This is a genomic window from Mycobacterium sp. SA01, assembly GCF_041287105.1.
Lineage (GTDB): Bacteria > Actinomycetota > Actinomycetes > Mycobacteriales > Mycobacteriaceae > Mycobacterium.
Genome location: NZ_JBGGNO010000017.1, coordinates 1 through 57,671, shown reverse-complemented (window position 1 = coordinate 57,671; position 57,671 = coordinate 1). Strand labels below are relative to the sequence as shown.

General features: G+C 67.3%; 50 protein-coding genes and 2 pseudogenes (1 of these 52 running past the window's edge). 32 read left to right on the top strand and 20 right to left on the bottom strand.

What is annotated here, in order from left to right; translation table 11 throughout:
* Positions 1–2,194, top strand: partial view of an ATP-dependent DNA ligase gene (locus tag AB4879_RS10320; protein WP_370507522.1) — the 3' portion only. The gene continues 125 nt to the left of window position 1, outside the view; 2,194 of the gene's 2,319 nt are visible here — the last part of the coding sequence; its start codon lies off the left edge, out of view; it ends in the stop codon at positions 2,192–2,194.
* On the opposite strand, the gene AB4879_RS10315 is transcribed toward AB4879_RS10320, so the two are convergent.
* Positions 2,191–3,558 (bottom strand): HNH endonuclease signature motif containing protein, encoded by a 1,368-nt coding sequence (locus AB4879_RS10315; protein ID WP_370507521.1) that lies wholly within the window; start codon positions 3,556–3,558, stop codon positions 2,191–2,193. The genes AB4879_RS10320 and AB4879_RS10315 overlap by 4 nt on opposite strands.
* A 55-nt stretch (positions 3,559–3,613) precedes the next feature.
* On the opposite strand from AB4879_RS10315, the gene AB4879_RS10310 reads away from it, so the two are divergent.
* Entirely contained in the window at positions 3,614–4,240 is a 627-nt protein-coding gene (locus AB4879_RS10310; protein ID WP_370507520.1) for a maleylpyruvate isomerase family mycothiol-dependent enzyme, read from the top strand.
* Here the strand turns inward: AB4879_RS10310 and rnhA are convergent.
* The 4 genes from rnhA to AB4879_RS10290 form a co-directional block, all read right to left on the bottom strand.
* Positions 4,237–4,710, bottom strand: a complete 474-nt coding sequence (rnhA, locus tag AB4879_RS10305; RefSeq protein ID WP_370507519.1) for a ribonuclease HI — start codon at positions 4,708–4,710, stop codon at positions 4,237–4,239. The two genes, AB4879_RS10310 and rnhA, sit on opposite strands and share 4 nt — an antisense overlap.
* On the bottom strand, positions 4,707–5,333 hold the full coding sequence (locus tag AB4879_RS10300) for a VOC family protein (RefSeq protein WP_370507518.1): 627 nt from the start codon (positions 5,331–5,333) through the stop codon (positions 4,707–4,709). The genes rnhA and AB4879_RS10300 overlap by 4 nt, the downstream gene beginning before the upstream one ends.
* Entirely contained in the window at positions 5,330–7,201 is a 1,872-nt protein-coding gene (locus tag AB4879_RS10295) for a propionyl-CoA synthetase (protein WP_370507517.1), read from the bottom strand. The genes AB4879_RS10300 and AB4879_RS10295 overlap by 4 nt, the downstream gene beginning before the upstream one ends.
* Positions 7,202–7,316: 115 nt before the next feature.
* Entirely contained in the window at positions 7,317–7,745 is a 429-nt protein-coding gene (locus AB4879_RS10290) for an SRPBCC family protein (RefSeq protein WP_102809114.1), read from the bottom strand.
* Positions 7,746–7,789: 44 nt separating this feature from the next.
* Between AB4879_RS10290 and AB4879_RS10285 the strand changes: the two genes are divergently transcribed.
* Complete coding sequence (locus tag AB4879_RS10285; protein ID WP_370507516.1) at positions 7,790–8,590, top strand: enoyl-CoA hydratase/isomerase family protein; 801 nt, start codon at positions 7,790–7,792, stop codon at positions 8,588–8,590.
* Here the strand turns inward: AB4879_RS10285 and AB4879_RS10280 are convergent.
* On the bottom strand, positions 8,587–9,459 hold the full coding sequence (locus AB4879_RS10280; RefSeq protein ID WP_370507515.1) for an LLM class flavin-dependent oxidoreductase: 873 nt from the start codon (positions 9,457–9,459) through the stop codon (positions 8,587–8,589). The two genes, AB4879_RS10285 and AB4879_RS10280, sit on opposite strands and share 4 nt — an antisense overlap.
* A gap of 224 nt (positions 9,460–9,683) precedes the next feature.
* On the opposite strand from AB4879_RS10280, the gene AB4879_RS10275 reads away from it, so the two are divergent.
* The gene (locus AB4879_RS10275) at positions 9,684–10,637 is read left to right on the top strand and encodes a helix-turn-helix transcriptional regulator (protein WP_370507514.1); all 954 of its coding nucleotides are present in this window, start codon (positions 9,684–9,686) and stop codon (positions 10,635–10,637) included.
* Positions 10,638–10,669: 32 nt separating this feature from the next.
* On the opposite strand, the gene AB4879_RS10270 is transcribed toward AB4879_RS10275, so the two are convergent.
* Positions 10,670–11,128, bottom strand: a complete 459-nt coding sequence (locus AB4879_RS10270) for a DUF2231 domain-containing protein (RefSeq protein ID WP_370507513.1) — start codon at positions 11,126–11,128, stop codon at positions 10,670–10,672.
* 41 nt (positions 11,129–11,169) lie between these two features.
* Here AB4879_RS10270 and AB4879_RS10265 point away from each other — a divergent pair, with 41 nt between their 5' ends.
* From AB4879_RS10265 to AB4879_RS10240, 6 genes and pseudogenes are all read left to right on the top strand, one after another.
* A complete protein-coding gene (locus AB4879_RS10265) occupies positions 11,170–12,333 on the top strand; it encodes an MFS transporter (RefSeq protein WP_370507512.1) in 1,164 nt (387 codons plus the stop codon).
* 9 nt (positions 12,334–12,342) lie between these two features.
* Positions 12,343–13,077 carry a precorrin-6A synthase (deacetylating) gene (gene cobF / locus AB4879_RS10260; RefSeq protein ID WP_370507511.1) on the top strand — a complete coding sequence of 245 codons (735 nt, stop codon included), beginning with the start codon at positions 12,343–12,345 and terminating at the stop codon, positions 13,075–13,077.
* A gap of 33 nt (positions 13,078–13,110) precedes the next feature.
* Positions 13,111–13,503, top strand: coding sequence for a phage holin family protein (locus AB4879_RS10255; RefSeq protein WP_102809107.1), 393 nt, complete (start codon positions 13,111–13,113; stop codon positions 13,501–13,503).
* Between the two features lie 9 nt (positions 13,504–13,512).
* Positions 13,513–13,755, top strand: a pseudogene (locus AB4879_RS10250) (DNA-formamidopyrimidine glycosylase family protein); the annotation flags it as partial.
* Between the two features lie 153 nt (positions 13,756–13,908).
* Entirely contained in the window at positions 13,909–14,376 is a 468-nt protein-coding gene (locus AB4879_RS10245) for a zinc finger domain-containing protein (protein ID WP_370507874.1), read from the top strand.
* Between the two features lie 13 nt (positions 14,377–14,389).
* Entirely contained in the window at positions 14,390–15,139 is a 750-nt protein-coding gene (locus tag AB4879_RS10240; protein ID WP_370507510.1) for an SDR family oxidoreductase, read from the top strand.
* Positions 15,140–15,149: 10 nt separating this feature from the next.
* Here the strand turns inward: AB4879_RS10240 and pgi are convergent, their stop codons facing one another.
* Positions 15,150–16,799, bottom strand: a complete 1,650-nt coding sequence (gene pgi / locus AB4879_RS10235; protein WP_370507509.1) for a glucose-6-phosphate isomerase — start codon at positions 16,797–16,799, stop codon at positions 15,150–15,152.
* Between the two features lie 51 nt (positions 16,800–16,850).
* Here pgi and AB4879_RS10230 point away from each other — a divergent pair, with 51 nt between their 5' ends.
* The 3 genes from AB4879_RS10230 to AB4879_RS10220 all read left to right on the top strand — a co-directional run bounded on the left by AB4879_RS10230 (position 16,851) and on the right by AB4879_RS10220 (position 20,734).
* Positions 16,851–18,308, top strand: coding sequence for an NAD-dependent succinate-semialdehyde dehydrogenase (locus AB4879_RS10230; RefSeq protein ID WP_370507508.1), 1,458 nt, complete (start codon positions 16,851–16,853; stop codon positions 18,306–18,308).
* 95 nt (positions 18,309–18,403) lie between these two features.
* Complete coding sequence (locus AB4879_RS10225) at positions 18,404–18,529, top strand: hypothetical protein (RefSeq protein WP_370507507.1); 126 nt, start codon at positions 18,404–18,406, stop codon at positions 18,527–18,529.
* A gap of 180 nt (positions 18,530–18,709) precedes the next feature.
* Positions 18,710–20,734: an acyltransferase family protein gene (locus AB4879_RS10220; RefSeq protein WP_370507506.1), complete on the top strand. Its 2,025-nt coding sequence runs from the start codon at positions 18,710–18,712 to the stop codon at positions 20,732–20,734.
* Here the strand turns inward: AB4879_RS10220 and AB4879_RS10215 are convergent.
* A pseudogene (locus AB4879_RS10215) lies at positions 20,731–21,038 on the bottom strand (chorismate mutase). The gene AB4879_RS10220 and the pseudogene AB4879_RS10215 sit on opposite strands and share 4 nt — an antisense overlap.
* 209 nt (positions 21,039–21,247) lie before the next feature.
* On the opposite strand from AB4879_RS10215, the gene pcrA reads away from it, so the two are divergent.
* Entirely contained in the window at positions 21,248–23,602 is a 2,355-nt protein-coding gene (pcrA, locus tag AB4879_RS10210) for a DNA helicase PcrA (protein ID WP_370507505.1), read from the top strand.
* 16 nt (positions 23,603–23,618) lie between these two features.
* Positions 23,619–24,482 (top strand): phosphatase PAP2 family protein, encoded by an 864-nt coding sequence (locus AB4879_RS10205; RefSeq protein WP_370507504.1) that lies wholly within the window; start codon positions 23,619–23,621, stop codon positions 24,480–24,482.
* Here AB4879_RS10205 and AB4879_RS10200 read toward each other — a convergent pair.
* Both AB4879_RS10200 and AB4879_RS10195 read right to left on the bottom strand, forming a co-directional pair.
* Entirely contained in the window at positions 24,453–25,061 is a 609-nt protein-coding gene (locus tag AB4879_RS10200; RefSeq protein WP_370507503.1) for a hypothetical protein, read from the bottom strand. The two genes, AB4879_RS10205 and AB4879_RS10200, sit on opposite strands and share 30 nt — an antisense overlap.
* A 4-nt stretch (positions 25,062–25,065) precedes the next feature.
* Complete coding sequence (locus AB4879_RS10195; protein ID WP_370507502.1) at positions 25,066–26,124, bottom strand: M23 family metallopeptidase; 1,059 nt, start codon at positions 26,122–26,124, stop codon at positions 25,066–25,068.
* Positions 26,125–26,385: 261 nt separating this feature from the next.
* Between AB4879_RS10195 and sucC the strand changes: the two genes are divergently transcribed.
* From sucC to AB4879_RS10180, 3 genes are all read left to right on the top strand, one after another.
* Positions 26,386–27,549 (top strand): ADP-forming succinate--CoA ligase subunit beta, encoded by a 1,164-nt coding sequence (sucC, locus tag AB4879_RS10190; protein ID WP_102809097.1) that lies wholly within the window; start codon positions 26,386–26,388, stop codon positions 27,547–27,549.
* A gap of 17 nt (positions 27,550–27,566) precedes the next feature.
* Positions 27,567–28,469 carry a succinate--CoA ligase subunit alpha gene (sucD, locus tag AB4879_RS10185; protein ID WP_370507501.1) on the top strand — a complete coding sequence of 301 codons (903 nt, stop codon included), beginning with the start codon at positions 27,567–27,569 and terminating at the stop codon, positions 28,467–28,469.
* A gap of 124 nt (positions 28,470–28,593) precedes the next feature.
* The gene (locus tag AB4879_RS10180) at positions 28,594–30,126 is read left to right on the top strand and encodes an acetyl-CoA acetyltransferase (protein WP_370507500.1); all 1,533 of its coding nucleotides are present in this window, start codon (positions 28,594–28,596) and stop codon (positions 30,124–30,126) included.
* On the opposite strand, the gene AB4879_RS10175 is transcribed toward AB4879_RS10180, so the two are convergent.
* The gene (locus tag AB4879_RS10175) at positions 30,123–30,974 is read right to left on the bottom strand and encodes an LLM class F420-dependent oxidoreductase (RefSeq protein ID WP_102809094.1); all 852 of its coding nucleotides are present in this window, start codon (positions 30,972–30,974) and stop codon (positions 30,123–30,125) included. The genes AB4879_RS10180 and AB4879_RS10175 overlap by 4 nt on opposite strands.
* Before the next feature lie 119 nt (positions 30,975–31,093).
* Here AB4879_RS10175 and sfnG point away from each other — a divergent pair, with 119 nt between their 5' ends.
* The 3 genes from sfnG (at position 31,094) to AB4879_RS10160 (ending at position 34,680) form a co-directional block, all read left to right on the top strand.
* Complete coding sequence (gene sfnG / locus AB4879_RS10170; protein WP_370507499.1) at positions 31,094–32,224, top strand: dimethylsulfone monooxygenase SfnG; 1,131 nt, start codon at positions 31,094–31,096, stop codon at positions 32,222–32,224.
* 169 nt (positions 32,225–32,393) lie between these two features.
* Complete coding sequence (locus tag AB4879_RS10165) at positions 32,394–33,203, top strand: DUF5336 domain-containing protein (protein WP_102809148.1); 810 nt, start codon at positions 32,394–32,396, stop codon at positions 33,201–33,203.
* 49 nt (positions 33,204–33,252) lie between these two features.
* Complete coding sequence (locus AB4879_RS10160) at positions 33,253–34,680, top strand: DUF6350 family protein (protein WP_370507498.1); 1,428 nt, start codon at positions 33,253–33,255, stop codon at positions 34,678–34,680.
* 28 nt (positions 34,681–34,708) lie between these two features.
* Here the strand turns inward: AB4879_RS10160 and AB4879_RS10155 are convergent, their stop codons facing one another.
* Positions 34,709–35,257 (bottom strand): hypothetical protein, encoded by a 549-nt coding sequence (locus AB4879_RS10155; RefSeq protein WP_370507497.1) that lies wholly within the window; start codon positions 35,255–35,257, stop codon positions 34,709–34,711.
* A gap of 242 nt (positions 35,258–35,499) precedes the next feature.
* Here AB4879_RS10155 and purN point away from each other — a divergent pair, with 242 nt between their 5' ends.
* The 5 genes from purN to AB4879_RS10130 all read left to right on the top strand — a co-directional run bounded on the left by purN (position 35,500) and on the right by AB4879_RS10130 (position 42,725).
* Complete coding sequence (gene purN / locus AB4879_RS10150; RefSeq protein WP_370507496.1) at positions 35,500–36,129, top strand: phosphoribosylglycinamide formyltransferase; 630 nt, start codon at positions 35,500–35,502, stop codon at positions 36,127–36,129.
* Entirely contained in the window at positions 36,126–37,706 is a 1,581-nt protein-coding gene (gene purH, locus AB4879_RS10145; protein WP_370507495.1) for a bifunctional phosphoribosylaminoimidazolecarboxamide formyltransferase/IMP cyclohydrolase, read from the top strand. Before purN ends, purH begins: the two co-directional genes overlap by 4 nt.
* Positions 37,707–37,789: 83 nt before the next feature.
* Positions 37,790–39,172: a sigma 54-interacting transcriptional regulator gene (locus tag AB4879_RS10140; protein ID WP_102809088.1), complete on the top strand. Its 1,383-nt coding sequence runs from the start codon at positions 37,790–37,792 to the stop codon at positions 39,170–39,172.
* Positions 39,165–41,153, top strand: a complete 1,989-nt coding sequence (locus AB4879_RS10135) for a VWA domain-containing protein (RefSeq protein ID WP_370507494.1) — start codon at positions 39,165–39,167, stop codon at positions 41,151–41,153. The genes AB4879_RS10140 and AB4879_RS10135 overlap by 8 nt, the downstream gene beginning before the upstream one ends.
* Before the next feature lie 375 nt (positions 41,154–41,528).
* A complete protein-coding gene (locus tag AB4879_RS10130; protein ID WP_370507493.1) occupies positions 41,529–42,725 on the top strand; it encodes a hypothetical protein in 1,197 nt (398 codons plus the stop codon).
* 65 nt (positions 42,726–42,790) lie between these two features.
* Here AB4879_RS10130 and AB4879_RS10125 read toward each other — a convergent pair whose 3' ends face one another.
* From AB4879_RS10125 to AB4879_RS10095, 7 genes are all read right to left on the bottom strand, one after another.
* The gene (locus AB4879_RS10125) at positions 42,791–43,387 is read right to left on the bottom strand and encodes a DUF1707 domain-containing protein (RefSeq protein WP_370507492.1); all 597 of its coding nucleotides are present in this window, start codon (positions 43,385–43,387) and stop codon (positions 42,791–42,793) included.
* A gap of 64 nt (positions 43,388–43,451) precedes the next feature.
* Positions 43,452–44,231: an enoyl-CoA hydratase family protein gene (locus tag AB4879_RS10120; protein WP_370507491.1), complete on the bottom strand. Its 780-nt coding sequence runs from the start codon at positions 44,229–44,231 to the stop codon at positions 43,452–43,454.
* Positions 44,232–44,258: 27 nt separating this feature from the next.
* On the bottom strand, positions 44,259–45,425 hold the full coding sequence (locus AB4879_RS10115; RefSeq protein WP_370507490.1) for an acyl-CoA dehydrogenase family protein: 1,167 nt from the start codon (positions 45,423–45,425) through the stop codon (positions 44,259–44,261).
* A complete protein-coding gene (locus AB4879_RS10110; protein WP_370507489.1) occupies positions 45,422–47,389 on the bottom strand; it encodes a biotin carboxylase N-terminal domain-containing protein in 1,968 nt (655 codons plus the stop codon). Before AB4879_RS10110 ends, AB4879_RS10115 begins: the two co-directional genes overlap by 4 nt.
* A 38-nt stretch (positions 47,390–47,427) precedes the next feature.
* Positions 47,428–49,023 (bottom strand): acyl-CoA carboxylase subunit beta, encoded by a 1,596-nt coding sequence (locus tag AB4879_RS10105; RefSeq protein ID WP_370507488.1) that lies wholly within the window; start codon positions 49,021–49,023, stop codon positions 47,428–47,430.
* Positions 49,020–50,177 (bottom strand): acyl-CoA dehydrogenase family protein, encoded by a 1,158-nt coding sequence (locus tag AB4879_RS10100; RefSeq protein ID WP_102809147.1) that lies wholly within the window; start codon positions 50,175–50,177, stop codon positions 49,020–49,022. The genes AB4879_RS10105 and AB4879_RS10100 overlap by 4 nt, the downstream gene beginning before the upstream one ends.
* Positions 50,174–51,856, bottom strand: a complete 1,683-nt coding sequence (locus AB4879_RS10095) for an acyclic terpene utilization AtuA family protein (protein WP_370507873.1) — start codon at positions 51,854–51,856, stop codon at positions 50,174–50,176. The genes AB4879_RS10100 and AB4879_RS10095 overlap by 4 nt, the downstream gene beginning before the upstream one ends.
* A 246-nt stretch (positions 51,857–52,102) precedes the next feature.
* Between AB4879_RS10095 and rpmF the strand changes: the two genes are divergently transcribed.
* The 6 genes from rpmF to AB4879_RS10065 form a co-directional block, all read left to right on the top strand.
* Complete coding sequence (gene rpmF, locus AB4879_RS10090; RefSeq protein ID WP_005139771.1) at positions 52,103–52,276, top strand: 50S ribosomal protein L32; 174 nt, start codon at positions 52,103–52,105, stop codon at positions 52,274–52,276.
* Between the two features lie 81 nt (positions 52,277–52,357).
* Positions 52,358–53,044 (top strand): response regulator transcription factor, encoded by a 687-nt coding sequence (locus AB4879_RS10085; RefSeq protein WP_036346178.1) that lies wholly within the window; start codon positions 52,358–52,360, stop codon positions 53,042–53,044.
* Entirely contained in the window at positions 53,044–54,591 is a 1,548-nt protein-coding gene (locus AB4879_RS10080; protein WP_370507487.1) for an ATP-binding protein, read from the top strand. The genes AB4879_RS10085 and AB4879_RS10080 overlap by 1 nt, the downstream gene beginning before the upstream one ends.
* A 63-nt stretch (positions 54,592–54,654) precedes the next feature.
* Entirely contained in the window at positions 54,655–56,100 is a 1,446-nt protein-coding gene (locus tag AB4879_RS10075; protein ID WP_370507486.1) for a S1C family serine protease, read from the top strand.
* A 23-nt stretch (positions 56,101–56,123) separates the two neighbouring features.
* Entirely contained in the window at positions 56,124–56,678 is a 555-nt protein-coding gene (locus tag AB4879_RS10070) for a molybdenum cofactor biosynthesis protein B (RefSeq protein ID WP_370507872.1), read from the top strand.
* Between the two features lie 680 nt (positions 56,679–57,358).
* Positions 57,359–57,671: MspA family porin (locus tag AB4879_RS10065; protein ID WP_370507485.1), on the top strand; the 313-nt coding region annotated here is incomplete at its 3' end.

Here is a 57,671-nt window from a genome sequence, read left to right as displayed (position 1 = left end):
CGCCGACGTGATGTTGCCGCACATCGCGGGCCGGGCCGTTACCCGGAAACGCTGGCCCAACGGCGTCGACGAACCCGCATTCTTCGAAAAGCAGCTGGCCAGTTCGGCGCCGGGATGGCTCGAGCGCGCGACCGTGGAGCACCGGTCCGGCAAGACCACCTACCCGATCATCGAGACTGCGACGGGGCTGGCGTGGATTGCGCAGCAGGCATCGCTGGAAGTCCATGTGCCGCAATGGCGATTCACCGCGGACGGAAAGATAGGTCCGGCAACACGTTTGGTGTTCGATCTCGACCCGGGCGAAGGCGTGACCATGCCGCAGCTTTGCGAGGTGGCCAACGCCGTGCGCGAGCTGATGGACGACATCGGGTTGACGGTCTACCCACTCACCAGCGGTAGCAAGGGGCTGCATCTGTATGCCCCGCTTGCCGATCCGGTCAGCAGCAGCGGGGCGGTCGTGGTGGCGCGCCGGGTGGCCGAACAGCTCGAGAAGAGCATGCCCAAGCTCGTCACCGCGACGATGACGAAGAGTCTGCGGGCCGGCAAGATCTTCCTGGACTGGAGCCAGAACAACGGCTCCAAGACCACGATCGCGCCGTATTCGCTTCGCGGCCGGGATACTCCGACGGTGGCCGCCCCTCGGACGTGGGATGAGATCGGCGATCCCGCGCTGCGGCACCTGGAGTATCACGAGGTGCTGGCGCGGGTCGCCGAGCAGGGCGACCTGCTGGCCGGGCTGGACGACGACATGCCCAAACATGACCGGCTGACCACGTATCGCAACATGCGCGATGCGACGAAGACACCGGAGCCGGTGCCCAAAGCGACGCCTGCGGTCGGGCAGAACAACACATTCGTCATCCAGGAACACCATGCGCGGCGGCTGCACTACGACTTCCGGTTGGAGCACGACGGAGTACTGGTGTCGTGGGCGGTGCCGAAGAATCTGCCGGACACCCCGGCCGTCAATCACCTAGCCGTGCACACCGAGGATCACCCGCTGGAGTACGGGACGTTCGAGGGTGACATTCCGAAAGGCGAGTACGGCGGCGGCAAGGTGATCATCTGGGATTCCGGGACGTATGAGGCCGAGAAGTTCCGGGACTCCGGCGCGGAGAAGGGCGGCGAGGTGATCGTCGACCTCCACGGCCAACGAATCTCGGGACGCTACGCCCTGATTCAGACCAAGGGCGACCAATGGCTGGCGCACCGGATGAAAGAACAGCCACGGAGCCGCTCGGCCGGCGACAAAGCGCCGGAGTCGCGGTTGCAGGACTACTCGCCGATGCTTGCCACGCTGGGGTCGGTGGAGAAGCTGACCGCCGCTCAGTACGCATTCGAGGGCAAGTTCGACGGGTATCGGTTGCTGGTCGAGATCGCTGGCGGACAGCTGCGGGCGCACTCGCGCAGCGGACGCGACCTGACGGCCGACTATCCGCAACTACGCTCGCTGGCCAAGGATCTCGCCGATCACGACGTGATCCTCGACGGCGAGGTGGTGGCGCTGGACGCTGACGGGGTGCCGAACTTCGGCGAGATGCAGAATCGGGTGCGCGCCACCCGGATCGAATTCTGGGCGTTCGACATTCTGCGGCTCGACGGGCGCTCGCTGCTCAAGGCCAAATATCGCGATCGTCGCAAGTTACTCGAAACCTTCGCCGAGGGAACGGATCTCATCGTGCCACCATTGCTCGACGGTGACGGTCCGGAGGCGCTGGAGCTCTCCCGAAAGAAGAAGTGGGAGGGTGTGGTCGCCAAGAAGTGGGATTCGACGTATCAGCCGGGCCGTCGGTCGGCGGCGTGGATCAAGGACAAGAACTGGAACACGCAGGAGGCCGTCATCGGCGGATGGCGCGAGGGCAATGGCGGACGCTCCAGCGGTATCGGGGCGCTGCTGCTGGGTATCCCCGACGACGGTGGATTGCGGTTCATCGGCCGGGTGGGCACCGGGTTCTCGGACAAGGAGCTGGCGCGCCTGAAGAAGATTCTGGCGCCGCTGCACACCGACGAATCGCCCTTCTCCACAGCACTTCCCAGATTGGACGCCAAGGGTGTGACCTATGTGCGTCCCGAGCTGGTCGGTGAGGTGCGCTTCGGCGAGTGGACGTCCGACGGCCGGCTGCGTCACCCGAGCTGGCGTGGCCTGCGACCTGACAAGGCGCCGGGCGACGTCGAGCTCGAGGCGCCGAGTTAGGCCGCATCGTCGTCCGCCCCGTCGGGCGGCCGGTCGTCGCCCAAGAGCCGCTCGGGGTGGTGGTAGTCGTTGACTCCGCCGCGCAGCATGGGAAGTCCGGGTGGCGGTATCCATTCGGTGTCGCCGTTGGGCAGTTGCCGGGTGGTCCAGCCGCCGGATTCAACGAGTTCGTTGTCGGGTGGGCAAGCCAGCGTGAGGTCATCGATGTCGGTGTTGCCGCCCGTCTTCCAGTCTTGGGCGGCGTGATGGACATCGCTGTGGTAGCCGGGTGCGTCACAGCCCGGTCTGCTGCAGCCGCGATACTTGGCGTGCAACATGATTCGCTGATCGGCCGAGGCAATCCGTTTGGTGCGGCCCAGCCACAGCGCGCGGCCATCGACACCGTCGAACAGAGCCAGATAATGGTACGCGTGGCTGGCCATCCGGATCAGGTCTGGGATTGGCAGCAGCGTGCCTCCAGCGGTGACCGCGTGTCCACTTTGGGCTTGCAGGTCCTGGATGGTGGCGGTGGCGATCACAGTGACAGGAAGACCTTTGTGCTGACCGAGTCTCGGATCCCCGAGCTGTCCGCGCATCATTGCTTTGAGCGCGTCGTGTTGGCGCTGACCCCGGGTGCGGGAATCCCGTTGCCGTGCGTAGTCGGTGGGCTCGTCGAGCACGGTGGGGGTCTCGTCGGCCGGATTGCACATGCCCGGTGCGGCGAACTTGGCGAACGCGGCGTCGATCAATGCCCGTGTTTCGGGGTCGGCGACCAGCTTGCCTTCACTCATGCCGTCGGTGCGTTGCCGGCGGCTCCAGGTGAAGCTGCGTTGCCGTGCACGGTCTTCGTCGGAGAACAGGCCATCGGGATTCAGGTGCAGGGCAAGGCGTTCGGCAACGCTCTCCAACTGATCGGGCCGCAGCACTGCCGCCTTCTCGGCTAGCGACTTTTCCGCTGCTTCGACCACAGTCGGCGGCACGTGGCTCGGCAGCTGGCGGAAGAACTTCTGGATCACCTGCAGATGCTCAACGTCGAGTTCACCCGCTGCCCAGGCCTGCGCGGTCTGCGGCAACACGGGCGGCAACGGCTCACCGGTCAACGCTCGCCGCGGCGCCAACTGCTCGGCATCGCGGATGCGGCGCTTGGCTTCCCGTGGACTGATCCGCAGCACATCGGCCAGCGTGATCGGTACCGGCGGGCAGCCCTCGAACCGCTCCAACTTGCTGACCAGCGCATACGACACCGCCACCTGACGACGCCGTGCGGTCTCCAGTCGCTCCATGACCACAAATCGCTCCGGCGGCGACAAGACATCGAGATCGACCGTGGCCAACGCCCCGACAGCATCGTCGAGCGCCTCCAATACCACATCGATCGAACTCATGTTCGAAAGACTACTCCGACACGCCGACAAGTTTTGGTTGATGCGAAGGTGAACATTGATGGACGTGACGACCCTGGCTGTCCAGGAGCGCGATGAGTTCGGCGATCTGCTCCGCGGCCTGACCGATGAGCAATGGGACACCCCGAGTCTGTGCGGAAGTTGGCGCGTCCGCGATGTTGCCGCCCACGTGATCGCCTACCTCGATCGCAGTCGAGTCGCCTTCGCCACCGCCCTCGTGAGGCACCGCTTCCATCTCGACCGGCTCAACAACGCCGACGTGTGCAGTCGCTTGACCCGCTCAAAGGCGGAACTCGCCGATGCCATGCGCGAACGTGCTGCACCGTGGGGCGTCGGATCCGGCTTCGGAGGGCGAATCGCGCTGGTGGAGTGCATGATCCATCAGCAAGACATCCGTCGCCCCCTCGGGCTGCCGCGTGTCATCCCGGCCGACCGCCTCCGTGCCGCGCTGGACTTCACCAAGATCGCGCCGCTGATCCGCGGTGGCTGGTATGCCCGTGGAGTCCGGCTGGTTGCGACCGATCTCGACTGGTCCAGCGGACGCGGCCCCGAAGTCCGCGGCCACGGTGAAGCCCTACTCATGACCATGGCCCGTCGCCGCAGTGCCTTGCCGGAACTGACCGGACCCGGGGTCGTCGCCCTTTCCCGACGACTCGAGCCCTAAAGCGCCAACGCCGCCGCAGCGACCGCCTCTTCCAATCCCCGCGTGGCCAACTGGTCCGCCAACTCGTTGTCGGCGACACCAGAATGGCCCTTCACCCAGAACCATTCGACTCGGTGCTGTGAACAGGCGAGCTGCAGCCGCTGCCACAGGTCGACGTTCTTCACCGGCTGCTTGGCCGACGTCATCCAGCCGTTACGCTCCCAGCCGAGCACCCACTTGGTGATGCCGTTGCGGACATACGTGCTGTCGGTGTAGAGGTGAACCGACACCGGCCGGGTCAGGGCCTCCAGCGCCATGATCGGCGCGGTCAGCTCCATCCGATTGTTGCTCGTCGCGCCAGGCTCGCCGCCGCACATCTCGCGGACGTGTTCGCGCATGCGCAGCACCGCACCCCAGCCGCCGGGGCCGGGGTTGGGCCGGCAGCCGCCGTCGGTGTGGATGACAACCGTCTCGCTGACCTCCGAGCTCATGCGCCGAGAATAGGCGGCGAGATCATCGCGGTGCGCACCGACATGCCCAGATCGCGATGCTTCAGGGTGGTGATCCGGCGACCCGGCTGCACGGCATCTTTCACTCGCAGCGCGCGGCCGCCGAAGAACGCCGCCGTCGCGTCGATGTCCGTGACGACGTACGTGATGCCCCACAACGACGACGGACCGCCGTCGGTCGCACCGGGTGAGCCGACGACCTCCAGGATGACGGGCCCCAACCGGAAGAAGATCTGCCGCATCGGCTGACCGCCGAGTTCGGCGTCGCGTTCTCGGCGTGGTTTCAGCCCGACGTCCGACAACGACGAGACGGTCCGGGAAAGGTTGGGAGACAACAGCACGACGTGGTCGATCCCGGTCACGCCGTTGGGGTGCACGGCCGGCTCGGGAACGTCGGTTCCGGACGACGTCGTCGGGATCCCGTCGACGTGGCCGTCCACCGGCAGGCCTCGCAAAGACCAACCAACGATGCCGGATCCCTGCCCGGCCAGGCGCACCCGCACGTCGCCGATTCGGGCGACCGAGTCCGGATCCACGCTGAACCCGGCGTCCCGCCACGCTGAGGCGGGGTCGCCGACGTGGATCTCATCGATCGTGACGATCATGGCCCCTGAAGGATCGGCTTCAACGTCTCCAGCACTGCCGGGTCTTCAATGGTCGACGGCACCGGCTCGTCCTTGCCGTGCGCGATACCGCGCATCGTCTTGCGCAGGATCTTGCCCGAGCGCGTCTTCGGCAGCGCCGGAACCACATCGACCAACCGGAAGCACGCCACCGCACCGATCTCCTCGCGGACCGCGGCCACCAACTCCTCGGCCAGCCCGTCGGCCGAGGCGCCCGCCTTCAGCACCACGAAGCCGCGCGGCACCTGGCCCTTGATCTCGTCGGCCACCCCGATCACCGCGCACTCAGCGACCGCGGGATGCCCGGCCAGCACCGCTTCGATCGATCCGGTCGACAACCGATGTCCCGCAACGTTGATCACATCGTCGATGCGACCCATCACGAACAGGTAGCCGTCGGAGTCGAGGTAGCCGCCGTCGCCGGTCAGGTAGTAGCCCGGGTGTTCGCACAGATACGACGCCTCGTACCGTGCGTCGTCACCCCACAGCGTGGGCAGCGTTCCCGGCGGAAGCGGCAGGCTGATGCAGATGGCGCCTTCCTCGTTCGGCTCGCACCGGCTGCCGTCCACCCGCAGGATCTGTACGTCGTAACCCGGCATCGGTACCGTAGGCGAGCCTGGCTTGAGCGGAAGGTGTTCCACCCCCATCGGATTGGCGGCGATCGCCCATCCCGTCTCGGTCTGCCACCAGTGATCGACAACGGGCACACCGAGTTTCGCCGATGCCCAGGCGTAGGTGTCCGGGTCCAGCCGTTCACCGGCCTGGAACAGATACTTCAGACACGACAGGTCGTAGCGATCGGCGTGCGAGGCCTGCGGATCCTCCTTGCGGATCGCACGGATCGCGGTCGGGGCGGTGAACAAGGCTTTCACCCCGTGCTCGGACACCACCCGCCAGAACGCGCCGGGATCCGGTGTGCCGATGGGCTTTCCCTCGTAGAGCACCGTCGTGGCGCCGGCCAGCAGCGGCCCGTACACGATGTAGGAGTGGCCAACCACCCACCCGACGTCGGAGGCCGCCCAGAACACGTCGCCGGGGTCGATGTCGTAGATGTGCCGCATGCTCCACAGCAGAGCGACGGCATGGCCGCCGTTGTCGCGGACGATCCCCTTGGGCTTGCCCGTCGTGCCGGAGGTGTAGAGCACGTACAACGGATCGGTCGCGGCCACCGGCACGGGATCGGCGGGAACAGCGGCCGCCATCGCGGCGGACCAGTCGACGTCGCGGCCGTCGACCAGATCGCAGGCGTGCTTGTCCCGCTGCACGATTACGCAGGCATCAGGCTTGTGCGACGCAAGCTCCAGCGCGTGGTCGAGCATCGGCTTGTAGTGCACCACCCGGGTCGGCTCGACGCCGCACGACGCCGAGACGATCACGACGGGCGCCGCGTCGTCGATCCGGGTGGCCAACTCGTGCGCCGCGAACCCACCGAACACCACCGAGTGCACCGCACCCAGGCGGGCGCACGCCAGCATCGCGATCACCGCTTCGGGGATCATCGGCATGTAGAGCACCACGCGGTCACCCTTGCCGACCCCGAGGTTACCCAGCACGCCCGCGAATCGTGCTGTCTCGTCGAGCAATTCGCGGTAGGTGTAGACCCGCTGATTGCCGGTGACCGGGGAATCGTAGATCAGTGCGGCCTGGTCGCCACGCTCCGCGATGTGCCGGTCGAGCGCGTTGGCGCACGTGTTCAGCTCGGCGTCGGGGAACCACCGGTAGAACGGCGGGTTGCTGTCATCGAGAATGCGCTGCGGCGCGCGAGTCCACGTGACCGCACCCGCGGCCTGCGCCCAGAACTCTCCCGCGTCAGCCACGCTGGCCTCGAACAGTTGGCGATACCCGCCCATCCCGGCTTCCTCCCGTCATTGGGTGTAAGCACGGTAGCGCGGCAAGGTGACGCAGGCCTCACCTGTCAGGGGTTTGTCGCCGAACGCACCCGCATCTGCGCCGAGCGGTACGCCGTCAGGCCAGCTCGGCCAGATTCGACACCGATTTGCGCACATCGGACTCCAGCACACGAGCCACCAGACGCCCGACCGCTCCATTGAGCACCCCGCCGGAGATGTCGGCGATCAGGTGAAAGCAGGTCCGTTGATCGATTTCGGCCACGTTCATGGTGATGCAGATCCGGACGGCGGGCCAGCCGGTGCCGCGCAGCTCGATCGTGCGCGGCTCGTCGTACTTCGTCACCCGCCAGTGAATGGTGTTGCGGAACCCCTTGACCTTGATCAGCGACGAGACCTCGGTGCCCTCGCCGATCTGTTCCGGGACCGACCCGCGCCAGCCCGCGAAGATCGTCATCCACTCGCCGAAGCGGTTCAGATCCGAGGCCAGCTTCCAAGCCTGCTGCGGTGCCACGTCAGAGGGCACGGATACGTCAACAGTCGCCATGGGGCGCCTGTACCCGCTCCTGCGGCACCGCTAACGTGCAGCACATGTCTGCGGTGGAATTCGACGAGCTCGAAGACGGAATTGCTCAGGTCACGCTGAACCGGCCGAACCTGCTCAACGCGATCGACGGTGCGCTGATGGACGGGGTGGACGACGCCCTCGACCAGCTGAGTTCGTGGAAGTACCGGGTTGCGATCCTGACCGGGGCGGGGCGGGGATTCTGCGCGGGCGCCGACCTCAGCGGCACCGGGAAGCCGTGGACCGAGCCGGCCGCCGCGGAGTTCAAGACCACCTACGACGCACAGGTGCGGCTGGCCGACCAGCTGACCCGGCTCTACGAGCTGCCCATCCCCGTGGTCGCGGCGGTCAACGGGGTGGCCGTGGGTGGGGGACTGGCCTACGCGCTGCACTGCGACATCCGGATCGCGTCGCAAACCGCGCGCTTCGGTTCGGTGTTCATCAAGGCCGGGTTTTCGTCGCTGGACATGGGCACCAGTTACCTGTTGCCGAAGATCGTCGGCGCGGGTGCGGCCCGGGAGATGATGCTCACCGGACGGATCGTCGACGCCGACGAGGCCTACCGGATCGGGCTGGCGCACGAGGTGGTCGCCGACGACGCACTCGCCGACGCGGCCCTGGCGATGGCCCGCAGCATCGCCGCCAACAACGCGTTCGGCGTCTGGCAGACGAAGACCGGCTTGAATGCAGCCCTGGATGCCCCAAGTCTGCGGCATGCCAAGGAGATCGAGAACCGGACGCAAATCCTGACCGGGTTCACCAACAACCCGCGCGAGGCCGCGATGGCGCATCGCGAGAAGCGGGCTCCGAACTGGGATGCGCTCTAGCCGTTGACTTTTGCGATCACTCGCTCGGCGAACATCTCGAGATTGCGGATCTTGTCGTCCAACGGCTCGGTGTCGGGTCCCTTGGTGTAGGGCAGCCGGAATCCGACCATCACGTCGGTGATTCCCTTGTCCTCCAAGCGTTTCACGCCGTCGACGGTGAACGCGTCGAGTGAGATCACGTGGATTTCGAAAGGCCGGTCGGTCGTGCCTTCTTCCTCCCGGTACCGGTTGAGCTTGACCAGCAGGTCGTCGAGATCATCGGTGCCGCCACCGTGCATCCAGCCGTCATTGCGGGCGGCCCGGCGCAGCGCGGCGTCGGCATGCCCGCCGATCAGGATGGGCAGCGGCTCGGACGGCGCAGGCGTCATCTTGGTCTTGGGGATGTCGTAGAACTCGCCGTGGAACTCGAAGTAGTCGCCGCTGGTGAGGCCACGGATGATCTCGATGCATTCGTCCATCCGCTTGCCCCGCTTGGCGAACGGCACCCCCATCAGTTCGTAGTCCTCCGGCCACGGACTGGTCCCCACCCCGAGGCCGACGCGGTTTCCGATCAGCGCGGCCAGCGACCCGGCCTGCTTGGCAACCAGGGCCGGCGGGCGGATCGGAAGTTTGAGCACGAAGAAGTTGAACTTGAGCCGTTCGGTGACCGCACCCAGGGCCGCGGTCAGCAGGAACGTCTCGATGAACGGCTTGCCGTCCAGGAACTCGCGGTTGCCGTCCGGGGTGTACGGATAGGTGGAGTCCGACTCGTACGGATAGGCCACGCTGTCCGGAATCGTCATCCCGTCGTACCCGGCGGCCTCGACAGCCTTCGCGAGCGGGATGTAGAAGGACGGATCGATCATCGCCTCGGCGTAGGTGAATCGCATGCGGCGATAGTAGAACGTGTTCTACCTATCGTGGTCGGAGATCCTGATGGTCGGGAGCTCAACGTCGCCGATGTCGAGCCTGCTCGGAGTACCCTCGATTCCACGAGCTGAGCCCACGCTCATTCATGGTCATCCACAGCGTGCACCCCGCGATCTGCGGTTACCGTCTTGATGGCTCAAGCGTTCATGTGAAGTCAGGAAGAACGATCACAGCTCGTATCACTGTGCTCCCGCAGCACAGCACCTGTAGCACCGGCGATCCCGATACGGCCGCCGCCTTCATCGCGAGCGCGTGGGGCGCGCACGGCCGCGTCGACGGGCTCGATCCCGGTCATCCGATCCGGATAGCGCGGTTGGAGATCGACCGCGTCAGCGTCACCGAGGCAGAGTTTCCGGGAGTCCTGCACTTCGACACCGACCAGTGGCCCTGCTATCTCGTCACCGAGGTGAAGGCAGGCGCAGTGCGGATCGGCTCTGCAGCCCGGGGTGAGCGATGCACCGCCGGTGACGTGGCGCTCGCGGCGCGTCCGGGTCGATCGTGCTCGGCGGAGACCGAAGACGCCCAGGTGTCCCTGACGGCGCTGCCGCCGGAGGCGCTGCAGCGGATCATCGGCGACCCCGCGACCCATGGGGCATCCGGGGTTCGCTTCACCTCCACCCGCCCTCGGTCGGATGCGGCGGCCGCGCAATGGGAAACGACCGTCGACTACGTGACGTCGACTCTGACGAGTGTCCTGTGCCCGGAGGACGCCACGCTGGTGGTCGGCGGTGCCGTCTCGCTGCTTGCGTCGACGCTGTTGTATGTCTTCCCGAACACCTTCGCCGACGCCAAACACGTCGAGCACCCGCAGGTCTCGGCTCCGCTGGTGCGCCAGGCGATCGACTTCATCCAGGCCAACTGCGCACGGGATATCTCGATGGCCGATATCGCCTCCGCCATCAACGTCACCCCAAGAGCTGTGCAATACATGTTCCGGCGGCACCTCGACACCACCCCGATGGCATATCTGCGCCGGGTCCGCCTAGACCACGCGCACCGGGATCTTCTGGCCGCGGACCCATCCCACGACACGGTCTCGGCTATCGCGATCCGCTGGGGCTTCGCCCATACCGGACGGTTCAGCCAGGTCTACCGCGCCGAGTTCGGAGAGTCGCCCAGCGCCACCCTGCACGGCTGACCGGTGTCGGGCACCGCTGAAATCCCGGTGAGTCAGACTTTTTGGCTCCAGGTGGCCTGCGCCCCCGAGTCGCCGATCCGGTAGACCTGCACGATCGTCGCGACACCGACCACCACCACGAACACCGCGATGCCGGCTGTGAAGACCGTCGACAGCGACCGGCCACGGGCGGCGCTGACATGCACGACCGCCAACAGCACCGCCGCGACCAACAGCGCCAGCGAGAAGAAGATCATCGTGTCGCCCAGCTCGGCGTGAGTGTGCACAAGGGGCGACTTGCCGACCTGGTGCTCGAGCCACTCGCCGGCCTCGGTGGTCAACGGGGTCAACACCGTGACGATCAGCGACAACGCGAGCACCAGCCACACCAGGCGTTGCCGGGCCGCGGGCCACACCGCGCACAGGATGGCCAAGACCGCGGTGAGCGGCGCGAGAACCACGATGAAATGGACGAACAGGACGTGAGCGGGCAAGCCGTTGAACGTCGACACTGGGCGAATACTACTGTGCGGGTGGTACATAATCGGCCGTAATGACTGCGTGGCTGACCCGCAATGTGCGGGTGCTCTCGGCGGTGTCGTTTCTGCAGGATGCCGCGAGTGAACTGCTCTATCCGCTGCTCCCGATCTATCTGACCGCGGTGCTGGGCGCGCCGCCTTCGGTCGTGGGTGCCATCGAGGGTGCCGCGGAGGGCGCGGCGTCGATGACCAAGCTCGCGGTGGGACCGCTCGGTGACCGGTTCGCCAAACGGCCTTTGATCGCAACGGGATACGGGATGGCGGCGCTCGGCAAGGTGATCATCGCCGTCGCCGGGGCCTGGCCCGGGGTGCTCGCCGGACGTGTCGTCGACCGGCTCGGTAAAGGGATCCGAGGAGCGCCGCGCGATGCGCTCCTGGTCGACGGAATCGATAAACCATTGCGCGGCAGGGTGTTCGGCTTCCACCGCACGATGGACACTCTGGGTGCGGTGGTCGGGCCGCTGCTCGGGCTGGCGGGCTACGAGCTACTCGATCATCACATCGCCCCGCTGCTGTACATCGCGATCGTGCCCGCGGTGCTGTCGGTGCTGTTGGTCGTGCTGGTCCGCGAACCCCGGCGCGCCGAGCCCCGAGTCGCACGGCCGCCGATCTTCGCGGGGTTGCGGGAATTGCCGCGCAGGTACTGGCGGGTCACCGCGCTGCTGGTCGGCTTCGGCGTGGTCAACTTCCCCGACGCCTTACTGCTGTTGCGGCTCAACGAGATCGGCTTCGGGGTAGTGCAGGTAATCCTTGCCTATGTCGGCTACAACCTGGTCTACGCGCTCGGAAGCTTCCCGGCGGGCGTGCTGGCCGACCGGTTGCCGCGTTCGGCGGTGTTCGGTTTCGGGCTGGTCTTCTTCGCCGTCGGCTACATCGGGCTGGGGTTGACCACCAATTCCACTGCGGCGTGGCTGCTGATCGCGTCGTACGGGATGTTCACCGCATGCACCGACGGCGTCGGCAAGGCCTGGATCTCCTCGCTCGTCGGTGCGGACCGGCAGGGCAGTGCGCAGGGGGTGTTCCAGGGCGCCACCGGATTCGCGGTGCTGGCCGCGGGACTGTGGGCGGGGTTTCTGTGGGGCGGCGACGGCCGGCTGCCCCTGCTGATCTCGGGCGCTGTCGGCGCCTGCTTTGCGACTGTGCTGCTGGTGCCGCTGGCAGTGCGGCGCTTTCGTTAGGCTGCCCCGGTGCGCACCATCCACGTCATCGGTGTCGGAGCCGGCGACCCCGACTACGTGACAGCGCAGGCGATCCGCGCGCTCAACGACACCGACGTGTTCTTCGCGATGGACAAAGGCGAGGCGAAGAGCGACCTCGTCGCCCTGCGCCGCGAGATCTGTGCCCGGTACATCGACGGGCCGGGCTACCGTTTCGTCGAACTGCCCGACCCGAAACGCGCGGCCGACGGCGACTACACCCAGGCCGTCGCCGACTGGCATTCCGCCCGCGCCGAGCTGTGGGCCCGGGCCATCGACACCGAACTCGGGCCCGACGGCGTCGGCGCCTTCCTGGCGTGGGGGGACCCGTCGCTCTACGACAGCACCCTGCGGATCCTCGACGAGGTCGCCAGACACATCGAAATCGACTACGACGTCATCCCCGGCATCACCGCGATCCAGGCGCTGACCGCGCGGCATCGGATCCCGCTCAACGACGTGGGTGAACCCGTGTTGATCACCACCGGGCGGCAACTGCGCAAGACCGGCCTGAGCGGCTCGGCGGTGGTGATGCTCGACGGCGACTGCGCATTCCTCGGCTGCCCGCCGCAGACCCGGATGTGGTGGGGCGCCTACCTCGGCACCGCAGACGAACTGTTGATGTCGGGCACCGTCGGCGATGTCGGCGAGCGCACCGCCGCGCTGCGCGCCGAGGCCCGCGCGCAACACGGCTGGATCATGGACATCTATCTCTTGCGGGCGTAGTCCGGATTGCCCGGCTTCTGGGAGAATCCCCGCATGGGATCGTTTCTCCTCCGCGCCGCGGTGACCGGGCTTGCGCTGTGGGTTGTGACGCTGATCGTGCCCGGCATCAGCTTCGTGGGCGGTGACACCACGCTGCAGCGGGCCGGCATCATTCTGGTCGTCGCGATCGTCTTCGGCGTGGTGAACGCGATCATCAAACCGGTCGTGCAGATCTTGTCGATACCGCTGTACATCCTCACACTCGGGCTGTTTCACGTCGTGATCAATGCGCTGATGTTGTGGATCACCGCCTGGATCACCGACCACACCACGCACTGGGGACTGCAGATCGACCAGTTCTGGTGGACCGCCATCTGGGCGGCGATCGCGCTGTCGATCGTGGGATGGCTGTTCTCGCTGCCGTTGCGTGACGCCGACCGCCGCTAACCTGAACGTATGCCCGAACTGCCCGAAGTCGAGGCCCTGGCCGACCACCTGCGTCGGCACGCAGTCGGCCGGACGGTCGGGCGCATCGACGTCGCCGCGCTGTCGGTGCTCAAGACGTTCGACCCGCCGCCGACGGCGCTGCACGGCCAACCCGTGACGGGCGCGGCCCGCTGGGGCAAGTACCTCGGGATGCAAGCCGGTGGGCTGTGGCTGATCACCCATCTGTCCAGGGCGGGCTGGCTGAAGTGGAGCGACAAGCTCGCGGCCGCCCCGCTCAAGCCGGGTAAGGGCCCGATCGGCCTGCGGGTGCACCTCGGAACACCCGGCGAGGCGCCCGGTTTCGACCTGACCGAGGCAGGCACCCAGAAGCGACTCGCGGTGTGGATCGTCGCCGACCCGGCCACGGTGCCCGGCATCGCAACGCTGGGGCCCGACGCGCTGGAGATCGGCCCCGAACAACTCGCGGACATCCTCAAGCCGCACACCGGGCGGATCAAGACGGTGATCACCGACCAGAAGGTGATCGCCGGAATCGGCAACGCCTACAGCGACGAGATCCTGCACGTCGCGAAACTGTCGCCGTTCGCGACGGCCAACAAACTCACCGCCGCACAACTCGGCGCCCTGCACAACGCGATGATCACCGTGCTGACCGACGCCGTGCAGCGCTCGGTGGGGCAGCAGGCGGCAACCCTCAAGGGGGAGAAGCGATCCGGACTGCGGGTGCATGCCCGTACCGGGTTGCCCTGCCCGGTGTGCGGTGACACCGTGCGCGAGGTGTCCTTCGTCGACAAGTCGTTTCAGTACTGCCCGACGTGTCAGACCGGGGGCAAGGTGCTGGCCGACCGGCGGATGTCGAAGCTGCTCAAGTAGATAAGCTGCCCCGGTGAGACGCCAGAAGATCCTCATCACCGGGGCGAGTTCCGGACTCGGGGCCGGGATGGCCCGGGCGTTCGCGGCCAAGGGTCGCGATCTGGCGTTGTGCGCGCGCCGTCTGGACCGCCTCGACGAGCTGAAGGCCGAACTGGTCGGGCGACACCCGGACATCACGGTTGCCGTCGCCGCCCTCGACGTCGACGACCACGACCGGGTGCCCGCCGTGTTCGCCGAACTCTCCGATCAACTCGGCGGCATCGACCGGGTCATCGTCAACGCCGGGATCGGCAAGGGCGCCCCACTCGGCGCCGGCAAAGTGTGGGCCAACAAGGCCACCATCGAAACCAACCTGGTGTCGGCGCTGGTGCAGATCGAAGCGGCGCTGGCGATGTTCAAGGCGGCGGGCTCGGGGCATCTGGTGTTGATGTCGAGCGTGATGGGCAACCGGGGGGTTCCCGGCGTCAAGGCCGCCTACGCGGCGAGCAAGGCCGGGCTCAGCTCGCTGGGTGAGTCTCTGCGGGCCGAATATACCTCTGGCCCAATCAAAGTCACCGTGATCGAGCCTGGTTACATCGAGTCGGAGATGACCGCGAAGTCGACAACCACCATGCTGATGGTCGACACCGACACCGGCGTGCGCCAGATCGTCGCCGCCATCGAGCGGGAACCCGGACGGGCGATCGTGCCCGGGTGGCCGTGGATTCCGCTGGTGGCGCTGATGAAGGTCGTGCCGACCCGATTCGCCAAGCTGTTCGCCTAGCGAACCCGGCTCAGCGAGTCCGGCCTCGTTCGGCTCGGTAGCGGCGCACCAGCTCGTCGGTCGAGCTGTCGGTCTGCTTGGGCGGCGAGCCGTCACTGGTGATCACCCCGAGCAGCGCCTTCGCCTGCGTCTTGCCCAACTCGACGCCCCACTGATCGAACGAGTCGATACCCCAGATCACGCCTTCGGTGAACACCTGATGTTCGTAGAGCGCGATCAGCTGGCCGACCACCGACGGGGTCAGCCGGTCCGCCAGGATCGACGTGCTCGGCCGGTTGCCTGGCATCACCTTGTGTGGCACCACGTTTTCCGGGGTGCCTTCGGCCGCGATCTCCTCGGCGGTCTTGCCGAACGCCAGCACCTGGGTCTGGGCGAAGAAGTTGCTCATCAGCAGGTCGTGCATGCTGCCCGAACCGTCGGCGGTCGGCAGGTCGTCGGTGGGCTGGGAGAACCCGATGAAGTCGGCGGGCACCAGCCGGGTGCCCTGGTGCAGCAGTTGGTAGAACGCGTGCTGGCCGTTGGTTCCCGGTTCACCCCAGAAGATCTCACCGGTGGGGGTCGTTACCGGGGTCCCGTCCGATTTGACCGATTTGCCGTTGGACTCCATCGTCAGCTGCTGCAGATACGCCGCGAACCGGGACAGGTCGTTGGAGTACGGCAGCACCGCGCGGGTCTCGGCACCGAAGAAGTCGGAGTACCACAGCCCGATCAGCCCGAGCAGTGCCGGCGCGTTGGATTCCAAAGGGGCAGTGGCGAAGTGGCGGTCGACGAGGTGGAATCCGGACAGGAAGTCGGCGAACGCCTCGCGGCCGATCACCGCCATCACCGACAGTCCGATCGCCGAATCCACCGAGTAGCGGCCGCCCACCCAGTCCCAGAAGCCGAACATGTTGGCGGTGTTGATGCCAAAGCTGTCCACCAGCTTCTTGTTCGTCGACACCGCCACGAAGTGCTTCGACACCGCGGCGTCACCGAGTGCATCGGTGAGCCAGCGCCTGGCGGCGGTCGCGTTGGTCAGTGTCTCCAGCGTCGAGAACGTCTTGGAGGCGATGATGAAAAGCGTTGTGGCAGGGTCGAGTCCGTCGAGCTTGGCGACCAGGTCGGCCGGGTCGACGTTGGAGACGAACCGCGCCGAGATGCCGGCATCGGCGTAGTGCCGCAAGGCCTGATACACCATCACCGGCCCCAGATCCGAGCCGCCGATGCCGATGTTGACGACGGTCTTGATCCGCTCGCCGGTGGCGCCGGTCCACTCGCCGCTGCGCAGCCGGTCGGTGAAGTCGCCCATCGCGTCGAGCACCTGGTGCACGTCGGCGACCACGTTCTGACCGTCGACCTCCAGCGTGGCGTCACGCGGCAGACGCAGCGCGGTGTGCAGCACCGCGCGGTCCTCGGAGGTATTGATGTGCTCGCCGGACAGCATGGCGTCGCGGTGCTGTTCGAGGTTCGCGGCGCGGGCGAGATCGACCAGCAGAGACAGTGTCTCCCGGGTGACGCGGTGCTTGCTGTAGTCGATGTACAGGTCGCCGACGGTCAGCGTGAGTTCGCGGCCGCGGGCGGGATCCTCGTCGAAAAACTCGCGCAGGTGTTTCCCGGCGATCTGGTCGTGGTGGCGACTCAGCGCGTTCCATTGCGGCGTAGCGGAAATGTCTCCAGTCATTCCCTCGACCCTAGTGCGGAGAAGTGTCCAAGGGAGTAGATGATGGAGGGTATGAGTTCTCCAGACATTGAACGGCTGTTGGCCTCGGTCCCCACCGGACTGTGGATCGGTGGAGAAGAGCGGCCGGGGTCGTCCACCTTCGAGGTCTTCGACCCGTCGAACGACGAAGTCATCGCGACGGTGGCCGACGCCGGCGCCGAGGACGCCGTCGCCGCGCTCGACGCCGCGTGCGCGGTGCAGTCGCAGTGGGCGGCCACCCCACCCCGGGATCGCGGCGAGATCCTGCGTTCGGTGTTCGAGACGATCATCGACCGCGCCGACGATCTGGCCGCGCTGATGACCCTGGAGATGGGCAAGGTCGTCGCCGAGAGCATGGGTGAGGTCAAGTACGGCGCCGAATTCTTCCGCTGGTTCGCCGAGGAGGCGGTGCGCATCGGCGGCCGGTACACCCCGTCGCCGGCCGGCACCGGTCGGATCATCGTCACCAAGCAGCCCGTCGGCCCGTGTTACGCCATCACGCCGTGGAACTTCCCGCTGGCCATGGGAACCCGCAAGATCGGCCCCGCGTTCGCGGCCGGCTGCACCATGATCATCAAGCCGGCCCAGGAGACCCCGCTGACCATGCTGCTGCTGGCCAAGCTGATGGCCGAGGCCGGTCTGCCCAAGGGTGTGCTGTCGATCCTGCCCACGAGCCGGCCGGGCGAGGTCACCAAGGCGCTGATCGACGACGGCCGGCTGCGCAAGCTGACCTTCACCGGCTCCACCGGGGTCGGCAAGGCGTTGGTCGCGCAGTCCGCCGACAAGCTGCTGCGCACCTCGATGGAGCTCGGCGGCAACGCTCCGTTCGTGGTCTTCGACGACGCCGACGTCGATGCCGCGGTCGAGGGCGCGATGCTGGCCAAGATGCGCAACGGCGGCGAGGCGTGCACCGCGGCCAACCGCATCCACGTCGCCAACGCGGTGATCGAGGAATTCACCGACAAGTTCGTCAAGCGCATGGCCGAGGTGAACCTGGGCAACGGGCTGGACCCGTCGAGCAAGCTGGGTCCGCTGATCAACACCAAGCAGCTGAACAAGGTTCAGGAACTCGTCAACGACGCCGTCGAGAAGGGGGCGAAGGTCGCCCTCGGCGGCGAGGCCCCCGGCGGGCCGGGCAACTTCTACCCGGCCACCGTCCTCACCGACATCCCGCCGACCGCGCGGATCCTCACCGAGGAGGTGTTCGGGCCCGTCGCGCCGATCATCGGCTTCGACACCGAGGAGGACGGCGTCGCCGCCGCCAACAACACCGAATACGGGCTGGCGGCCTACATCTACACCGAGTCGCTGGACCGGGCGCTGCGGGTCGCCGAGGCGATCGAATCCGGCATGGTCGGGGTGAACCGGGGCGTGATCTCCGATCCGGCCGCGCCGTTCGGTGGCGTCAAGGAATCCGGCTTCGGTCGCGAGGGCGGCACCGAAGGCATCGACGAATACCTGGACACCAAGTACATCGCGCTGACCAAGTAGTGCTAACTGTGGCGCGCTTCACGCTTGCAATTGCAAGCGCGGGGTAACCAAGCGCCATGAAGATCGGCCTTCCTCAGGCTCCTGCGCGTCGAGGGGTGTCTGAGCTCGTCACCGCGCAACTCTCCGGCGCCGTCGCCGGCCTGATGCTGACCCTCGACCAGTTGCTGCCCGAGGCTCCGCAGCGCCCCAAGATCGTCGACCGGGACCTGACGCGCTGCTGAATCTCAGCCGACCGGGCCACCCGGTCGGCCGCGTCCCCCCGCAACGCCCGAGGTGAACCCTCGGCCGACGTGTGTATGCCGGGTGCGGCGAGGAATTGACGTAAACGACCGCGCGCCTGCGCTGATCAGCGGTGCCTGCGAACTAGATTTCACAGCACCGAAGAACTAGGAGGGCATGGTGTGACGGCGCGCGTCTTTGCGCAAAGTCCCTGGGTTGATCCCGTCTCGCAACCGAGCCAATTGCGCAGGCCACGGCCCCGCGGCTCGGGCATTCCCGCGCTCAACGGGATCCGCGGGGTCGCCGTCGCACTCGTTCTGATCGGACACAGCGGAATCCCTGGTGTCGCAGGCGGATTCATCGGCGTCGACGTCTTCTTCGTGCTCAGCGGCTTCCTCATCACCTCGCTGCTGCTCGACGAGATCGGTCGTACCGGCCAGCTCGACCTCGGCGCGTTCTGGGTACGACGGGCCCGCAGGCTGCTACCCGCGCTGCTGTTGATGGTGCTGGCGGTGATCGCTGCGCGGCTGCTGTTCCCGCCCGACGCCGTCAGCGGCTTGCGCAACGATGCGGTCGCCGCGTTCCTGTGGATGGCGAACTGGGCGTTCGTGTCGCACCAGACCGACTACTTCAGCCAGGGCGCTCCGCCCTCACCGCTGCAACACACCTGGTCGCTGGGCGTCGAGGAGCAGTACTACCTGATCTGGCCGGTGCTCATCGCGGCGGTGGCGGTGTTGCTGGCCGTGATCGCCCGCCGTCGCAAGAAGACGCCGAGCATCACCGCGGTCCGGTGGGCTGTGCTGGTCCTCGCCCTCGTCGGAACGGCGGCGTCGGCCACCGAGGCCATCCTGATGGCCGACGACGACTCGCTCAACCGCGTGTACTTCGGCACCGACACCCGTGCGCAGGCGCTGCTGATCGGGGCCGCGGCCGCCGCACTGCTGGTGCGGGACTGGCCGGCGATGATGGCGGGCTGGCCGCTGATCCGGTCGCGGTGGGGCCGCTGGCTGGCCGCGGGGGTGCCGGTGGCCGGAGTGGCGGTCCTTGCCGCGATCACGCACGTCGCGACCGGCAGCGCCGCCGAATTCCGCAACGGCCTGCTGATCGTCGTCGCCGTGGCCGCCGTCTCGGTGATCGCGGGTGTCGCGCTCGAACAGAACGGTCCGGTGGCGTGGGTGCTGGCCACCCCGCCGCTGGTGGCGCTCGGCGTCGTCTCCTACGGCGTGTACCTCTGGCACTGGCCGGTGTTCCTGGTGCTCACCGGGGAGCGCACCGGGTGGACCGGATACCCGCTGTTCGCCGCGCGCTGCGCGATCACGCTGCTCGCGGCGGTCGGGTCCTGGTGGCTCATCGAACGTCCCGTTCGACGCTGGCGACCCGTGCACGTTCCCCAGCTTCGGCTGGCGGCCGCGACGATGGCCACGGCCGTCGCCGTCGCAGTCGTCGTCGTGCCGGTGGGAACCCGCATCGACGCGTCGAGCCCCGACGTCACCCAGGCCGCGCTGGTCTCCCCGGTCGAGACGGTGCGACTGGCCGCGCCGGTGCAGGTCGGGCCGCGCCCGCACACCGTGTCGGTGTTCGGTGACTCCATCGGGTGGACGATGATGCGGTATCTGCCGCCCACCCCCGGCATCAATTTCCTGGACCGCACCACGATCGGCTGCGGCCTGGTCCGAGGCGGCCCGTACCGCTACTCCGGGCAGAGCCTGGAACAGAAGCCGGAATGCGACGCCTGGCCGGAACGCTGGGCGCAGCGCATCGGCCACGACCGGCCCGATGTGGTGCTGATGATGGTCGGCCGCTGGGAGGTGGTGGACCGCAAGTGGAATGGCAAGTGGGCCCACATCGGCCAGCCCGATTTCGACAAGTACCTGGAGAGCGAACTGCGGCACGCGCTCGACATCCTCGGTTCCACGGGGGCGCTGGTGGTGGTGGCGACCGAGCCGTACAGCCGGCACGGTGAGCAGACGAACGGCAACCTGTACCCCGAGGATCAGCCCAGCCGGGTCGACCAGTGGAATGCCTTGCTGCGCAGAGTCGTAGCCGATCGCAAGAACGTGACCGTGCTCGATCTGAACAAGAAGCTCGCGCCGAACGGCGGCTACACCAACAAGATCAACGGTGTTCAGGTCCGCATCGACGGCGTGCACCCCACGCCGAACGCGGTCAAGTGGATGACGCCCTGGCTCTTGGACGCCGTGCGCTAGGAGTGCCCGAGCCGGCCGCGGCCCATGCGCAGCAGCAGCATCGCCAGATCCTTGCCGTCCTGGCCCAGCTCGCTGTAGCGCTCGATGACCTTCATCTCACGGCTGTGCACCAGCCGGGTGCCGCCGGAGGCCATCCGGGCCCGGCCGATCGCCTGGGACACCTCGGTGCGGCGCTTGACCGCCGCCAGGATCTCGGCGTCCAGGCGGTCGATCTCGCCGCGCAGGCTGTCGATGTTGTTCTCGGCTTCAGGAACCATTTCCAGAGTCATCGCTTCGTTCTCCTCGTGTGTGGGTCTGGTCTCATTCGATCCCGGGCCTCACACAAGAGACGAGCCCCGGGTCCGGATGCGGACCGCGGGGCTCTCGGGTTGAGCAGCTAGATACCCACGGGCACCGCGGACCGGTACCCGTAGAAAAATCGACGCTGCGGAGAAAGCACGTTGACGAGTGTGCCACTCCGAAGCCCGGCTTCGCAAAAAAACTGTCGACATACAGCGGTAAGTTGGGTCGGACATGAGTGTGCACGTGACAGATTTCAAACCCCCGGCCGATGCGGCCGAACTCCTCGAGGGCCTCAACCCCCAGCAGCGCCAGGCGGTGCTGCACGAGGGGCCCCCGCTGTTGATCGTGGCCGGCGCCGGGTCGGGCAAGACCGCGGTCCTCACCCGCCGGATCGCGTACCTGCTGGCCGCCCGCGACGTCGGCCCGGGCCAGGTGCTGGCGATCACGTTCACCAATAAGGCCGCCGCCGAGATGCGCGAGCGGGTGGTCGCGCTGGTGGGTCCGCGGGCGCGGAACATGTGGGTGTCCACGTTTCACTCCACCTGCGTGCGGATCCTGCGCAACCAGGCCTCGCTGCTGCCGGGGCTGAACTCGAACTTCTCGATCTACGACGCCGACGATTCGCGGCGCCTGCTGCTGATGATCGCCAAGGACATGGGTCTGGACACCAAGCGGTACACGCCGCGACTGCTGTCCAACGCGATCTCGAACCTGAAGAACGAACTGATCGTGCCGGAAGATGCAGTCGCCGCACTCGAGCCCGGATCCGACGACCTGGCCCGCACGGTGGCCAGCGTCTACGGCGAATACCAGCGACGGCTGCGCGCGGCCAACGCGCTGGACTTCGACGACCTGATCGGCGAGACCGTCGCCGTCCTGCAGAACTTCCCGCAGATCGCCCAGTACTACCGCAGGCGGTTCCGGCACGTCCTGGTCGACGAGTATCAGGACACCAACCACGCCCAGTACGTGCTGGTGCGCGAACTCGTCGGAGTGGGCGCACCCGATACCGACACCGTGCCGCCCAGTGAGCTGTGCGTGGTCGGCGACGCCGACCAGTCGATCTATGCGTTCCGCGGCGCGACGATCCGCAACATCGAGGACTTCGAGCGCGACTTTCCCAACGCCACCACGATCCTGCTCGAGCAGAACTACCGGTCGACCCAGAACATCCTGACGGCGGCCAACTCCGTCATCTCCCGCAACGCCAACCGCCGTGAGAAGCGGCTGTGGACCGACGAAGGTGACGGGGAGCTGATCGTCGGCTATGTCGCCGACAACGAGCATGACGAGGCCAGGTTCGTCGCAAGCGAGATCGATGCACTCGCCGACGGTGCTCATGGGGCTGGCGGGTTCTCCTACAACGACTTCGCGGTGTTCTACCGGACCAACAACTCGTCGCGCTCGCTGGAAGAGGTGTTCATCCGGGCCGGCATCCCGTACAAGGTCGTCGGCGGCGTTCGGTTCTACGAGCGCAAGGAGATTCGCGACATCGTCGCCTACCTGCGCGTGCTGGACAACCCCGGTGACGCCGTCAGCCTGCGGCGCATCCTGAACACCCCGCGCCGCGGTATCGGCGACCGCGCCGAGGCCTGCGTGGCGGTGTACGCCGAGAACACCGGCAGCACCTTCGCCGACGCGCTGACCGCCGCGGCCGCCGGCAAGGTACCGATGCTGAACACCCGCTCGGAGAAGGCGATCGCGAGCTTCGTCAACCTGATCGACGACCTGCGCGGCAAGCTGGACGACGAGCTCGGGGACTTGGTCGAGGCCGTGCTGGACCGCACCGGCTACCGCAACGAGCTGGAATCCTCCAGCGATCCGCAGGACCTGGCCCGGCTGGACAACCTCAACGAATTGGTCAGCGTCGCACACGAATTCAGCATCGACCGGGCCAATGCCGCCGCACTGGCGGCAGAGCAGGACGACGCCGATGAGGACGTGCCGCAGACCGGCATACTCGCCGAGTTCCTGGAGCGGGTGTCGCTGGTCGCCGACTCCGACGAGTTGCCCGAGCACGGCTCCGGGGTGGTCACGATGATGACCTTGCACACCGCCAAGGGCCTGGAGTTCCCGGTCGTCTTCGTCACCGGCTGGGAGGACGGCATGTTCCCGCACATGCGGGCGCTGGGGGATCCGGCCGAGCTCTCCGAAGAACGCCGGCTGGCCTATGTGGGCATAACCCGTGCGCGCCAACGGCTTTACCTCAGCCGCGCGAAGGTCCGCTCCTCGTGGGGGCAGCCGATGCTGAACCCCGAATCCCGGTTCCTGCGCGAGATTCCGGAGCATCTGCTCGACTGGCGCCGAACCGATCCCGCGCCGTCCTATAGTGCGCCGGGCCGATTTTCTCCTGGAGCGGGTGGGTTGGTCGGCACCCCGCGACCGTCACCGGCGCGTCCCGCAGGCGGCGGTAAGCGTGCGCTGGTGGTGCTCGCACCCGGTGACCGGGTCAACCACGACAAGTACGGTCTCGGCCGCGTCGAGGAGGTGTCCGGGATGGGGGAGTCGGCGATGTCGCTGATCGACTTCGGCAGCGCCGGCCGGGTGAAGCTGATGCACAACCACGCACCCATCCAGAAGCTCTGACCGCGACCGTGCGATCGTGACTGCCTTCGTGGTGGCCGCGCTCCTGGCCTGGTGCCTGGTGTGCATCTGGGTGGCGCGTCATCAGGAGTTCTTCCTGGCCGCGATGGCTCGCGTGCGGGACACACCCATCGCGGTCACCGTGCGGTCGTGGGCGGTCCGACGCCTCGGCGGATCCGCGACCAGGTTGGCGCAGTGGCTGTCGGTGGACGTGACCGCGGTCTTGGCGCTGGTGTCGGGCATCGTGTTGGTCGCGCTGTTGGCGGCGGGCTTCACCGAGTTGCTCGACGACGTCCTGGAGGGCGAGATCGACTCGTATGTCGATCGACCGGTCAGTCAATGGTTTGTCGGCCATCGTGACGCGGAGCTGACCGCGGTGTTGAAAGTGCTCACCCACGTTGCTGATCCGTTGTCATTGGTGGTGATCACCGTCATCGTCAGTGCATGGGTCTGCTGGCGGATCCGGTCCTGGTTGCCCGCGGTGCTCGGGTTGTCCGGGTTGATCGGCGTCGGGGTGGTGCTGGTGGTGGCCAAATGGATGGTCGGGCGCAGTCGTCCGCCGTCGTGGACCGCCGTCATCGTCGAAGACGGTTTCTCGTTCCCCTCCGGTCACGCCACCGGCGGTGTCGCCGTCGCGGTGCTGCTCGCCTGGATGGCAGGCTGGGTCATCCGGGGTTGGACGGCTCGAGTGGCGCTGTGGGCGAGCGCATCAGCCGTCGCCGGGATGGTCGGCTTCTCCCGGGTCTATCTGGGTGTGCACTACGTCAGCGACGTCGTCGCCGGGGCTTTCCTTGGTGCGGCGTGGGCGATCGGCGTGATCGTCGTCGGGGCGTGGTGGGAAAGCCGAAGGCACTCAGCGCAGCCGGCACCAGCGTCGGGTTGACGGGTGCAACGCCAGGATCAGACTGGCCAGCGGTAACACTGGAATCACATACACCGCCAACGGAATTCGCGCTCCGGCGACGAACACACTGCCGAATGTCAGCAGCGCGATGACGGCGCCGAACGCGATCAGGTAGCGGCCGACGGAGCGGCGCAGCAGTAATGCGACCACCCCGGCGATACTGGTGACCGCGAACAGCAGGGTCAGGAATCCGACCGCAACGCAGAACAGTCGATCGGTGCCCCACCATCCGGTGATCAGGTCGGTGGCGACGACGCCGGTGGCCCAGCCGCTGACGATGCTGACCGCACTGGCCGCGATCGCGGTTCGCCCGGTGGAGACGTCGACCGCGCCCGGCCGGGCCGGAACCGCGACCGGGGTGGCGCGCCGGATCAGTCCGGTCGGCGCCTCGTCGGCAGGCGGACGAGGAATGTTGACGGTGCGATCGTCGGGCACCGCGGGGATCGGCCCGGTGGGCGCGCGCCGGATGATGCTGGTGCGCGGCTCTTCGGGTTGGGGAATCGGTCCGGACGGCTGACGCCGGATGATGCGGGTGTGCGGCTCGTTCGGCTCGGACACCAGGTCAGCCGACGTAGGGGCCGACCGAGAGGCCCCGCTTCGCCAGCCACGGCACCGGATCGGTCCGGTTGGTGCCGCCCAGCAGAACTTCGAAATGCAGATGCGGGCCGGTCGAATTGCCCCGGTTGCCCACAGTGGCGATCTGATCGCCGGCGAAGACTCGCTGGCCGATCTGGACCGTCCAGGTGTTCACGTGGCCGTAGAGGGTGACCGTGCCGTCGGAATGCCGGATCTTCACCCAGGCGCCGTACCCGGCCGTCGGCCCGGCGTCGACGACGACACCGTCGGAGGCGGCAACGATGGGCGTCCCGATCGGAGCCGCCAGGTCGACGCCGCCGTGCAGCGCGCCCCAGCGGTAACCGAAGCCGGAGGTGAACACGCCCTTGGTCGGCATGACGAACAGCGGCCGCTGCAACCGGGCTTCGCGCTCGGCGCGTTCCTGGGCGAAGGCCTGTCCGTTGGCCAGTTCCTCGCCGTGCACGGCGGCGTCGGCGACCGGCTTCACCGCGATCAGCTGCACGCCGCGCGGCGTGGTCACCGAGCCGTCCATCGGGGTCTTGTCGGCGGCCAGCACGGTCTGGGTGGTGGTGTCGGTGGCGGGCTTGACCGCGGTGTAGGCCGCGGCGGCGGCGGCGCCCGCGGCCATGGCCGCGATCATCACGCGGCCCTTGACGGCGCCAGTGGGCTGCCTGCGGTGCTGCGGCGTGCGGGGCAGCACGTCGGTGTTGTCGTCGTTGACGTAGCGCGGGACCTCAGCGCGTTCGGGGCGCGGCGCGGCGAACTCGGTGGGCACGGCCAGACGCAGCGGCTGGGGGTCGTCCGCGTCGTGCAGATCGTCGAGTTCAGGGCAGCGCGCCACCTGAAGGCTGGCGAAAGCGGTGCTCTCGCGGAAGTCGATATCGCAGAGATCGCCGAATTCGTTGAACGGGATGATGTCGGTGACGTCGAGCCGCTCCGGATCCAGGGCTCGCTTGGCGGGCGCTTGGCGATCGAAAGGCCTGGTCGAAGGCTGCGAGGCCGAAGAAGCTCCGATGGTGCTCGGTGCCGGCCGATGCTGCGTCAAAACTCGATGTCCCTTAGTCGTGACCAAAGCGTTATCTCAGACCCCGACGACGTTAACGAAGATCTAATACAGGTCGCAACCCAAGGCGTTATTCCACGGAGGATTGTGAGTTGAATCACTTCAACTCCGCGGTGAGATGTACCACATGAGCGGTACGCGAGGACGGAGTCCTCGGAGCGTCTAGATACAGTTCCCCCCGGAGCGACTTCCTTAACACCACTTCGTCAACAAAACAGTCAGCGCCGACCAGACAGTGAGCTCATGGATCTTTTCGAATATCAGGCGAAAGAACTGTTCGCCAAGCACAACGTTCCCACCACTCCCGGCCGGGTCACCGACTCGCCGGAGGACGCCAAGGCCATCGCCGAGGAAATCGGTAAGCCCGTCATGGTCAAGGCCCAGGTGAAGGTAGGCGGCCGCGGAAAGGCCGGTGGCGTCAAGTACGCCGCGACCCCCGACGACGCCTACACCCACGCCAAGAACATCCTCGGCCTGGACATCAAGGGCCACGTCGTGAAGAAGCTGCTGGTCGCCGAGGCCAGCGACATCGCCGAGGAGTACTACATCTCCTTCCTGCTCGATCGTTCCAATCGCACCTACCTGGCCATGTGCTCGGTCGAAGGCGGCGTGGAGATCGAAGAGGTCGCCGCCACCAAGCCGGACCGGCTGGCCAAGGTGCCGGTCGACGCCGTCAAGGGTGTCGACCTGGCCTTCGCTCGCGAGATCGCCGAGAAGGGCCACCTGCCCGCCGAGGTGCTCGACGCCGCAGCGGTGACCATCCAGAAGCTGTGGGAGGTCTTCACCGGCGAGGACGCCACCCTGGTGGAGGTCAACCCGCTGGTGCGCACGCCCGACGATCAGATCCTGGCGCTGGACGGCAAGGTCACCCTGGACGCGAACGCCGACTTCCGCCAGCCCGGCCACGCCGAGTTCGAGGACAAGGACGCCACCGATCCGCTCGAGCTGAAGGCGAAGGAGAACGACCTCAACTACGTCAAGCTCGACGGCGAGGTCGGCATCATCGGCAACGGCGCGGGTCTGGTCATGTCGACCCTGGACGTCGTCGCGTACGCCGGTGAGAAGCACGGCGGCGTGAAGCCCGCCAACTTCCTCGACATCGGCGGTGGCGCCTCGGCCGAGGTGATGGCCAACGGTCTCGACGTCATCCTGGGCGACAGCCAGGTCAAGAGCGTGTTCGTCAACGTGTTCGGCGGCATCACCGCGTGCGACGCGGTGGCCAACGGCATCGTCGGCGCGTTGAAGAAGCTCGGCGACAGTGCGAACAAGCCCCTCGTCGTGCGTCTCGACGGCAACAACGTCGAAGAGGGCCGCCGCATCCTCAACGAAGCCAACCACCCCCTGGTGATCCAGGCCGACACCATGGACGCCGGCGCCGACAAGGCCGCCGAGCTGGCCAACAAGTAGAAACGGAACAATGACTCATGTCTATTTTCCTTAACGCGGACAACAAGGTCATCGTCCAGGGCATCACCGGCGGTGAGGGCACCAAGCACACCGCGCTGATGCTCAAGGCCGGCACCCAGGTGGTCGGTGGCGTGAACGCGCGCAAGGCCGGTACTACGGTGTCGCACAAGGACAAAGAGGGCAACGACATCGAATTGCCGGTGTTCGGTTCGGTGGCCGAGGCCATGAAGGCGACCGGCGCCGACGTGTCGATCGCCTTCGTGCCGCCGGCGTTCTCCAAGGACGCCATCATCGAGGCGATCGACGCCGAGATCCCGCTGCTGGTGGTCATCACCGAGGGAATCCCGGTGCAGGACAGCGCCTATGCGTGGGCCTATAACGTCGAGAAGGGCGAGAAGACCCGCATCATCGGGCCGAACTGCCCCGGCATCATCACCCCCGGTGAGGCGCTGGTCGGCATCACGCCGAACAACATCACCGGCAAGGGCCCGATCGGCCTGGTGTCCAAGTCCGGCACGCTGACCTACCAGATGATGTACGAGCTGCGCGATCTCGGCTTCTCGACCGCCATCGGCATCGGCGGCGACCCGGTCATCGGCACCACCCACATCGACGCCATCGAGGCGTTCGAGAAAGATCCCGAGACCAAGATCATCGTGATGATCGGCGAGATCGGCGGCGACGCCGAGGAGAAGGCCGGCGCCTACATCAAGGCCAACGTCTCCAAGCCGGTCGTCGGCTACGTCGCCGGGTTCACCGCGCCTGAAGGCAAGACCATGGGCCACGCCGGTGCGATCGTCTCGGACGGCGCAGGCACGGCTCAGGGCAAGAAGGAGGCCCTCGAGGCCGCCGGGGTCAAGGTCGGCAAGACACCGTCGGAGACCGCGAACCTGGCCAGGGAGATCCTGCAGGGGCTGTAATTCGTCATCGAGTCCGCCGTCAGGGCTGTGATCCACACCGGATCGCAGCCCTGATGTCGTTTTCGGGCGGTAGCCACGCCCCCGGTTGGCAAAACGGGAACACGTTCTATTAGCCTGTCGAACTATGGTCGATCCGCGTACCCCCGTCATCGTCGGCGTCGGGCAGTTCACCGAGCGCATTGACGACCCGGACTACCGGGGTATGTCGGCGGTCGAGCTGGCCACCGAGGCCGTTCGCGCCGCGCTGGCGGACACCGGCGCGGACGTCGCTGCCGTCGCCGCGTCGATCGAGGTGTTCGCGGGCCTGCGGCAGTTCGAGATCTGCACGCCGTACGCGACAGCGCCGCTGGGGTGCTCGGACAACTACATCCGCTCGGTCGCCAATCGCGTCGGCGCAGACCCGAAGCGCGCCGTGCTCGAATCCATCGGCGGCAACGGCCCGCAGAAGCTGGTCACCGAGTTCGCCGGCGCCATCGCGGCCGGCGAGATCGAGGTGGCGTTGATCCTCGGCTCGGAGAACGGTTCGACGCTGAAGACGTTCGCGGGCAAGGACGACAAACCCGACCACAGCGAAACCGTTGGCGGCCAACTCGAGGACCGCGGCTACGGCTTCGAGCAGTACATGAGCGAGTACACCGCCAACCACGGGCTGACCGGCGCACCGGTGCAGTACGGGTTGTTGGACAACGCGCGGCGTGCCCGGCTGGGTCTCGATGTCGACTCCTACCGGCGCACGATGGCCGAGCTGTTCTCGCCGTTCTCGAAAGTCGCTGCCAAGAATCCGTTTTCGTCGTCACCGGTGGAGCGCTCGGTCGACGAGATCGCCACGGTCACCGCTGAGAACCGGATGATCTGCGACCCGTATCCCCGGCTGCTGGTGGCCCGCGACACCGTGAACCAGGGCGCGGCCGCGCTGCTCATGTCGGTGTCCGCCGCCCGCGAACTCGGTGTGCCCGAAGAGAAGTGGGTGTACCTGCACGGTCACGCGGATCAGCGCGAGCAGGATCTGCTGGACCGTGCCGACGTCGGCGTCAGTTACTCGTCGAAACAGGCTGTGGCAGAGGCACTTCGGGTGGCCGGCATCGGCATCGACGACGTGGCCACCTTCGACCTCTACAGCTGCTTCCCGTTCCCGGTCTTCGCGGTGTGCGACGACTTCGGGCTGGCCGCCGACGACCCGCGCGGGCTCACCCTCACCGGCGGCCTGCCGTACTTCGGCGGACCGGGCAACAGCTATTCGCTGCACGGCATCGCCGAGACCGTCGCCGCGATGCGCGACAAGCCAGGTGCATTCGGACTGGTGGGCGCCAACGGCGGTGTGATGAGCAAGTACTCGGTGGGGGTCTACTCCACCACGCCGATCGAGTGGACGCCCGACCGCAGCACGGAACTGCAGGCGGACATCGCCGCCCTGCCGAAGGTGCCGGTCACCCGGAACGCCAACGGCAGCGGCGTGATCGAGACGTACTCGGTGCGCTACGACTGGCCCGAGCGCACCGGGGTCATCATCGGCCGCCTCGACGCCGACCTCAGCCGGTTCATGGCCATCACCACCGACCCGGCCCTGGTGGCGTTGATGAGCGACGGCGACCCGCTGGGCGCCGCGATCAACGTCACCGCGGGCGAGGACGGCAAGAACCGCGCAACGCTGGCTTAGAGCTCCAGTGCGCTGAGTTTTCCGGCCAGTCGCTCCACATAGGCGGCGACCTCGTCGCCGGACTTGTCCGGCAGGCCGAACAGCACCTCGGTGACGCCAATGTCCTTCCAGTGCGCCAACTTCTCGGGCACCGGCTTGAAGTCGAGAGCCACGATCTGCGGCGCACCGTCGCGGCCTGCCGCTGCCCAGGTGTCCTGGAGCAGCTTCACCGGCTCGTCGATGTCGAAGTCGCGCGGCGTGGTGATCCAGCCGTCGGCGCTGCGGGCGATCCACTTGAAGTTCTTCTCGGTACCCGCCGCGCCGACGAGCACCGGGATGTGCGACTGAACCGGCTTGGGCCAGGCCCAGCTCGGACCGAACTTGACGAACTCGCCGTCGTATTCGGCCTCCTCCTTGGTCCAGAGTTCGCGCATGGCCTCGATGTACTCACGCAGCATCGTGCGACGCCGACCCGGTGGCACGTTGTGGTCCATCAGCTCGTCGGTGTTCCAGCCGAACCCGACACCCAGGCTGACCCGGCCGCCGGACAAATGATCAAGGGTGGCAATTGATTTCGCCAGAGTGATGCAATCGTGCTCGACCGGCAGCGCCACCGCGGTGGACAGCCGCACCGTGGAGGTCACCGCGGCCGCGGTGCCGAGACTCACCCACGGATCCAGGGTGCGCATGTAGCGGTCGTCGGGCAGCGACTCGTCACCGGTGGTGGGGTGCGCGGCCTCGCGCTTGACCGGGATGTGCGTGTGCTCGGGCACGTAGAACGTCGTGAAGCCGTGCTCATCGGCGAGCTTGGCGGCCGCCGCAGGGGCGATGCCGCGGTCACTGGTGAACAGAACGAGCCCGTAATCCATGGGCTGCATTAGAACGAGTTGCCCAACCCCCGGCAAGGTGGCGTCTCAGTGGGCGACATCTGCACTCTCGGCGAGTAAAAGGGGTGACCCCGCCGACGGTGGTCGCAACGATGCAAAGCATGACGACCGAACGCATCGCCGACCACGTGAAATTCGCCTACTGGGTGCCCAACGTCAGTGGTGGCCTGGTCACCAGCACCATCGAGCAACGCACCGACTGGAACTACGAATACAACGTCAAACTTGCACAGACCGCCGAGAACAACGGCTTCGAATACGCGCTGTCGCAGGTCCGCTACGAGGCCAGCTACGGTGCTGAATTCCAGCACGAATCGACCAGCTTCTCGCTGGCGCTGTTGCTGGCCACCGAGCGGCTCAAGCTCATCGCCGCCGTCCACCCCGGCCTGTGGCAACCCGGGGTGCTGGCCAAGCTCGGCGCGACCGCCGACCATCTGTCCGGTGGCCGGTTCGCCGTCAACGTGGTGTCCGGCTGGTTCAAGGACGAATTCACCCACCTGGGCGAACCATGGCTCGAGCACGACGAGCGCTACCGCCGGACAGCCGAATTCCTGCAGGTGCTGCGCAAGATCTGGACCGAGGACGACGTGGATTTCCGCGGTGACTTCTACCGCATCCACGACTTCACCCTGAAGCCCAAGCCGCTCAACACACCGCAACGGCCCAACCCGGAGATCTTCCAGGGCGGCAACTCCACCGCCGCACGGCGCAACGGCGGCCACTACGCCGACTGGTACTTCTCGAACGGCAAGGATTTCGACGGCGTCACCGAGCAACTCGTCGAGGTTCGCGACCACGCCCGCGACGCCCACCGGGAAGTCAAGTTCGGACTCAACGGCTTCATCATCGCGAGGGACACTGAGCGGGAAGCAAAAGAAGTCCTTCGAGAGATCATCGCCAAGGCCGACAAGCCGGCGGTCGAAGGGTTTCACGGCGCCGTGCAGCAAGCCGGCGCCTCGACCGCGGACAAGCGCGGGATGTGGGCCGACTCGACCTATGAAGACCTCGTCCAATACAACGACGGCTTCCGCACCCAGTTGATCGGCACCCCCGAGCAGGTCGCCGAGCGGATTTCCGCCTACCGTAAGCGCGGCGTGGACCTCATCCTCGGTGGCTTCCTGCATTTCCAGGAGGAGATCGAGTACTTCGGCGCGCGGGTGCTGCCGCTGGTGCGCGAAATCGAAGCGGCCGAGAGCGATTCGATCGCCGCGCCCCTTCAGGCCTCCGCCTGAGTCCTCACGGCCGGTTACCAACTGCCTGTGTGACACGCCGATGGTCGCGGCGGCCACGGCGCTGTGCGATAGCGTGGTGTGCGAACGCCGACCTGCGGGTCCGTTCGAGAGCCACAACCGACGCAGCGCCGCGGGGGATGCGCGGCGTGACAAGGCTGAAGGAGAGGCCATGACTTACCCGCCCACGAATCCGGGCTACCAACCGTCGCAGCCGAGCGGTCCCTATGGTGCGCCCACGTCGTCGTTCGCGCCGGCCGAGGCCGGACCGAGCAAGCTGCCGCAGTACCTGAACGTCGCCGCCATCGTGCTGGGCCTGGCGGCGTACCTCGCCAGCTTCGGGCCGATCCTCACCGTCCACGCCGACCTCGGCCCCTTCGGGGGCGCCGAGTTGACCGGCGGTGGCGGCGGTTACCCGGTGGTCGCGACGCTGATTGCCGCGCTGCTCGCGGCGGCGGCGCTGCTGCCCAAGGCCCGCGACTACGGCGGCGTCATCGCCACCGCATCGGTGATCGCGGTGCTGATGGCGATCGCTCAGGTCATCAGCAAGCCGACCGGCTTCTCCGTCGGCTGGGGGCTGTGGCTGCTGCTCGCGTTCACCCTGCTGCAGGCCATCGCCGCGGTGGCGGCGCTGCTGCTGGAGGCCGGCATCATCACCGCCCCGGCGCCCCGGCCCCGGTACGAACAGTTCGGTCAGTACGGTCCGCCTCCCGGCGGCTACTACGGCCAGCCCGGTCCGCAGGGCCCGCCGCAAGGAATCCCGCCGCGGCCGAATTACCCGTCCCAGTACGGCGGCGGCTACACGTCCGGCCCGTCGAACTTCGGCGGTGCGCAGAGCGGCCCGCCGACCCCGCCGACCGGATTCCCGAGCTTCAGCCCGCCGCCGTCGAGCGGCTCGGGCCAGCAGCAGCCCGCCGGACAGCCGGAACAGCAGCAGCCCCAGGCGCCGTCATCGTCGCCGTCGGGTCAGAGCCCGTCCTAACCGGGCGCTCTTCGCGCACCACGCCTGACCGGCGCGTCGAGTGACACGGATGGAGGACAAGCGGCCAGTCGGCGCGCGCCAGGCGCGCGACCTGGTCCGGGTTGCGTTCGGCCCGTCGGTGGTCGCCCTGGTGGTGATCGCCGCGGTGACCCTGCTGCAGCTCGTCATCGCCAACAGCGACATGACGGGCACCCTGGGTGCGATCGCCAGCATGTGGCTGGCCGTACACCAGGTGCCCATCTCGATCGCCGGCCACCAGCTCGCGGTGTTGCCGCTGCTGCCGGTGCTCCTGATGGTCGCGGGCACCGCACGCACATGCGCGCACGCGACCTCACCGCGCGCCTCCTGGTTCGTCACCCGGTGGATCGTCGCCTCGGCCATCGGCGGACCGCTGCTGTTCGCGGCGATCGCCTTGGCCGTTATCCACGACGCCTCCTCGGTGATCACCGAGTTGCAGACCCCGAGCGCGCTGCGCGCATTCTCCGGGGTGCTGGCCGTACACGGCATCGGAGCGCTGATCGGGGTCGGCTCGCAGGTGGGGTGGCGGGCGCTGACGGCCCTGCGGTTACCGCTGTGGCTCGGCGACACCGTGCGGGCCGCGCTGGCCGGGCTGCTGGCGCTGCTGGGACTGTCCGGTGCGGTCACCACGGTGTCGCTGGTCGTGCACTGGGGCACCATGCACGAGTTGTACGCGGTCACTGATTCGCTGTTCGGGCAGCTCAGCCTCACCTTGCTGTCCGCGCTGTATGTGCCCAATGTGATCGTCGGGACCTCGGCGATGGCGGTCGGATCGAGCGCCCACATCGGGTTCGCCACATTCAGCTCGTTCACCGTCTTCGGCGGCGACATCCCCGCGGTCCCGATCCTGGCCGCGGTGCCGACGCCACCGCTCGGGCCGGTGTGGGTTGCGCTGCTGATCATCGGTGCGGCGTCCGGGGTCGCGGTCGGCCAGCAGTGTGCGCGCAGACCGCTGCCCTGGCCGACGGCTCTGGCGAAGGTGGCGGTCGCGTCGCTGCTCGCGGCCGTCACGATGGCCGCCCTGGGTTACGCCGGCGGTGGGCAGCTCGGCAATTTCGGCGACGTCGGGGTGGACCAGAGCACCTTCGGCCCGGCGGTGTTCTTCTGGTTCTTCGCGATCGGTGCGTTGACCGTGGTGCTGACCGGCGGCGTGCGCCGCCGTCCGAAACGGGTGAAGCCGCCGGCTCCGGTGGCGCCGGTCGGGGACCCGCTCCTCGACGACCTGACTGACGACGACCTCGCCGACGATCTCGCCGACGACCTCGCCGACAACGAGGCGCTCACCACGCCCATCCCGGACATGACGGCCGAGCCGGCGCCGGTACCGGAGGTCGAACCGGAACCCGAGCCCGACCCCGCGCCGCCGCCGCAGGCGGTCCGGCCGGCACCTGATCTCGAAGACGTCGAGGACCTGATGGTCGTCGACGACGACATCGACACCGGGCGGCCTGAACGCTGAGGGTCCGTCGCCCCGCGGCGACGAGCTGCTATTCCTTCGGGCCGATGTTGTAGCTGATCCGGCCGTCCTCGATGTCGGTGACCGTCAAGGTGTACGTCTGCTTGTCGCTGTCGGCCAACACCGTGCAGTCGATGCTGCTGTCGATGACTCCGACGAGATCGCCGGAGCACTGCGCCCACGACTGGCCGGGGCCCGATGCGAGTTCGCTCACCAGTGATTGTTCTACGTTGGCCTTGGATACCCGGACCACCGCTGCTGCGGCCGCTCGGCCGGCGGGACTGGCGGCGGAGTTTCCCGGTACGCCGGGGCCCGCGAGCGGAGCGTTGCAGTTCAGCGCCAACAAGGCCTCTTGCCCGTCGGATGACTGGCGGTCCCCCTGCTGGGTCACGATGCAGTCGGCACGCTCTGTTCGTCCACCGAACGTGGCGACGACGACCGCCGTGTACCCGGCCGATCGCAGTATCGAGTTCGCCTCATCGAACGTCCTGCCGACGATATCGGGAGCCGCATTGCTCACCGCGGAGGTAGCGGTCGCCATCGCAATGGCAACCAGGGGCGCCGCTGCTGCGGCTCGCATGTTGATCACGTCGTAACTTCCCGGGCGGCGTTGCCCTGAGTCCGAAAATTGGTCATCGCGAACACCGAATCGGGTTACCCGATACATCGCAGCCGTTGCCGCTGGCCGGCGTTGCTCACCCACAGACGCTGTAATCCACGGGCTCACAGCAAACTAGCAGCTTCCTGGAGGTGATGCCATTGCCTCGCGAGGGCAGGTCGGTGCCGCGTGCGCACAGAGCCGTTCCCGCTAGGCTCATCGCCGTGCAGCATCCGATCCACATCCCGCCGAGTGCGCCGGCGCGGCTCGTCGTCCTGGCCTCGGGAACCGGATCGCTGCTGCAGTCGCTGCTGAGCGCCGCCGTCGGCGACTATCCCGCGCGGGTCGCGGCGGTCGGGGTGGACCGGGACTGTCGCGCCGTCGAGATGGCACAGGCCGCGTCGATCCCCACATTCTGCGTGCGTTTGAAGGACCACCCGAGCCGCGCCGACTGGGACACCGCGATCGCCGACGCCACCGAAGCGCACCGTCCCGACCTGATCGTGTCGGCCGGGTTCATGAAAATACTTGGGCCGGAATTTCTTTCGCGATTCCTGGGTCGCGTCGTCAACACCCACCCGGCGCTGCTTCCGGCGTTTCCGGGCGCTCACGCGGTGCCCGACGCGCTGGCCTACGGGGTCAAGGTCACCGGGTGCACGGTGCATCTGGTGGACTCCGGAGTCGACACCGGCCCGATCCTGGCTCAGGAACCCATCGAGATTCTCGATGATGACGACGAAGACACGTTGCACGAACGCATCAAGGTCACCGAACGGCGGCTGTTGGTGGATGTGCTGGCCGCGCTGGCTCAGCGCGGCGTGACCTGGAGTGGCAGAAAGGCGACCATAGGATGACCGCGGGGACTGTAGGCAAGAGGCCGATCCGGCGCGCGCTGATCAGCGTGTACGACAAGAGCGGACTGATCCCGCTCGCGCAGGGTCTGCACGAGGCGGGCGTGGCCATCGTCTCCACCGGTTCGACCGCCAAAACCATTGCCGACAAAGGCATCCCGGTCACCCCGGTGGAGTTCGTAACCGGCTTTCCCGAGATTCTCGACGGCCGGGTCAAGACGCTGCACCCGCACATCCACGCCGGTCTGCTTGCCGACACCCGCAAGCCGGAGCACCTCGCGGCTCTCGGGGAGCTGAAGATCGAGCCGTTCGACCTCGTCGTGGTCAACCTCTATCCGTTCACCGAGACCGTCGATTCGGGCGCCGAGGTGCAGGAGTGCGTCGAGCAGATCGACATCGGCGGTCCCTCAATGGTGCGCGCCTCCGCCAAGAACCATGCCAGCGTGGCTGTCGTCGTCGATCCACTCGGATACGACGGCGTTCTGGCCGCGGTCCGGTCCGGTGGCTTCACGCTCGCCGAGCGACAGAAGTTGGCGGCACTGGCTTTTCGGCACACCGCGGAGTACGACGTCGCGGTCGCCGGCTGGATGGGCTCGGTGCTCGCGCCTGAAGAGGGCGATCAGCCGGCGTTCCTGCCGCCGTGGTTCGGCCGCACCTGGCGGCGCACCTCGCAGCTGCGCTACGGCGAGAACCCCCATCAGCAGGCCGCGCTCTACAGCGACGAGTCCGGCTGGCCGGGTCTGGCCCAGGCCGAGCAGCTGCACGGAAAAGAGATGTCCTACAACAATTTCACCGATGCCGATGCGGCATGGCGGGCCGCGTTCGATCACGAGGAGATCTGCGTCGCCATCATCAAGCACGCCAACCCGTGCGGCATCGCGATCTCGTCGGTGTCGGTGGCCGATGCGCACCGCAAGGCCCACGAATGCGATCCGCTGAGCGCGTTCGGCGGGGTGATCGCGGCCAACACCGAGGTCACGGAGGAGATGGCCGAGTTCGTCTCGGAGATCTTCACCGAGGTCATCATCGCGCCGGCATATCAGCCCGGCGCGGTGGAGATCTTGGCCCGCAAGAAGAACATTCGCGTGCTCGTGGCCGCCCAGCCACCGGTCGGCGGAGCGGAGTTGCGCCAGATCAGCGGAGGTCTGCTGATCCAGGAGCGCGATGCGCTGGACGCACCCGGCGACGACCCGGCGAACTGGACCCTGGCGACCGGCACCCCGGCGGACGCGGCGACGCTGGCCGACCTGCGGTTCGCCTGGCGCACCTGCCGCGCGGTCAAGTCCAACGCGATCGTGGTGGCCGCCGATGGCGCCACGGTCGGGGTGGGCATGGGCCAGGTCAACCGTGTCGACGCGGCACGGCTGGCGGTGGAGCGTGGTGGCGAGCGGGTCCGCGGCGCGGTGGCGGCCAGCGACGCGTTCTTCCCGTTCCCGGACGGGCTGGAGACGCTGACGGCGGCGGGCGTCAAGGCCGTCGTGCACCCCGGCGGATCGATGCGCGACGAACTGGTCACCGAGGCCGCGGCGAAGGCCGGGATCACGCTCTACCTCACCGGGGCCCGGCACTTCGCGCACTGATCGCGCGTATTCCGGCCGGGCCAAATATGACTTTGCGCTGACCGCGTAATGCCCCGGTGGCGTGGCAGTCGTAGCGTGGAGAGGTGACTTCACCTGACAACCTTCCCCGCACTCTTGGCGAACTGCGCGCTTCCGGCCATCGGGAGCGCAGCGTCAAGCAGGAGATCCGGGAGAACCTCCTGACCGCGCTGGCCGAAGGAGATGAGGTCTGGCCTGGCATTTTCGGCTTCGAGGACACCGTCTTGCCGCAGCTGGAACGGGCGTTGATCGCCGGGCACGACTTCGTCCTGCTCGGCGAGCGCGGGCAGGGCAAGACCCGGCTGCTGCGCTCGTTGCAGAATCTGCTCGACGAGTGGACACCGGTGATCGCCGGGTCCGAACTCGGCGAGCATCCCTACACGCCGATCACCCCGGAGTCGATCCGGCGGGCAGGGGAGTCCGGTGACGATCTGCCCATCGAGTGGCGCCACCGCAGTGAGCGCTACACCGAGAAGCTGGCCACCCCGGATACCAGCGTGGCGGATCTGGTCGGTGACATCGACCCGATCAAGGTTGCCGAGGGTCGCAGTCTCGGTGACCCGGAGACCATCGCCTACGGCCTGATCCCGCGGGCGCATCGCGGCATCGTCGCGGTCAACGAGCTGCCCGATCTGGCCGAGCGCATCCAGGTCTCGATGCTCAATGTGATGGAGGAGCGCGACATCCAGGTGCGCGGCTACACGTTGCGGCTGCCGCTGGACGTGCTGGTGGTGGCCAGCGCCAACCCCGAGGACTACACCAACCGTGGGCGCATCATCACTCCGCTGAAGGACCGCTTCGGCGCCGAAATCCGCACGCACTATCCGCGTGAACTCGACGCCGAGGTCGGCGTGATCACCCAGGAGGCGCACCTGTCGGCGCAGGTTCCGACCTACCTGATGCAGATCATCGCCCGATTCGCGCGCTATCTGCGGGAGTCCAATTCGGTAGACCAGCGGTCCGGTGTGTCCGCGCGCTTCGCGATCGCCGCCGCCGAGACTGTTGCCGCCTCGGCCCGCCATCGCGGCGCGATCCTGGGCGAGGAGGAACCGGTGGCCCGCGTGGTCGACCTCGGCACGATCATCGACGTGCTGCGCGGAAAGCTGGAGTTCGAGTCCGGCGAGGAGGGGCGCGAGCAGGCGGTGCTCGAGCATCTGCTGCGTCGCGCCACCGCCGACACCGCACAGCGGGTGCTGGGCGGCATCGACGTCGGCACGCTGGTGGCGGCCGTCGAGGGTGGCTCTGCGGTGACCACCGGCGAGCAGGTCGCGGCCAAGGACGTGCTGGCGGCATTGCCGGACCTGCCGGTTATCGACGAGATCGCCAAGCGGCTGGACGCCGAAACCGAGGGGGAGCGGGCCGCAGCGCTCGAATTGGCCCTGGAGGCACTGTATCTCGCGAAGCGGATCGACAAGGTGACAGGAGAAGGCGAAACCGTCTATGGCTAAAGCGGATCGGGGACACTCACACGACTCCCGGTATTCGGCCTATACCGGGGGCCCTGATCCGCTTGCCCCGCCGGTGGATCTGCGCGACGCGCTCGAGCAGATCGGGCAGGACGTCATGGAGGGCACGTCGCCGCGGCGTGCCTTGTCCGAGCTCTTGCGACGGGGAACCAAGAACACCAAGGGTGCCGACAGGCTCGCCGCGGAGGTGAACTCTCGGCGCCGAGAGCTGTTGAACCGCAACAACCTTGACGGCACCCTGCAAGAGATCAAGAAGCTGCTCGACGACGCGGTGCTCTCTGAGCGCAAGGAACTGGCGCGCGCGCTGGACGACGACGCCCGATTCCAGGAGCTGCAGATCGAGTCGCTCTCGCCGTCGCCGGCCAAGGCCGTGCAAGAGCTGTCGGACTACAACTGGCGCAGCCCGGAGGCGCGCCAGAAGTACGAGCAGATCAAGGATCTGCTCGGCCGGGAGATGCTCGATCAGCGGTTCGCCGGCATGAAGCAGGCGCTGGAGAACGCCACCGATGAGGACCGGCAAGCGGTCAACGAGATGCTCGACGACCTGAACGATCTGCTGGACAAGCATTCTCGCGGCGAGGACAGCGCGCAAGATTTCGACGACTTCATGCGCAAGCACGGCCAGTACTTTCCGGAGAATCCCAAGAACGTCGAGGAACTACTCGATTCGCTGGCGCAGCGGGCCGCGGCCGCGCAGCGCTTCCGCAACAGTCTCACCCCGGACCAGCGCGCCGAGCTGGATGCGTTGGCGCAGCAGGCGTTCGGTTCACCGCAACTGATGAACGCGCTGAATCGGCTCGACTCGCACCTGCAGGCTGCCCGGCCGGGTGAGGACTGGACCGGTTCGTCGGAATTCTCCGGCGACAACCCGCTCGGGATGGGGGAGGGCGCCCAGGCGATGGCCGACATCGCCGAACTCGAGCAGCTTGCCGAGCAGCTGTCGCAGAGCTACGCCGGTGCCACCATGGATGACGTCGACCTCGACGCGCTGGCCCGTCAGCTCGGTGATCAGGCCGCCATCGATGCGCGGACGCTGGCCGAGCTGGAACGTGCGCTGATGAACCAGGGCTTCCTGGACCGCGGTTCCGACGGGCAGTGGCGGCTGTCGCCCAAGGCCATGCGCCAACTCGGGCAGACCGCGCTTCGCGATGTCGCCCAACAGCTTTCGGGCCGGCACGGTGAGCGCGACACTCGTCGTGCCGGCGCGGCAGGCGAACTCACCGGCGCCACCCGGCCGTGGGCGTTCGGCGACACCGAGCCCTGGAACGTCACCCGCACCCTGACCAATGCGGTGCTGCGGCGGGCCGGCGGGCCGGCCGAAGGGCCGTTGCGGATCAGTGTCGACGACGTCGAGGTGTCGGAAACCGAGACTCGCACGCAGTCGGCGGTGGCGCTACTGGTCGACACCTCGTTCTCGATGGTGATGGAGAACCGGTGGCTGCCGATGAAGCAGACCGCGCTGGCGCTCAACCATCTGGTGAGCACCAGGTTCCGCTCGGATGCGCTGCAGATCATCGCCTTCGGCCGCTACGCCCGCACCGTGACCGCGGCCGAGCTGACCGGGCTCGAGGGTGTCTACGAGCAGGGCACCAATCTGCACCACGCGCTGGCGCTGGCGGTACGGCATCTGCGCCGGCACCCCAACGCCCAACCGGTGGTACTGGTGGTCACCGACGGTGAGCCCACGGCGCACCTGGAGGATTTCGACGGTAGAGGTTCGTCGGTGTTCTTTGACTACCCGCCGCATCCGCGGACCATCGCGCATACTGTGCGCGGGTTCGACGAGGTCGCGCGACTCGGTGCGCAGGTGACGATCTTCCGACTCGGAAACGACCCCGGCCTGGCCCGATTCATCGATCAGGTCGCTCGCCGCGTCGAGGGCCGCGTGGTGGTGCCGGACCTGGACGGTCTGGGCGCGGCGGTCGTGGGCGACTACCTGCGGTCCCGCCGGCGCCGGCGCTGAGCTGAGAAGCTCTCAGGTATTCAGCAAATCTGGGGCACCCCTGCGCGGTGGCCCGGTCGACGCTGTGCACAGCAAAGCGCGTGGCAAACGAGTTTGTTATTGACGTCAAGGTTCTCGGGCGCACGGAGTTAGCGAACACGTGCAACACGTCGGTAACCCGAATGTTTCTCCACCGTCAATTGGCTACCGGACGCGCGTCAGTCCTGCGTGATTGGTGTGAAAAAAGCGAAGTACTTAAGTCCCCGAATTCCGTGGTACCGCTTGCCGAGGGGCAAACAGCCCCTTAGTATCTATCAGGATCTTCTAAGATTCGTATCAGCAAAGCACCGAGTTCGTCACGACCCTGGCGAACCGCACCAACAAGGGGAATTAGCAATGGCGTCACGGACTCGGCCTTTCCTGGTGACCGGCGCGGCACTGGCCAGTGCAGCTGCCATCGTCGCCGTCTCACCGGCGTACCTTCCAACTCACGACATCGCGCTGGGTGCCTCCACCCCCCTGCCGCTGTCGACGGCCAAGTACGAGCTGACGGCGATCACCGACATCACCATCCAGGGCATCAACGACGCCTACTGGTTCGGCTGGGGCGGCTACATCCAGACCGACAACACCTACTACCCGGGCGTGAGCGACATCTACGTCAGTGGCGCGCCGGGTGTGCTGTACTACCTCGTCGACAACGCCGCTGAGACCTTCATCCCCGGCTTCGACCTCGACAACTACTACTTCGAGATCGGCGCACCCTCGATCCCCTACGTGGGCGCCGGTGAGCTCTTCGGCACCAGCTCGCCGATCTTCCAGGCCGCGCAGGCGACGTTCTACTACGGCATCCCGAACGTCATCAACTCGATCGTCTCGTCGGCCGCACAGCTGGTCCCGACGTTCGACCTGGGCCCGATCAAGCTCGGTGGCGGGATCCTGGCCAGCCTGTACTTCTACGGACAGACCCCGGATTACGACCCCGAGGCCGGTACCGGCTTCAGCTACAGCACCAACGGCCTGTCGGCGATCCTGGCCTACGTGTCGACGTCGATCTCGGACAACCTGCCCGGTGCGCCCTCGGGAGCAGCGCTCAGCGGCGCCATCACTGCGGCAGCCACGACCATTCAGAACGACATCAAGGGTCTCGAGACCGCCGTCAAGTCCGCGGCCGGCATCACCACCACCGCGTCGTCCGCGGCGGCGAAGTCGACCGCCAAGGCGACGGCTGCCGAGGTCAAGACCGAGTCCGAGGGCACGACCGAGAGCGCCGGCTCGTCCACCGAGAGCGCCGGCTCGTCGACCGACACCACCACGTCGACCGACACCACCACGTCGACCGACGACAGCGCCACCACGCCCGCGAAGTCGACGGGCGCCGTGTCGCCCAAGGCTCCGGCGTCGTCGACCAAGCCCACCACCAAGCCGGCCAAGCCGCAGAACCCGCTCGCCAAGATCGGCAAGCGGATCTCGGACGCGCTCGGCGGTGGCAAGAAGACCAAGTCGGAGTCCAGCTCGTCGAGCGACTCGTCCTCGTCGTCGGGCTCGTCCTCGTCGTCGAGCAGCTCGAGCTCGGGCAAGAGCGCGAAGTAACACACCTGCACAAACAACTTCGGCCCCAACCGAATCGGTTGGGGCCGAAGTTGTGTGCGGACAGGTCAGCGTGATTCGGGTGTGTTGGGCTTGCGGTCCTTGCGTCTGATGCCGACACCGCCCCAGAACGAGAAGCCGCGGATGGTGACTTTCGGCGCCCCCGGTGTACCCGGGCCGTCGACGTCGTGGTCGAAGCCACCCATCACGCCCACTCCGTGGACCTCCACAGTGATCTCCGGCGGCAGCAGGATGGTCTGGCCGCCCATGATCGAATACGCGTGAATCTCCACGTTCGCCGACGTGAAGTCGGCGTAGCGCAAATCGATGACGCCGCCGCCGAACAGCGTGAAGGTCGTGATGCGGCCGGGAACGTTCCATCGGCCGCGGCGCTCGAATCCGCTGAGGATCGCCAACAAGAGCGTCTTGGGTGCGGGCTTCGAAGCGCCACGCCGGTTCGACGCGTCGGCGGCCTCCGGCAGGTCCTCGGTGAGCCGATCGAGGTCCTCATAGGTTTGCGCGGCGTATGCCTTCGCCAACCGTTGCTCGTATTCGGTGAGCGCCAGACGGCCCCGGGAGGCGGCCTCGGTGAGCAGTTGGGCAACCTGGATGCGGTCGGTGTCAGCGGCCCGCGTCGATGCGTCCCGCGGTGTCAAGTTGCTCATCGCTTACGAGGGTACGACTCTGGTCGGCAACCGCAAGAGTGTTCGCTGTTCTCTCACGCTTGTGTTATCGCACCCAGCGCGGCGGGCGTTTCTGCAGAAACGCGAGCATCCCTTCGTGAGCTTCCTCGGAGACGAACAGGCGGGCCGATTCCGTGGCCAAGTCCTCGGCATCGCGGTCGAAGCGGCCCAGAACATCAGCTGTGGTCAGTGCTTTCGATGCCGCCAGCCCCTGCGGCGAGCCACGCCCCAGGTCGGTCACGATGCCCGCGACCGCCGCGTCCACGTCGTCGGCGGCCAGCGTGATCACGCCGATCTCGGCGGCTGTCGCTGCGGTGAACGTCTCACCCGTGAGGTAGTAGCGGGCCGCCGCGCGCGCCGTCATCTTCGGCAGCAATGTCAGAGAAATGACAGCAGGAGCCACCCCGATGCGGGCCTCGGTCAGTGCGAACGTGCTGCGCGGGCCCGCGACCGCGATGTCGCACGCCCCCACCAGCCCGAGACCGCCGGCCCGGACGTGACCGTCGATGGCCGCCACCACGGGCATCGGTGATTCGACGATCGCCCGCAGCAGCGCCGACATCTCGCGACCCCGCGTGACGGTCATCTCGAACGGGTCGCCGTCCGACGCTTCGCTCAGGTCGGCACCGGCACAGAACGTGCCGCCGGTGTGGCCCAGCACCACGGTCCGCACCGCCGGGTCGGCCGCCGCCGCCCGAAGTCCGGCATGCAACTGCTCCACCAGTCGGGTGGACAGCGCGTTCCGGTTGTGCGGAGAGTCGAGCGTCAGCCGGGCGACGTGACCGTCGACGGCGTAGGAGACGAGCCGGTTCATCTCACTGCCCATATCGCTTCGCTCCTGCCCGCCGCGTCATCAGTACGACCGGGGCAGGCCGAGCGACGTCTGAGCGACGAAGTTGAGGATCATCTCCCGGCTGACCGGCGCGATACGCGCCAGCCGGGACGCGGTGAGCATCGACGCGACGCCGTACTCCTTGGTGAGCCCGTTGCCGCCGAGGGACTGCACAGCCTGATCGACAGCCTTGGTGGACGCCTCGCCCGCGGCGTACTTGGCCATGTTGGCGGCTTCGGCGGCGCCGAAGTCGTCGCCGGCGTCATACAGCGCGGCAGCCTTCTGCATCATCAGCTTCGCGAGTTCGATCTCGATGTAGTTCTGCGCCAACGGATGCGCGATGCCCTGGTGCGCGCCGATCGGCGTCTTCCACACCTGGCGGGTCTTGACGTACTCGGCCGCCTTGCCGAGCACGTGGCGTCCCGCACCGATCGCGTTGGCCGCACCCATGATTCGTTCCGGGTTCAGGCCGGCGAACAGCTGCGCGATCGCGGCGTCCTCCGAACCGACCAGCGCATCCGCGGGCAGCCGGACATCGTCGATGAACACCTGGAATTGGCTTTCCGGACTGACGATCTCCATGTCGATCTTGGTGAACGAGAAGCCCGGGGTGTCGGTCGGCACGATGAACAACGCCGGCTGGAGGTTGCCGGTCTTGGCTTCTTCGGTGCGGCCGACGACCAGCACCGCCTGGGCCTGGTCGACACCGGAGATGTAGACCTTCTGGCCGGACAGAACCCAGTCGCTGCCGTCGCGGCGTGCGGTGGTGGTGATCTTGTGGGAGTTCGAGCCCGCGTCGGGTTCGGTGATGGCGAAGGCCATGGTGATCGAACCGTCGGCAATACCGGGCAGCCAGCGCTTCTTCTGGTCGTCGGTGCCGAACTTGCTGATGATGGTCCCGTTGATCGCCGGTGACACCACCAGCATCAGCAGCGCGCAGCCGTGGGCGGCCATCTCCTCCATCACCAGGGACAGCTCGTACATGCCTGCGCCGCCGCCGCCGTACTCCTCCGGAAGGTTGACCCCGACGAAGCCGAGTTTGGCTGCCTCGGACCACAATTCGTCGGTGTGCTCGCCGGCGCGGGCCTTGGCCAGGTAGTAGTCCGAGCCGTAGCTCGCCGCCATCGCGCCGACGGCTTTGCGCAGCTCCTGGCGTTCGGCACTCTCGATGAAGCCGGTGTCCGTCATGTGTCTCCCTCTCCGGTGTCCGGGCTCTCCACCCGGGCTAGGACGGTCCCCACATCGACCTGCTGGCCGACGCTGACCTCCAGTTGGGTCACCACGCCATCGGCTGGCGCGGTGATCGTGTGTTCCATCTTCATCGCCTCCAGCCACACCAGCGGCTGACCGAGTGTGACCGTGTCACCCAGGCCCGCGCCCAGCCGGATCACCGCGCCCGGCATGGGAGCCAGCAACGATCCCTTCTCGACCCCTCTGCCCGGTTCGGGGAATCTGGGCACGGCAGCCAACGCGACCGGTCCCCGTGGCGAGTCGACGAATACCTCTGTGCCATAACGGCTCACACTGAAAGCGGTGGCGACCCCCGCGTCGTCGGCCAGCACGACCTGGCCGGGCTGCGCCGACAACACGGTCACCCCGGGATCGTCGGGCAGGACCACCCCGGCGCGGGTGAACCGATAGCTGACCCGGTGCTCCTGCTCGCCGGCCGAGTAGCTCTTGAGCTGATTGCCGGACACGACGTTGCGCCAGCCACTGGGAATCTCGCCCAATACCCGTGCGCCGGCGCGGTTGCCTGCGGCATCGGCCAGTGCGGCGGCGACAGCGGAAAGCCGCGTCGCACCGTCGTCGGCGAGCGGCCGGGCCAGATCGGCCAGGCCGTGGGTGTCGAAGAACGCGGTGTCGGTGGCTCCGTCCAGGAAGCTCTGGTGGCGAAGGACATTGACGAGCAGGTCGCGGTTGGTGCGGATGCCGTGCAGCCGGGCACCGGCAAGTGCGGCGGCGAGCACCCGGGCGGCGCGTTGCCGGGTGCGGGCGTACGAGATCACCTTGGCCAGCATGGGGTCGTAGTGGATCGACACCGTCGCCCGGTCGTCGATGCCGGAGTCCAGCCGGATACCGGTGTCGGCTATGAGGCCGAAAGTGGTTGTCACGCCGGGCACCTCGAACTGGTGAACCCGCCCGGCCTGGGGTTGCCAGTTCTTGGCGGGATCTTCGGCATAGATGCGGGCCTCGATCGAGTGGCCGCGGGCGGCCGGGGGTTGTGCGCCGAGCTGCTCGCCGTCGGCCACCGCCAGCTGAAGCTCGACGAGGTCCAGGCCGGTGGTGAGTTCGGTGACGGGATGTTCGACCTGAAGCCGGGTGTTCATCTCCAGGAAGTAGAACTCACCCTCGTCGTCGGCCAGGAACTCCACGGTGCCCGCACCGGTGTAGCCGATAGCGCCGGCCGCCAGCCGGGCGGCGTCGAACAACCTCTCCCGCATACCCGCAATGCGTTCGACCAACGGGGAGGGCGCTTCCTCGATGATCTTCTGGTGCCTGCGCTGGATGGAGCATTCCCGCTCGCCGACCGCCCAGACCGTGCCGTGCCGATCGGCGAGGACCTGCACTTCGACGTGGTGGCCTCCTGCCAGGTATCGCTCGCAGAACACCGTCGGATCGCCGAACGCCGACTGCGCCTCGCGCTGGGCCGCTTCCACCTGACCTGGCAGTTCGGCGAGGTCGGTCACCACCCGCATGCCGCGGCCGCCGCCGCCTGCCGACGCCTTCACGAGCACGGGCAGTTGTGCTGCGGTGACCGTCGACGGGTCGAGCTCCTCGAGAACCGGCACTCCCGCGGCGGCCATCATCTTCTTCGCCTCGATCTTCGAGCCCATCGACGCGACGGCGGCCACCGGCGGACCGATCCACGTCAACCCGGCGTCGATGACGGACTTCGCGAAATCAGCGTTCTCGGAGAGGAACCCGTAGCCGGGGTGGATCGCGTCGGCGCCCGACGTCTGCGCGGCCGCGATGATCTGCGCGGCGTGGAGGTAACCGTCGAGTCGCACCCGGGCGTCGGCTTCGGCGACGTGGGGCGCGTCGACGTCCGGGTCTGTGTAGACGGCCACCGTGCCGATGCCGAGCCGGCGGCAGGTGGCGAACACCCGGCGGGCGATTTCGCCGCGGTTGGCAACGAGAACTCGAGTGATCACTGTGGCCCTCTGCTCTTCGCGCAAGCGCTCATCGCTGCTCACATCCGGAAGACGCCGAAGTTCGACGTCCCCTCGATCGGTGCATTGGCTATGGCGGACAGACACATTCCCAAGACGGTGCGGGTGTCCCGCGGATCGATCACTCCGTCGTCGTAGATGCGGCCGGACAGGAACATCGGCAGCGATTCGGCTTCGATCTGCGCCTCGACCGCGGCCCGTAACGCGGCATCGGCGGCCTCGTCAACGACGCCGCCGCGGGCCTCGGTGGCCGCACGGTTCACGATGGACAGGACGCCGGCCAGCTGGGCACCGCCCATCACCGCGGATTTGGCGCTGGGCCAGGCGAACAGGAAGCGCGGGTCGTAGGCGCGGCCGCACATGCCGTAGTGGCCGGCCCCGTAGGAGGCGCCGATCAGCAGCGAGATGTGCGGGACGCGCGAGTTGGACACGGCGTTGATCATCATCGAGCCGTGCTTGATCATCCCGCCTTCCTCGTACGCCTTGCCGACCATGTACCCGGTTGTGTTGTGCAGGAACAGCAGTGGCGTGTTGGACCGGTTGGCCAGCTGGATGAACTGGGTGGCTTTCTGCGACTCCTCGCTGAACAGCACGCCGCGCGCGTTGGCCAGGATGCCCACCGGGTAGCCGTGCAGGGTCGCCCAGCCGGTCACCAGTGACGGGCCGTACATGGCTTTGAACTCGTCGAAGTCCGAGCCGTCGACGATGCGCGCGATCACCTCGCGCGGATCGAACGGGATTCGCAGATCGGCGGACACGATGCCCAGCAGTTCGTCGGGGTCGGCGAGCGGCGGGGTGACCGGGCGCGGTGCCGGGCCCTGCTTGGTCCAGTTCAGCCGGGCGACGATGCGCCGGCCGATCCGGATGGCATCGACTTCGTCGACGGCAAGGTAATCACCCAAACCCGATACCCTGGCGTGCATTTCGGCCCCACCGAGCGACTCATCGTCGGACTCCTCGCCGGTGGCCATCTTGACCAGCGGCGGCCCGGCCAGGAACACCTTCGAGCGTTCCTTGATCATCACCACGTGATCGGACATGCCGGGGATGTAGGCGCCGCCGGCGGTGGAGTTGCCGAACACGAGCGCGATCGTCGGGATGCCCGCCGCGGACAGTCGGGTCAGGTCGCGGAACATCTGACCGCCCGGGATGAAGATCTCTTTCTGCGTCGGTAGATCCGCACCGCCGGACTCCACCAGGGAGATCACCGGCAGCCGGTTCTCGAAGGCCACCTGGTTGGCCCGCAGGATCTTCTTCAGCGTCCAGGGGTTACTGGTGCCACCTTTGACGGTGGGGTCGTTGGCGACCAGCAGACACTCGACACCTTCCACCACGCCGATGCCGGTCACCAGGCTGGCGCCGACCTGAAAGTCGCTGCCGTATGCGGCCAGTGGGCACAGTTCGAGGAACGGCGAATCCGGGTCGACCAGCAACTCGATGCGCTCGCGGGCGGTGAGCTTCCCGCGCGCGTGGTGCCGGTCGACATACTTGGGACCGCCACCGGACAGTGCTTTCGCCAGCTCGCCGTCGATCTCGGCGAGCTTCGCGGTCATCGCCTCGGCTGCCTCCAGGTAGGTCGGTGCCGTCGGGTCGAGGGTCGAGTACAGGACGGTCATGCCTGGTATCCAAGTGCCTTGGCAGCCAGGCCGGTGAGGATTTCGGTGGTTCCACCGCCGATACCCAGGATTCGCATGTCCCGGTATTGGCGTTCGACCTCGCACTCGGTCATGTACCCCATCCCTCCGAAGAGCTGAACGGCTTGGTGGGCCACCCATTCGCCGGCCTCCACCGCGGTGTTCTTCGCGAAACACACTTCAGCGATGAGATTGGCCTCCCCGGCCAGTTGCCGTTCCACCACATGGCGCGAATACACCCGCGCCACGTCGATGCGCCGTGCCATCTCGGCCAGGGTGTTCTGCACGGCCTGTCGGGAGATCAGCGGCCTGCCGAACGTCTCGCGGTCCCGGCACCATTGCAGAGTCAGGTCCAGGCAACGTTGCGCCGACGAATAGGCCTGAGCCGCAAGGCCGATGCGCTCGGAGACGAAGGCCTGCGCGATCTGTGCGAAGCCGGTGTTCTCGGCGCCGACGAGGTTGGCCGCCGCGACCCGGGCGTCGGTATACGACAGCTCGGCGGTGTCGGAGGAGCGCCAGCCCATCTTGTCCAGCCGCCGGGTTACGTCGAAACCTGGTGTGCCCTTGTCCACGACCAGAAGCGAAACCCCGGCCGCTCCAGGAAGTTCCGGCCCGCCGGTGCGGACGGCGGTGACGACGTAATCGGCCCGCACTCCGGAGGTGATGTAGGTCTTCGCGCCGTTGACCACGTATTCGTCACCGGTCCGACTGGCCGTTGTCCGCAAGTGGCCGACATCGGAGCCGCCGCCGGGTTCGGTGATCGCCAGCGAGCCGATCAACTCACCGCGCAGGGTCGGGCGCACGTACGCCTCGATCAGCCGCTCGTCGCCGGTGGCGGCCATGTGCGGCACGGCGATACCGCAGGTGAAAAGCGAGGCGAAAACGCCTCCGGGAGTGCCGGATTCGTGCAGTTGCTCGCAGATGATCAGCGAGTCCGCGGCGTCTCCACCGCCGCCGCCGACCGACTCCGGGAGGTCGGCGCCCAGCAGACCCGCAGCCGCGGCGCGGCGGTGCAGGTCGCGGGGAAGTTCCCCGGCGCGCTCCCATTCCTCGATGTGCGGCAGGATCTCGCGTTCGGCAAAGCTGCGTACGGTTTTTCGCAGCTGCTGCCTTTCGGGGGTGTTCCAGATGTTCACAGAAGCTCTTCCGGGATGTCGATGTGCCGGCTTCGCAGCCACTCGCCGAGACCTTTCGCTTGCGGGTCGAATCGTGCTTGATAGGCGACGCCCTGCCCGAGGATGCCGTCGATGACGAAGTTCACCGCCCGCAGGTTCGGCAGCAGGTGCCGGGCAATCGGGAGATCTCTTGTCTCCGGGAGCAGTTCGCGCAGCCTGTCGACGGTCAGCGTGTGCGCCAGCCAGCGCCACTGCTCGTCGGTGCGTACCCACACACCGACATTGGCCGCGCCGCCCTTGTCGCCGCTGCGCGCTCCGGCGATCGCGCCGAGCGGCACCCGCCGGGTCGGTCCCGGTGCCGGTGGCTCAGGCAGCGGCGGAGTGTCGACGGCGGCCAGTTCCACGGTGGTCGCGGCGGGGGCGATGCCGGCGCGGCTGCCATCCGGTCTGACCGCAACCTGCTCGACCTCGGTCGCAGGCACGTAGCCGGCGGTGAACACGCCGTAGACCTGCCCGTCACCCGGCGGTGCGGTCGAGGTGAAGCCAGGATAGGACGCGAGCGCGAGTTCGACTGCGGCCGAGGAGAATTGACGACCGACTGTCGTGGGGTCGGGGTCGCGCACGACACAGCTCAGCAGCGCGCTGGCCGCCTCCTCGGTGTCGGCGTCGACATGGTCGGTGCGGGCCAGCGTCCAGCCCATCTCGGCGGGCTTCACGCGCAGGGCCGCCTCCAGTTGGCTGCGCACCAGGGCGGCCTTGGCCTCGATGTCCAGCCCGGTGAGCACGAACGTCACCGCGTTACGGAACCCGCCGATGCTGTTCAGCGAGACCTTCAGCGACGGGGGCGGCGGCTCGCCGCGGACGCCGCTGATGCGGACGCGGTCGGGGCCGTCGCCGGACAGCGCGATCGTGTCGAACCGGGCCGTGACGTCGGGGTTGGCGTAGCGGGCACCGCCGATTTCGTAGAGCAGCTGCGCGGTGACGGTGCCGACGCTGACCTGCCCGCCGGTCCCGGAGTGTTTGGTGATCACCGAGGACCCGTCGGCGTGGACTTCGGCCAGCGGGAAGCCGGCATGACCCAGGTCGGCGATCTCGGTGAAGAACGAGTAGTTGCCGCCGGTGGCCTGCGCTCCGCATTCGATGACGTGGCCCGCCACCACAGCGCCGGCCAGCCGGTCGTAGTCGGCGCGGCCCCAGCCGAAATGTGCCGCGGCCGGACCCACCACCACCGAGGCGTCGGTGACCCGGCCGGTCACCACGATGTCGGCCCCCGCGTGCAGGCAGTCGACGATGCCCCAGGCGCCCAGATAGGCGTTGGCGGTCAATGGCGAGCCCAGTCCCAGATCGCCGGCACGGGGGAGAAGATCGTCGCCTTCGACGTGGGCGACCTTTGCCGGAATGCCCAGCCGCTCGGCCAGCCCGCGAACTGCGTCGGCCAGTCCGGCCGGGTTGAGGCCGCCGGCGTTTGCGACGATGCGGACCCCGCGTTCGATGGCGAGTCCGAGGCATTCCTCGAGCTGGGTCAGGAAGGTCTTGGCGTAGCCACGATCGGGATTCTTCATCTTGTCCCGGCCGAGAATGAGCATCGTGAGCTCGGCCAGGTAGTCGCCGGTCAGGTAGTCGAGTTCGCCGCCGGTGAGCATCTCGCGCATGGCGCCGATGCGGTCACCATAGAAGCCCGAACAGTTACCGATCCGCACCGCATCTGCCACGCGCGCTGTCTTCCCTTCACTGGCACCCGATCCCGGGTCGCTCCGCTCCTGCCCGCCGAACCAACCAACCGGTAGGTTACTTGGGACCGCCGGTTCCCCGTCAAGGGTTCAGGGCACTCGTCCCGGGTGTTTTGGAGCCGACGCAGGTGAGCGGCTATCCTGAGATGCAATTGTTGGCCGCCGGCATGTCAGAGTCTCTGCGCGGCGACACCCCTGATCAAGGAGAAGCACGTCATGGCTGTGCCCAAGCGCAGAATGTCGCGCGCGAACACCCGCAGTCGGCGCGCGCAGTGGAAGGCCGAGGCCACCGGTCTGGTCAACGTTTCCGTCGGCGGTCGCCAGCACAAGGTTCCCCGCCGGTTGCTCAAGGCCGCGCGCCTCGGACTGATCGATCTCGACAAGCGCTGACGCCGTTCGCCGGCCGCGAATTGCCTGCTCGCGCGGCGTGCCTCTCAGGCCAATCTCAGGCGTTGGGTTGAGACTGTGGCTGTGCGAATACTTGTCGTTGATGATGATCGCGCTGTGCGCGAGTCCCTCCGCCGGTCTCTTTCCTTCAATGGATATTCGGTAGACCTGGCGCAGGACGGCGTCGAAGCTCTCGACGCGATCGCCAATGACCGCCCCGATGCGCTCGTGCTCGACGTGATGATGCCCCGGCTGGACGGCCTGGAGGTTTGTCGCCAGCTGCGCAGCACGGGCGACGATCTTCCGATCCTGGTTCTGACCGCTCGTGACTCGGTGTCCGAGCGGGTGGCCGGCCTGGACGCCGGTGCCGATGACTATCTGCCCAAGCCGTTCGCCCTCGAAGAGTTGCTGGCCCGGATGCGTGCGCTGCTGCGCCGGACCGGTCCCGAGGAGCAGTCCGATTCCGCGGTGATGACGTTCGGCGATCTGACGCTCGACCCGGTGACCCGCGAGGTGCATCGCGGCAAACGCGCCATCAGTTTGACCCGCACCGAGTTCGCGTTGCTGGAGATGTTGATCGCCAATCCGCGTCGGGTGCTCACCCGCAGCCGCATTCTCGAGGAGGTGTGGGGTTTCGACTTCCCGACCTCGGGCAATGCGCTGGAGGTATATGTCGGCTACCTACGCCGAAAGACTGAAGCGGAAGGAGAGCCGCGGCTGATCCACACCGTGCGGGGTGTGGGCTACGTGCTGCGTGAGACACCGCCCTGATGTCACCACTGAGGCGGCGCGCGCGGGCTGAGCGGGCGCCGGAAGAGCCGACGTCATCGTTGTCATTGCGATGGCGGGTGATGCTGCTGGCCATGTCCATGGTGGCGATGGTCGTGGTGCTGATGGCGGTCGCGGTGTACGCCGTGGTGTCCGCCGCGCTCTATACCGACATCGACAATCAGCTGCAGAGCCGCGCGAGCCTGCTGATCGCCAGCGGTTCCCTGCAAGCCGATCCTGGCAAGGCCATCGAGGGCACCGCGTATTCCGACGTCAACGCGATGCTGGTCAACCCGGGGCGGTCGACGTACACCGCGAATCAGCAGGGCCAGAAGCTGCCCGTCGGCGAGCCGGAGAAATCCGTCATCAACGGCGAGCTGTTGATGTCTCGCCGCACCGTCGGCAACCAGCGGGTGCTGGCGGTTCACCTGCCCGACAACAGATCACTGCTCATCTCCAAGAGCCTGGCTCCCACCAATGCGGTGATGACCAAACTGAAATGGGTCCTGCTGGCGGTGGGCGGCATCGGCGTCGTGGTCGCCGCGATCGCCGGCGGGATGGTGGCGCGCACCGGTCTGCGGCCGGTGGCCCGGCTCACCGAGGCCGCCGAACGGGTGGCGCGCACCGATGACCTGCGTCCCATCCCGGTGTTCGGCAGTGACGAACTCGCCAGGCTCACCGAGACGTTCAACACGATGCTGCGCGCGCTGACCGAATCCCGCGAGCGGCAGGCCCGCCTGGTTGCGGACGCCGGGCACGAGCTCCGCACGCCGCTGACCTCACTGCGAACCAACGTCGAACTGCTGATGGCGTCGATGAAACCGGGTGCTCCGCGGCTGCCGGAGAGCGAGATGGCCGACCTGCGCACCGATGTGATCGGGCAGATCGAGGAATTGTCCACTCTGGTAGGCGATCTCGTTGACCTGACCCGCGAGGATGCCGGCGGACTTGTCCACGAGGCGGTCGATCTGAGCGATATCGTCGACCGGAGTCTGGAGCGGGCGCGCAGGCGCCGCAACGATGTCCAGTTCGATGTCGACGTCGTCGGATGGCAGGTCTACGGCGACCCGGCCGGACTGTCCCGGGCGGTCGTCAATCTGCTTGACAATGCGGCGAAGTGGAGCCCGTCGGGCGCGCACGTCGGTGTCCGGCTCCGCCAGGTGGACGCCGCCCACGCCGAACTCGTGGTGTCCGATTACGGGCCAGGAATTCCCCCACAGGAACGCGGGCTGGTGTTCGAACGGTTCTACCGCTCGGCGTCGGCGCGGGCGATGCCCGGCTCCGGGCTGGGCCTGGCGATCGTCAAACAGGTCGTGGTCAAGCACGGTGGCATGATCCGCATCGGAGAGACGGTCCCCGGCGGGCAGCCGCCGGGCACGTCGTTCTTCGTCCTTCTGCCGGGTCTGCCGATCCCGGCTGACGCCTACGGAGACGACGATTCAGCCGAAAGCGAAAACACGGCCACAATCGCCAGGACCAATGGTGATCGACGCTTTCATGAGAAAAAACCCAACGTTGGACCGAGTGTTATCTCAGTCGATTCTCAGTAGTGCAAGGCAAGCTGTGGTCAGCATTTTTAGGCATTTTGCGAACAGGAAGAGCGACCTGACGACATGACCGACCACTCGAGGTACTCGCCGCCGCAGCAGCCCGGGCCCCCCGGGTCGAATCAGGCTGCGGCGCCGGGGTATTCACCCCAGCCGAGGTCAGCCGGTTATCAGCAGCCGTATGACTGGCGCTACGCCACCCAGCCCCACCAGCAGCAATACCGGCAACCGTATGACCCGTATCAGGCTGCGCGCCAAGGGAATACGCCGACGACGGTGGGTTACGCACCGATACCGCCGCGCCCTCGCTCACGCGCAGGCGCATTGGTGGCCGGCGCGCTGGCGATCGCCATCGTGTCGGCGGGAATCGGTGGCGGTGTGGTGCTGCTCGCACATCCGGACCATCAGACGGTGGGCTCCGGGCTCGGAGGTTCGCCCATCGGGGGATCCAACGTGCCCGCGGCGAACCTGCCGGTGGGATCGGTCGAGCAGGTGGCGGCCAAGGTGGTGCCCAGCGTCGTCAAGCTCGAGACCGAGTTCGGTCGCCAGTCCGAGGAGGGGTCGGGCATCATCCTGTCCTCCGACGGGCTCATCCTGACCAACAACCACGTCGTCGCCGCGGCCAAGGGTGGCGGGCCGCTGCCCGTCCCGGCCGCGCCGTCCATCCCCGGCCTGCCGGGGATCCCCCTGGCTCCGGGTGGCCCGGGCGCTCCACCGTCCGGCGGCCCCAGCGCCGGCCCGGGCGGGGCGCCGACGACCACGGTGACGTTCGCCGACGGTCGCACCGCACCCTTCACCGTGGTGGGCACCGACCCGGCCAGTGACATCGCCGTCGTCCGGGCTCAGGGAGTGTCCGGCCTGACGCCCATCAGCCTGGGTTCGTCGGCCAACCTGCGGGTCGGCCAGGACGTGGTGGCGGTCGGTTCGCCGCTCGGCCTGGAGGGCACCGTCACCACCGGCATCGTCAGCGCACTGAACCGTCCGGTCGCCACCGGCGGTGACACCAACAACCAGAACACGGTGCTCGACGCCATCCAGACCGACGCCGCGATCAATCCGGGTAACTCGGGTGGTGCGCTGGTGAATATGAGCGGCGAGCTGGTGGGTGTGAACTCCGCGATCGCGACGATGGGCGGCGACTCCCCTGACGCCCAGAGCGGTTCGATCGGCCTTGGCTTCGCGATCCCGGTCGACCAGGCCAAACGGATCGCCGACGAGCTGATCAGCACCGGCACCGCCACGCACGCGTCGCTGGGTGTCCAGGTCAGCAATGACACCACGACACATGGAGCGAAGATCGTCGATGTCACCAAGGGGGGCGCTGCCGCAGCCGCCGGGCTGCCCAACGGCGTGGTGGTGACCAAGGTCGACGACCGGGTGATCGGTAGCGCCGACGCACTGGTGGCCGCGGTCCGGTCACGGGCGCCCGGCGATCAGGTGACGCTGACGTACAAGGACCCGTCGGGCTCGGATCGCACCGTGCAGGTCACGCTCGGAAAGGCTGCCCAATGATCCGGGTGGTGGGTGAACATCCCATGACAGCCGGTGGTGCGGCTGCCGGGCTGTCACCGGGCAGATATACGGTGACATCCATGGAACAGCCAGGGGAGCTGGTGGGGCGCGCGCTCGTCGTCGTCGTCGACGACCGCACGGCCCACGGCGATGAGGAGGACCACAGCGGGCCGTTGGTCACCGAGCTGCTCGCCGAGGCGGGTTTCGTGGTGGACGGCGTTGTGGCGGTGTCCGCCGACGAGGTCGAGATCCGGAACGCGCTGAACACGGCAGTGATCGGTGGTGTCGATCTCGTGGTGTCGGTGGGCGGTACGGGTGTGACTCCGCGCGATGTGACGCCGGAGGCCACCAGGACGATCCTCGACCGTGAACTGCTGGGGATCTCCGAGGCGTTGCGTGCCTCCGGGCTGTCCGCGGGAATCACCGACGCGGGCTTGTCCCGCGGTCTGGCCGGGATTTCCGGCAGCACATTGGTCGTCAACATCGCCGGCTCGCGGTACGCGGTCCGCGACGGTATGGCGACGCTGAACCCGCTGGCGACCCATGTCATCGGCGAGCTGTCCAGCCTCGAGATCTAAGCAAGCTTCACCCGGGGCGCCGGCGAGGAATTATTTCCGCGGCGTAACGTCAATTATCAGCATCACCACCGGGGTCGGAGGCGTTGTGTTAACACCCTGTGAACTGCACAAATATCAAGATTGTGATCTTTATCACAATCTGCGGTTCCTGTGATGGGCAGTCCCCGCGAGAACCGAATCGCAGTTAACAAGATTTTCGGTTCCGAGTTGCCCCAGGAGTCCTCCGACGAGCGCGATCCGGAGCCAAATCGCGACCGCGACGACCGGGACGAGTGGTTGCGGGAGAACGTCCCGCCGCACCACGGCGGATGATCAGCAGGTGGTGATCGGCAGGTCCGGGTCTGCCGCGGCGTTGGCCGGCGGTTCCGGTCAGATGGCCGACCCGCCCGGTTCGCGCCCGTTTCCGCTCGACGGAATCAGTTCCCGGTTAACCGGGGCTATCTTCCCAGCAAACTTCCCCACGCAAACACCGGTTCGGCGCACCGCGGCGCTATGCGTTGCCGCCCCGATGTCATCCCGTTATGTTCCTCGTGTCAACGATGAGCAGAGCGTAAGAGCGGTGTGTGAGGGACTCTCATTGAACTGCTGTGCGCCGTGGGCGGTGTCAGCATCTTGTGACCCGAGCACGAAAACACACTCGGTTAGCCCTTGGGTCAGCCGTCGACATAGCTAGGGAGAACATGAAGGTAATCGGTCGGGTACTGGTGGCGATGATCGCTGCCGTCGCGGCGTTGTTCGTCGGGACAGGTACCTCGCACGCAGGTTTGGATAATGAGCTGAGTCTGGTCGACGGCGGTGGCCGGACGATGACGGTGCAGCAGTGGGACACCTTCCTCAACGGTGTGTTCCCGCTGGACCGCAACCGGCTGACTCGGGAGTGGTTCCACTCCGGCAAGGCTGTCTACAGCGTGGTCGGCCCGGGCGCCGATGAGTTCGCGGGCACCTTGGAGCTGGGCTACCAGGTGGGCTTCCCCTGGTCGCTGGGCGTGGGCA

Coding starts and splice junctions, on each gene's coding strand:
- AB4879_RS10315 (WP_370507521.1), bottom strand. CDS start 3,558: ATGAGTTCGATCGATGTGGTATTGGAGGCGCTCGACGATGCTGTCGGG.
- rnhA (WP_370507519.1), bottom strand. CDS start 4,710: ATGAGCTCGGAGGTCAGCGAGACGGTTGTCATCCACACCGACGGCGGC.
- AB4879_RS10300 (WP_370507518.1), bottom strand. CDS start 5,333: ATGATCGTCACGATCGATGAGATCCACGTCGGCGACCCCGCCTCAGCG.
- AB4879_RS10295 (WP_370507517.1), bottom strand. CDS start 7,201: ATGGGCGGGTATCGCCAACTGTTCGAGGCCAGCGTGGCTGACGCGGGA.
- AB4879_RS10290 (WP_102809114.1), bottom strand. CDS start 7,745: ATGGCGACTGTTGACGTATCCGTGCCCTCTGACGTGGCACCGCAGCAG.
- AB4879_RS10285 (WP_370507516.1), top strand. CDS start 7,790: ATGTCTGCGGTGGAATTCGACGAGCTCGAAGACGGAATTGCTCAGGTC.
- AB4879_RS10280 (WP_370507515.1), bottom strand. CDS start 9,459: ATGCGATTCACCTACGCCGAGGCGATGATCGATCCGTCCTTCTACATC.
- AB4879_RS10265 (WP_370507512.1), top strand. CDS start 11,170: ATGACTGCGTGGCTGACCCGCAATGTGCGGGTGCTCTCGGCGGTGTCG.
- AB4879_RS10255 (WP_102809107.1), top strand. CDS start 13,111: ATGGGATCGTTTCTCCTCCGCGCCGCGGTGACCGGGCTTGCGCTGTGG.
- pgi (WP_370507509.1), bottom strand. CDS start 16,799: ATGACTGGAGACATTTCCGCTACGCCGCAATGGAACGCGCTGAGTCGC.
- AB4879_RS10230 (WP_370507508.1), top strand. CDS start 16,851: ATGAGTTCTCCAGACATTGAACGGCTGTTGGCCTCGGTCCCCACCGGA.
- pcrA (WP_370507505.1), top strand. CDS start 21,248: ATGAGTGTGCACGTGACAGATTTCAAACCCCCGGCCGATGCGGCCGAA.
- sucC (WP_102809097.1), top strand. CDS start 26,386: ATGGATCTTTTCGAATATCAGGCGAAAGAACTGTTCGCCAAGCACAAC.
- sucD (WP_370507501.1), top strand. CDS start 27,567: ATGTCTATTTTCCTTAACGCGGACAACAAGGTCATCGTCCAGGGCATC.
- AB4879_RS10180 (WP_370507500.1), top strand. CDS start 28,594: ATGGTCGATCCGCGTACCCCCGTCATCGTCGGCGTCGGGCAGTTCACC.
- AB4879_RS10175 (WP_102809094.1), bottom strand. CDS start 30,974: ATGGATTACGGGCTCGTTCTGTTCACCAGTGACCGCGGCATCGCCCCT.
- sfnG (WP_370507499.1), top strand. CDS start 31,094: ATGACGACCGAACGCATCGCCGACCACGTGAAATTCGCCTACTGGGTG.
- AB4879_RS10165 (WP_102809148.1), top strand. CDS start 32,394: ATGACTTACCCGCCCACGAATCCGGGCTACCAACCGTCGCAGCCGAGC.
- AB4879_RS10160 (WP_370507498.1), top strand. CDS start 33,253: ATGGAGGACAAGCGGCCAGTCGGCGCGCGCCAGGCGCGCGACCTGGTC.
- AB4879_RS10155 (WP_370507497.1), bottom strand. CDS start 35,257: ATGCGAGCCGCAGCAGCGGCGCCCCTGGTTGCCATTGCGATGGCGACC.
- purH (WP_370507495.1), top strand. CDS start 36,126: ATGACCGCGGGGACTGTAGGCAAGAGGCCGATCCGGCGCGCGCTGATC.
- AB4879_RS10135 (WP_370507494.1), top strand. CDS start 39,165: ATGGCTAAAGCGGATCGGGGACACTCACACGACTCCCGGTATTCGGCC.
- AB4879_RS10130 (WP_370507493.1), top strand. CDS start 41,529: ATGGCGTCACGGACTCGGCCTTTCCTGGTGACCGGCGCGGCACTGGCC.
- AB4879_RS10125 (WP_370507492.1), bottom strand. CDS start 43,387: ATGAGCAACTTGACACCGCGGGACGCATCGACGCGGGCCGCTGACACC.
- AB4879_RS10120 (WP_370507491.1), bottom strand. CDS start 44,231: ATGGGCAGTGAGATGAACCGGCTCGTCTCCTACGCCGTCGACGGTCAC.
- AB4879_RS10115 (WP_370507490.1), bottom strand. CDS start 45,425: ATGACGGACACCGGCTTCATCGAGAGTGCCGAACGCCAGGAGCTGCGC.
- AB4879_RS10105 (WP_370507488.1), bottom strand. CDS start 49,023: ATGACCGTCCTGTACTCGACCCTCGACCCGACGGCACCGACCTACCTG.
- rpmF (WP_005139771.1), top strand. CDS start 52,103: ATGGCTGTGCCCAAGCGCAGAATGTCGCGCGCGAACACCCGCAGTCGG.
- AB4879_RS10080 (WP_370507487.1), top strand. CDS start 53,044: ATGTCACCACTGAGGCGGCGCGCGCGGGCTGAGCGGGCGCCGGAAGAG.
- AB4879_RS10075 (WP_370507486.1), top strand. CDS start 54,655: ATGACCGACCACTCGAGGTACTCGCCGCCGCAGCAGCCCGGGCCCCCC.
- AB4879_RS10070 (WP_370507872.1), top strand. CDS start 56,124: ATGACAGCCGGTGGTGCGGCTGCCGGGCTGTCACCGGGCAGATATACG.